50 protein-coding genes (1 of these 50 running past the window's edge) are annotated in these 57671 nt (G+C 68.8%); 25 read left to right on the top strand and 25 right to left on the bottom strand.

Features of this window, described 5'->3' with window-relative positions:
• On the top strand, positions 1-401 hold the 3' portion of the coding sequence (locus AC5592_RS28620) for a rhomboid-like protein (RefSeq protein ID WP_198163961.1). It extends 466 nt beyond the left edge of the window; the window shows 401 of its 867 coding nt (coding positions 467-867); its start codon lies off the left edge, out of view; its stop codon occupies positions 399-401.
• Here the strand turns inward: AC5592_RS28620 and AC5592_RS28615 are convergent.
• Genes AC5592_RS28615 through AC5592_RS28605 form a run of 3 tightly spaced genes read right to left on the bottom strand, consistent with a single transcriptional unit; the run spans position 366 to position 2421 of the window.
• Positions 366-1544 (bottom strand): cation:proton antiporter, encoded by a 1179-nt coding sequence (locus AC5592_RS28615; protein ID WP_036503062.1) that lies wholly within the window; start codon positions 1542-1544, stop codon positions 366-368. The two genes, AC5592_RS28620 and AC5592_RS28615, sit on opposite strands and share 36 nt — an antisense overlap.
• 4 nt (positions 1545-1548) lie before the next feature.
• A complete protein-coding gene (locus AC5592_RS28610; RefSeq protein WP_036503064.1) occupies positions 1549-2031 on the bottom strand; it encodes a cation:proton antiporter regulatory subunit in 483 nt (160 codons plus the stop codon).
• A 15-nt stretch (positions 2032-2046) separates the two neighbouring features.
• A complete protein-coding gene (locus AC5592_RS28605) occupies positions 2047-2421 on the bottom strand; it encodes a DUF952 domain-containing protein (protein ID WP_036503094.1) in 375 nt (124 codons plus the stop codon).
• A gap of 433 nt (positions 2422-2854) precedes the next feature.
• On the opposite strand from AC5592_RS28605, the gene AC5592_RS28600 reads away from it, so the two are divergent.
• Entirely contained in the window at positions 2855-3049 is a 195-nt protein-coding gene (locus tag AC5592_RS28600; protein ID WP_030517230.1) for a DUF7455 domain-containing protein, read from the top strand.
• Positions 3050-3113: 64 nt separating this feature from the next.
• Here the strand turns inward: AC5592_RS28600 and AC5592_RS28595 are convergent, their stop codons facing one another.
• Positions 3114-3884: a TetR/AcrR family transcriptional regulator gene (locus tag AC5592_RS28595; protein WP_063066018.1), complete on the bottom strand. Its 771-nt coding sequence runs from the start codon at positions 3882-3884 to the stop codon at positions 3114-3116.
• A 41-nt stretch (positions 3885-3925) separates the two neighbouring features.
• Between AC5592_RS28595 and AC5592_RS28590 the strand changes: the two genes are divergently transcribed.
• Both AC5592_RS28590 and AC5592_RS28585 read left to right on the top strand, forming a co-directional pair.
• Positions 3926-5722 carry a DEAD/DEAH box helicase gene (locus AC5592_RS28590; RefSeq protein ID WP_063066017.1) on the top strand — a complete coding sequence of 599 codons (1797 nt, stop codon included), beginning with the start codon at positions 3926-3928 and terminating at the stop codon, positions 5720-5722.
• Between the two features lies 1 nt (position 5723).
• Positions 5724-6314 (top strand): SWIM zinc finger family protein, encoded by a 591-nt coding sequence (locus AC5592_RS28585; protein ID WP_063066016.1) that lies wholly within the window; start codon positions 5724-5726, stop codon positions 6312-6314.
• Between the two features lie 12 nt (positions 6315-6326).
• On the opposite strand, the gene AC5592_RS28580 is transcribed toward AC5592_RS28585, so the two are convergent.
• The gene (locus AC5592_RS28580; RefSeq protein ID WP_036503068.1) at positions 6327-7064 is read right to left on the bottom strand and encodes an SDR family oxidoreductase; all 738 of its coding nucleotides are present in this window, start codon (positions 7062-7064) and stop codon (positions 6327-6329) included.
• A 101-nt stretch (positions 7065-7165) separates the two neighbouring features.
• Here AC5592_RS28580 and AC5592_RS28575 point away from each other — a divergent pair, with 101 nt between their 5' ends.
• Positions 7166-7780, top strand: coding sequence for a TetR/AcrR family transcriptional regulator (locus tag AC5592_RS28575; protein WP_063066015.1), 615 nt, complete (start codon positions 7166-7168; stop codon positions 7778-7780).
• 55 nt (positions 7781-7835) lie between these two features.
• On the opposite strand, the gene AC5592_RS28570 is transcribed toward AC5592_RS28575, so the two are convergent.
• Complete coding sequence (locus AC5592_RS28570; protein ID WP_232329592.1) at positions 7836-9554, bottom strand: DEAD/DEAH box helicase; 1719 nt, start codon at positions 9552-9554, stop codon at positions 7836-7838.
• A gap of 182 nt (positions 9555-9736) precedes the next feature.
• On the opposite strand from AC5592_RS28570, the gene AC5592_RS28565 reads away from it, so the two are divergent.
• The gene (locus AC5592_RS28565) at positions 9737-10936 is read left to right on the top strand and encodes a YihY/virulence factor BrkB family protein (RefSeq protein ID WP_084507335.1); all 1200 of its coding nucleotides are present in this window, start codon (positions 9737-9739) and stop codon (positions 10934-10936) included.
• A gap of 69 nt (positions 10937-11005) precedes the next feature.
• Here AC5592_RS28565 and AC5592_RS28560 read toward each other — a convergent pair whose 3' ends face one another.
• Both AC5592_RS28560 and AC5592_RS28555 read right to left on the bottom strand, forming a co-directional pair.
• Positions 11006-12040: a CE1 family esterase gene (locus AC5592_RS28560; protein ID WP_063066013.1), complete on the bottom strand. Its 1035-nt coding sequence runs from the start codon at positions 12038-12040 to the stop codon at positions 11006-11008.
• A 124-nt stretch (positions 12041-12164) separates the two neighbouring features.
• On the bottom strand, positions 12165-12398 hold the full coding sequence (locus AC5592_RS28555) for a DUF3039 domain-containing protein (RefSeq protein ID WP_030517239.1): 234 nt from the start codon (positions 12396-12398) through the stop codon (positions 12165-12167).
• A 270-nt stretch (positions 12399-12668) separates the two neighbouring features.
• Between AC5592_RS28555 and AC5592_RS28550 the strand changes: the two genes are divergently transcribed.
• From AC5592_RS28550 to AC5592_RS28540, 3 genes are all read left to right on the top strand, one after another.
• A complete protein-coding gene (locus tag AC5592_RS28550) occupies positions 12669-13088 on the top strand; it encodes a DUF3099 domain-containing protein (protein ID WP_084507350.1) in 420 nt (139 codons plus the stop codon).
• A gap of 66 nt (positions 13089-13154) precedes the next feature.
• A complete protein-coding gene (locus AC5592_RS28545) occupies positions 13155-14741 on the top strand; it encodes a DUF7782 domain-containing protein (protein ID WP_084507332.1) in 1587 nt (528 codons plus the stop codon).
• A 123-nt stretch (positions 14742-14864) separates the two neighbouring features.
• Positions 14865-15833, top strand: a complete 969-nt coding sequence (locus tag AC5592_RS28540; protein ID WP_030517242.1) for a sigma-70 family RNA polymerase sigma factor — start codon at positions 14865-14867, stop codon at positions 15831-15833.
• 213 nt (positions 15834-16046) lie between these two features.
• On the opposite strand, the gene ppc is transcribed toward AC5592_RS28540, so the two are convergent.
• The 3 genes from ppc to AC5592_RS28525 all read right to left on the bottom strand — a co-directional run bounded on the left by ppc (position 16047) and on the right by AC5592_RS28525 (position 22838).
• Positions 16047-18833 carry a phosphoenolpyruvate carboxylase gene (ppc, locus tag AC5592_RS28535; protein WP_157122292.1) on the bottom strand — a complete coding sequence of 929 codons (2787 nt, stop codon included), beginning with the start codon at positions 18831-18833 and terminating at the stop codon, positions 16047-16049.
• Between the two features lie 80 nt (positions 18834-18913).
• Positions 18914-21613: a bifunctional acetate--CoA ligase family protein/GNAT family N-acetyltransferase gene (locus AC5592_RS28530; protein WP_036503118.1), complete on the bottom strand. Its 2700-nt coding sequence runs from the start codon at positions 21611-21613 to the stop codon at positions 18914-18916.
• Complete coding sequence (locus AC5592_RS28525) at positions 21606-22838, bottom strand: acetoin utilization protein AcuC (protein WP_051024744.1); 1233 nt, start codon at positions 22836-22838, stop codon at positions 21606-21608. Before AC5592_RS28525 ends, AC5592_RS28530 begins: the two co-directional genes overlap by 8 nt.
• A 252-nt stretch (positions 22839-23090) precedes the next feature.
• Between AC5592_RS28525 and AC5592_RS28520 the strand changes: the two genes are divergently transcribed.
• Together AC5592_RS28520 and galE are read left to right on the top strand one after the other, a co-directional pair.
• Entirely contained in the window at positions 23091-23777 is a 687-nt protein-coding gene (locus AC5592_RS28520; protein ID WP_036503122.1) for an iron-dependent transcriptional repressor DtxR, read from the top strand.
• A 3-nt stretch (positions 23778-23780) separates the two neighbouring features.
• Positions 23781-24761 carry a UDP-glucose 4-epimerase GalE gene (gene galE / locus AC5592_RS28515; RefSeq protein WP_063066011.1) on the top strand — a complete coding sequence of 327 codons (981 nt, stop codon included), beginning with the start codon at positions 23781-23783 and terminating at the stop codon, positions 24759-24761.
• A gap of 35 nt (positions 24762-24796) precedes the next feature.
• On the opposite strand, the gene AC5592_RS28510 is transcribed toward galE, so the two are convergent.
• A complete protein-coding gene (locus tag AC5592_RS28510) occupies positions 24797-26377 on the bottom strand; it encodes a DUF4192 family protein (protein ID WP_063066010.1) in 1581 nt (526 codons plus the stop codon).
• A 587-nt stretch (positions 26378-26964) separates the two neighbouring features.
• Positions 26965-27678, bottom strand: coding sequence for a DUF5642 family protein (locus AC5592_RS28505; protein ID WP_063066009.1), 714 nt, complete (start codon positions 27676-27678; stop codon positions 26965-26967).
• Positions 27679-28001: 323 nt separating this feature from the next.
• On the opposite strand from AC5592_RS28505, the gene AC5592_RS28500 reads away from it, so the two are divergent.
• The 4 genes from AC5592_RS28500 to speD all read left to right on the top strand — a co-directional run bounded on the left by AC5592_RS28500 (position 28002) and on the right by speD (position 34107).
• On the top strand, positions 28002-28934 hold the full coding sequence (locus AC5592_RS28500) for a PAC2 family protein (RefSeq protein ID WP_036503134.1): 933 nt from the start codon (positions 28002-28004) through the stop codon (positions 28932-28934).
• Between the two features lie 90 nt (positions 28935-29024).
• Positions 29025-31532 carry a DEAD/DEAH box helicase gene (locus AC5592_RS28495; protein WP_063066008.1) on the top strand — a complete coding sequence of 836 codons (2508 nt, stop codon included), beginning with the start codon at positions 29025-29027 and terminating at the stop codon, positions 31530-31532.
• A gap of 287 nt (positions 31533-31819) precedes the next feature.
• Entirely contained in the window at positions 31820-32881 is a 1062-nt protein-coding gene (locus tag AC5592_RS28490; protein WP_051024747.1) for a type III PLP-dependent enzyme, read from the top strand.
• 8 nt (positions 32882-32889) lie between these two features.
• Positions 32890-34107, top strand: coding sequence for an adenosylmethionine decarboxylase (speD, locus tag AC5592_RS28485; protein WP_063066007.1), 1218 nt, complete (start codon positions 32890-32892; stop codon positions 34105-34107).
• A 160-nt stretch (positions 34108-34267) separates the two neighbouring features.
• Here speD and AC5592_RS28480 read toward each other — a convergent pair whose 3' ends face one another.
• From AC5592_RS28480 to AC5592_RS28470, 3 genes are all read right to left on the bottom strand, one after another.
• A complete protein-coding gene (locus tag AC5592_RS28480) occupies positions 34268-34720 on the bottom strand; it encodes a gamma-glutamylcyclotransferase family protein (RefSeq protein WP_051024748.1) in 453 nt (150 codons plus the stop codon).
• A gap of 248 nt (positions 34721-34968) precedes the next feature.
• Entirely contained in the window at positions 34969-35763 is a 795-nt protein-coding gene (locus AC5592_RS28475) for an MBL fold metallo-hydrolase (protein WP_063066006.1), read from the bottom strand.
• A 60-nt stretch (positions 35764-35823) separates the two neighbouring features.
• On the bottom strand, positions 35824-36732 hold the full coding sequence (locus AC5592_RS28470) for a hydrogen peroxide-inducible genes activator (RefSeq protein ID WP_036503143.1): 909 nt from the start codon (positions 36730-36732) through the stop codon (positions 35824-35826).
• A gap of 134 nt (positions 36733-36866) precedes the next feature.
• On the opposite strand from AC5592_RS28470, the gene AC5592_RS28465 reads away from it, so the two are divergent.
• From AC5592_RS28465 to AC5592_RS28455, 3 genes are all read left to right on the top strand, one after another.
• On the top strand, positions 36867-37454 hold the full coding sequence (locus AC5592_RS28465; protein ID WP_030517257.1) for a peroxiredoxin: 588 nt from the start codon (positions 36867-36869) through the stop codon (positions 37452-37454).
• A 24-nt stretch (positions 37455-37478) separates the two neighbouring features.
• On the top strand, positions 37479-38018 hold the full coding sequence (gene ahpD / locus AC5592_RS28460; protein ID WP_036503144.1) for an alkylhydroperoxidase, AhpD family: 540 nt from the start codon (positions 37479-37481) through the stop codon (positions 38016-38018).
• An 85-nt stretch (positions 38019-38103) separates the two neighbouring features.
• Positions 38104-38799: a PhzF family phenazine biosynthesis protein gene (locus AC5592_RS28455; protein ID WP_063066005.1), complete on the top strand. Its 696-nt coding sequence runs from the start codon at positions 38104-38106 to the stop codon at positions 38797-38799.
• Between the two features lie 10 nt (positions 38800-38809).
• On the opposite strand, the gene AC5592_RS28450 is transcribed toward AC5592_RS28455, so the two are convergent.
• The 4 genes from AC5592_RS28450 to AC5592_RS28435 form a co-directional block, all read right to left on the bottom strand.
• On the bottom strand, positions 38810-39469 hold the full coding sequence (locus AC5592_RS28450) for a DUF5134 domain-containing protein (RefSeq protein WP_063066004.1): 660 nt from the start codon (positions 39467-39469) through the stop codon (positions 38810-38812).
• Between the two features lie 126 nt (positions 39470-39595).
• The gene (locus AC5592_RS28445) at positions 39596-40819 is read right to left on the bottom strand and encodes an aminotransferase family protein (RefSeq protein WP_036503150.1); all 1224 of its coding nucleotides are present in this window, start codon (positions 40817-40819) and stop codon (positions 39596-39598) included.
• 127 nt (positions 40820-40946) lie between these two features.
• On the bottom strand, positions 40947-41579 hold the full coding sequence (locus tag AC5592_RS28440) for a Pr6Pr family membrane protein (RefSeq protein ID WP_086007261.1): 633 nt from the start codon (positions 41577-41579) through the stop codon (positions 40947-40949).
• A 116-nt stretch (positions 41580-41695) separates the two neighbouring features.
• A complete protein-coding gene (locus AC5592_RS28435; protein WP_157122289.1) occupies positions 41696-41884 on the bottom strand; it encodes a hypothetical protein in 189 nt (62 codons plus the stop codon).
• A gap of 138 nt (positions 41885-42022) precedes the next feature.
• On the opposite strand from AC5592_RS28435, the gene hrpA reads away from it, so the two are divergent.
• Entirely contained in the window at positions 42023-46132 is a 4110-nt protein-coding gene (gene hrpA / locus AC5592_RS28430) for an ATP-dependent RNA helicase HrpA (RefSeq protein WP_063066003.1), read from the top strand.
• Here hrpA and nrdR read toward each other — a convergent pair whose 3' ends face one another.
• The 3 genes from nrdR to AC5592_RS28415 all read right to left on the bottom strand — a co-directional run bounded on the left by nrdR (position 46133) and on the right by AC5592_RS28415 (position 48649).
• Complete coding sequence (nrdR, locus tag AC5592_RS28425; protein ID WP_036503173.1) at positions 46133-46609, bottom strand: transcriptional regulator NrdR; 477 nt, start codon at positions 46607-46609, stop codon at positions 46133-46135. It abuts the gene before it with no gap.
• A 159-nt stretch (positions 46610-46768) separates the two neighbouring features.
• On the bottom strand, positions 46769-48022 hold the full coding sequence (locus tag AC5592_RS28420) for a hypothetical protein (protein ID WP_063066002.1): 1254 nt from the start codon (positions 48020-48022) through the stop codon (positions 46769-46771).
• Between the two features lie 135 nt (positions 48023-48157).
• On the bottom strand, positions 48158-48649 hold the full coding sequence (locus AC5592_RS28415; protein ID WP_063066001.1) for a LysM peptidoglycan-binding domain-containing protein: 492 nt from the start codon (positions 48647-48649) through the stop codon (positions 48158-48160).
• Positions 48650-48934: 285 nt separating this feature from the next.
• On the opposite strand from AC5592_RS28415, the gene lexA reads away from it, so the two are divergent.
• Positions 48935-49705, top strand: a complete 771-nt coding sequence (lexA, locus tag AC5592_RS28410) for a transcriptional repressor LexA (protein WP_036503177.1) — start codon at positions 48935-48937, stop codon at positions 49703-49705.
• Positions 49706-49762: 57 nt separating this feature from the next.
• Here the strand turns inward: lexA and AC5592_RS28405 are convergent, their stop codons facing one another.
• Positions 49763-50755: a cytochrome c oxidase assembly protein gene (locus AC5592_RS28405; protein WP_063066035.1), complete on the bottom strand. Its 993-nt coding sequence runs from the start codon at positions 50753-50755 to the stop codon at positions 49763-49765.
• Positions 50756-50823: 68 nt separating this feature from the next.
• Positions 50824-51837 (bottom strand): cation diffusion facilitator family transporter, encoded by a 1014-nt coding sequence (locus AC5592_RS28400; protein ID WP_036503181.1) that lies wholly within the window; start codon positions 51835-51837, stop codon positions 50824-50826.
• Positions 51838-52186: 349 nt separating this feature from the next.
• On the opposite strand from AC5592_RS28400, the gene AC5592_RS28395 reads away from it, so the two are divergent.
• The 5 genes from AC5592_RS28395 to AC5592_RS28375 all read left to right on the top strand — a co-directional run.
• A complete protein-coding gene (locus AC5592_RS28395) occupies positions 52187-52522 on the top strand; it encodes a histone-like nucleoid-structuring protein Lsr2 (RefSeq protein WP_036503185.1) in 336 nt (111 codons plus the stop codon).
• 176 nt (positions 52523-52698) lie between these two features.
• Positions 52699-53997, top strand: a complete 1299-nt coding sequence (locus tag AC5592_RS28390; protein ID WP_063066000.1) for a diguanylate cyclase domain-containing protein — start codon at positions 52699-52701, stop codon at positions 53995-53997.
• Positions 53998-54002: 5 nt separating this feature from the next.
• Positions 54003-54815, top strand: a complete 813-nt coding sequence (locus AC5592_RS28385) for an SAM-dependent methyltransferase (protein ID WP_157163438.1) — start codon at positions 54003-54005, stop codon at positions 54813-54815.
• A gap of 152 nt (positions 54816-54967) precedes the next feature.
• Entirely contained in the window at positions 54968-57055 is a 2088-nt protein-coding gene (locus AC5592_RS28380) for an AMP-binding protein (RefSeq protein WP_063065999.1), read from the top strand.
• Positions 57056-57272: 217 nt separating this feature from the next.
• On the top strand, positions 57273-57671 hold a 399-nt coding region (locus tag AC5592_RS28375; protein WP_498974574.1), incomplete at its 3' end, for an RsbRD N-terminal domain-containing protein.

Here is a 57671-nt window from a genome sequence, read left to right as displayed (position 1 = left end):
ATCACGACCTGATCCCGCTGCGCATCGCGGTCGCCTCCGATGTCGGATCCTCCTACGGCTCCACCGCGGTGCTGGCCGCACTGAGCTTCCATCTACGCGGCACGCCCCGAGCCGTGTGGGCGGCGGGGTTGCTGGCCTGGTTCGGCTTCGCCGCCTGGCACGGGCGCACGTTCACCGACTACGGCCACCTGACAGCGCTGTGCATCGGCTTCGCGCTCGGGGCGGTCGCGGTGGCATTGTCGCGACGACTCGAGCGGATCCGCGACCAGCGGCCCGCGAGCACCCGCCGCCGGCCGGGCGACACCGCATCCGGGCCGATCGCTCCTCCGGCGACGGCGGGGCCCCTGGTGCGGGAGAACCAGCCCTCAGCCGACGGCCGGAGCGAATCGACGCTGCATTGAGCGCACCACCGGTTCCACCACCCGCGCCGCGACCGGTCCGAGGATCGCCATCAGCAGAACGTAGGCCGAGGCCAGCGCCGCCAGCTTGCCCGGCACCGCCCCCACCGAAACGGCAAGTCCCGCAATGACGATCGAGAATTCACCGCGGGCCACCAGGGCGGCGCCGGCGCGCGCACGACCCAGACGGCCGATGCCCTGCCGCTTGGCCGCGAACCAGCCGGTTCCGATCTTGGTCAGCGTGGTGATCACCGCCAGCAACACTGCCCAGCCGAGAACCTGCGGGATCTTGTGCGGATCGGTGTTGAGGCCGAAGGCCACGAAGAAGATGGCGGCGAACAGATCCCGCAGCGGTTCCAGCAGTTTCGCGGCGCTCTGCGCGGTGGACCCGGAGATCGCGATGCCCAGCAGGAACGCACCGACCGCGGCCGACACGTTCAGCCCCGAGGCGATGCCCGCGACCAGCAGCGCCGCCCCCAGCAGCTGCAGCAGGAACACCTCGCGATCCTTGCTGTCCACGATCGCGGATACGAAGCGCCCGTAGCGCAGCGCGATGACCAGCACGATCGCGATCACGAGCAGGGCGAGCGCGAGCGAGCGCAACCCCGCCATCCAGCCGACACCGGCCAGGATGGTGGTCAGGATCGGCAGGTAGATCGCCATCGCCAGATCCTCGAACACCAGGACCGACAGCACGACCGGCGTCTCCCGGTTACCGAGCCGGCCGAGGTCGTTGAGCACCTTCGCCGCGATGCCGGAGGAGGAGATGTAGGTGACGCCGGCCAGGGTGATCGCGCCGGTCGGCCCCCAGCCGAGCAGCAGCGCCACCACCGCGCCGGGCGTGGCGTTGAGCACGATGTCGAGCAGGCCCGCCAGCCAGGACTTGCGCATTCCCGACACCAGTTCCGGTGCGGTGTATTCCAGGCCGAGCAGTAACAGCAGCAGGACGACGCCGATTTCGCCTGCGAGATGGCCGAATTCGGTGGCGGCCTTGACGGTCAGCACACCACCGTCGCCGAAGGCCAGGCCGCCGAGCAGGTAGAGGGGGATCGGGGACATGCCGAAACGCCCTGCGACGCGCCCCAGGACACCGAGGGCGAACAGGACCGCTCCGAGCTCGAACAGGGCTAGTGCGGTCGACTCCACCGGCTCACCCGCCGGTCAGAATCTCGAGCGCCTCGTCGAGGCCCTGCGGGGTTCCGACCACGACCAGCAGATCGCCCGCGACGAGCACGAAGTCCGGGCCGGGCGAGGGATAGATCTGCCCGGCCCGCATCACGGCCACGATGGACGCCTTGGTGCGGGTGCGTATGCGGGTGTCGCCGAGCGCCCGCCCCGAATACGGCGATTCGTCGCCGATCGGCAACTGGCGGGTGGTGATGCCCGGCAGATCGCGATGATCGTCCTTGAGCTTCTCCACCAGCTGCGGCGCGCCGAGCAGATTGGCGAGCACGGCCGCCTCGTCGACGGTGAGCGGTACCTGGGCGGCGCAGTCGTCGGGATCGTCGTGTTTGGAGACGATGAGATCGATGCCACCGTCGCGATGCGCGACCACTCCGATCCGGCGACCGGACCGCGCCTCGAAGTCCTTACGGACGCCAATTCCGGGCAGTTGTGTCACATCGACGTTCACGAAATCCAGCCTAGATCAAGCACTTCGAGAGGCAGGCCACTGATCCGGATCAGCGGTGAGCGCCGGAAATGTCCCTTTTTCATCAAGGGCATAGTAACTGGTGCGCACCACCGCCGTGACGGGAAGTGGGCCGTAGAGGTGCGGAAAGCGCATCGAACCCGGATCGCCGGGCACACCCGGCTCCCAGCGCAGCGGCGCGGTCAGGCGGGTGACGTCGATCCAGAGCAGCAGCATATCGTCGCGACCGGCGAACAGCCGGTTCGCCGGCAGGTGCACCTGATGCGGCGCGGACAGATGAAGGAACCCCTCGCTCTCCAGCGAGGGTGCCACGCGTTCGCCGATCCGCTGCGCCTGCTCCCACTCCGCGGGGGTACAGAGGTGAACCAGCATGCGCCCGTTGATGTTCTCGGTCTCGGCGGCGGCGGAGGCAACGTTGTCGGCAGTCACGGCAGCACCATACCCAGCGTGGCGCGCGCGACCCGCCGAAAGGAACGAACCGGACGTTTGATTGAGCGGTTGATTGTCGGTGGGCGCGGGTAATCTGCGATCAGACAACTGGATCGGCCTTTTTCCGAAGTGTTGAACCACAGGTGGTGAACCGAGGTTCCCAAGGATGGCCATGGTGTTCGCCCACAGCGAAATACCTGGTCATGTTAGGGAAAACACATACAAACATCTTCGGGAACAAAGCCCCCGTCCCGAACGTCTGACAGAGTAGTCATCAGCCACTGCTGGGAAGTAGCGGTAGCGAGCCCGCGGAAGGGACCGTGGGCCCCACACCAGGCGAACGGCTTTCTGCGCCGGGAGCCAGGACGGAGGAGTCATGCCAGGAACACTGACAAGCACCCCACTGACCGCGGTCGATCGTTGCGACCGCTGCGGGGCGGCCGCGCGCGTGCGCGCGACACTTCCCGCCGGTGGCGAGTTGCTCTTCTGCCAACACCACGCGAACGAGCACATGGAGCGCCTGCGCGAGCTGGAGGCAGTCATCGATACAGAGTCGGCACCGGCACTATAGGCCGGCTCCTCACGTCCACTGTCAGCCAAGGGCGGCCTTCGGGCCGCCCTTTTCGTGTCTCCGGTCACACCGGCCGGGGTACGAGCCCGTCCAGCAGACGCGCCAGTCCGAACTCGAAGGCGCCGTCGGGATCTCCGGGCGCCTGATACTGCTCCCCCACCGCGGTACCCACCCGCTCCGCGAGCGGAAACGACTGGCCCGTCATGGCCTCGGTGAGCGGCGGCCCGTACACCTCCCACCACCGCGCATCGCTCATCTCATCGGCTTCACGCCGGGCCGCGACCGCGGTGCGGGCATTGCCGGTCGCGAAATCCGACAGCACGGCGATCGTCCGATCCATCTCGACATCGGTCAGCCCCGACCCTTCCAGCGCGCTCAACTGCCGTTCGTAGCGCCGCAGCCGCCTCGGGCCCAGATCCAGCCGCCACGGCGGAACCTCCAGCAGCCACGGATGCGCGAGCAGTTCCGCGCGCACGCCGCGAGCGACCGCGGCCAGACGCTCGCGCAGCGGCGCGGCCGGATCGATCGGCGCGTCCTCGGCGGCCACCCAGTCGACCATCGCGATGATCAGCGCCTGCTTGTCCGGGACGTAGGTGTAGAGACTCATCGGGCCCAGCCCGAGCGCCGTGGCCACCGCGCGGATGGACACCGCGCCGTAGCCGTCGCGGTCGGCGATGCGGACCGCCGTGCGAATCACCTCGTCGACCTCGACCGTCTGCTTCGGTCCGCGTAACACCGGCCTGGCCGGGAGTTCGCGGCGCCACAGTAGTGCGATCACCTGTCGCGCCCGGTCGGACGCGGATTTCTGGGTCACCACGCTCCTCGGGAATCTCATTACACCGTACGGGGTTATAATACTCCGTACGCTATACGTAGATGAGCGAGGGTCCTCTGCACACCACACATGCCACCTATCTGCCCGATCGCCATGCGTTCGCCCTGTGGAACTGGGCCGGCCGAGTGACCGAACCCCCGCCGCACGGCGCGCGCGACACCGTCCGGCTCGCCGTGCCGCAGCCCGACGGCACCTCGATCGAGGTGAGCGAGGTCGCCTGCGCCGTGGTCGACGCCGATCGGCTCGATGCGGTCGAGGTGGGCCACCCCGGTTCGTCGCTGTCGGCCTGGCAGCGCGTCGCGCGGGAGGCGGGCGGGCCGGAGCTGCTGCCCGCCGCCGGCCATGCCGTTCCCAATGCGGCCGCCACCGCGATCGTCTCCGCCGACCGGGCGGTGCGGGCCTACCGCGAGACCGAGGAGGTCGTGCGGGCGTTGCGCGAGCCGCTGCGCGCGCGGTTGCGGCCCTATCAGGCGCGCGGAATCGCCTGGCTGCACCGGACGACCGCGGAATACGGCGGCGCGGTGCTCGCCGACGAGATGGGCCTGGGAAAAACCGTGCAGGCCATCGGCTTTCTGCTCGGACGCGCCGACGACGGTCCGCAACTGGTGGTCTGCCCGACCTCACTGGTCGGCAACTGGGTGCACGAGATCAGCCGCTTCGCGCCCGGACTACGCCCGATCGCGTGGCGCGGCGAGGAGCTCGGCGATCTCGCACCCGATGCGGTGATCGTCACCGGATATCCGACGCTGCGCGGCTACGGGCCGGCATTGGCCGATATCGAGTGGGCCACCGCGATTTTCGACGAGGCACAAGTGCTGAAGAATCCCCGCACGCAGGTGTCGCGGGCGGCGCGGGGTGTATCCGCGCGAGCGCGGGTCGCGTTGACCGGTACGCCCGTGGAGAACCATCTCGACGAACTGTGGGCGCTGCTCAATCTGGTCACGCCCGCCGCGTTCACGCACAAGGCACAGTTCCGGCGGCGCTTCGTGCGGCCCATCGAGGAGGGCTCCACCGCGGCCGTGCGGCGACTGCACGACACCATCGAGCCGATCGTGCTGGCCCGCAGGAAACTTCAGGTCGCCGCGACCTTACCGCCGAAGATCCACACCGATCTGGTGTGCGATCTGACCACGGAGCAGCAGCGCCTCTACGACGAGTTGCTCGACCGCGCCGAGGCCGACGGATTCGGTGTGGGCGCCGAACGCAATGCGCGCGTGCTGGCCGCGCTGACCGCCCTGAAGCAGGTCTGCAACCATCCCGGGCTGGTCACCGGCGATCTCGACGAGCTCACCGGACGCAGCGGGAAGTTCGACGTCTGCTCCGACATCCTCGCCAACAACCTCGAACTGGACTGCCCGACATTGGTTTTCACCCAGTATCGGCGCACCGGCGAGTTGCTGGGACGACACTGCGCCGAGCGATTCGGTGTGGCGGCGCCCGTATTCCACGGCGGCCTGTCACAGGCCGAGCGCGACGCGATCGTCACGGCATTCCAGAGCGCCGACGGCCCGCCGATTCTGATCCTGAGCCTGCGCGCCGCCGGAACCGGCCTTACCCTGACCCGCGCCGCGGACGTGGTGCACTACGACCGCTGGTGGAACCCAGCGGTCGAGGCGCAGGCGTCCGACCGCGCACATCGCATCGGGCAGACCCGCCCGGTCACGATCACCACACTGACCAGCGCCACCACCGTCGAGGAACATATCGCCGGCATGCACGATCGCAAATCCGCGCTGGCCGGACTCGGCGCCGGCGACGGACGGTCATCGGTGGCGCGGCTGGCCCGATTGGACGACGACCATCTGCTGGCGGTACTGCGCCGGAAGCGAGGCAACTGACATGCCCGACAACGAATTCGGTTATACGCCGTGGGGTATGGGCTGGGTGCGGCTGGCCGAGCCGATCCGGACCGCACGTCCTGAGCCGCTGCTGCCCCGGGCCCGCAGCATCGCCCGCAACGGCGGCGTCCGCCTGGATGTCCACGGCACGACGGTCTCGGCGCATATCCACCGCGGCGGGCAGGCGTCGGTGACACTGCTGGAGATCGCACCGTTGCCGGCGTCGGTGGTGAACGCCATGGCCGAGCACATTCCCGCGCACCTGGTCCAACTCACCGATGAGGTGCACGCCGTCCTCACCGCCGTGGGCCTGGCCCCGATACCGCGGCTCGGCGCGACCGACTGCTCGTGCTCGGCCCGCAATCCACGCTGCCTGCATCTGCTGGCGGCGTGCTACGCCCTCGCCCGGGCGGTGGACGAAAACCCTTGGCTGTCCTTGGATCTGCAGGGCTACCGGTCCGGTGGCGCGCCGGAGAGCGGAGCGTCGGACGCCCCGCCCGCGCGATGGACACCGCTCGATTCTCTCGACCCCGCAACGTTTTTCACCGGCATGGCGACGGATGAGCCGATGCGGCGACACTCTGCCGGCTAGGCGGCGCGGAAGTCACGCGTTGGTACCGCCGTCGACAGTGAGGGTCGCCCCGGTCAGCCGGGCGCCCGACGGGCCGGCGAGGAAGGCGACGACACCCGCGACGTCGTCGGCCTCGCCGAAGCGGCCGAGCGCCGAATGCCGCAACTGGTTCTCGGCGTGGGAGGACGCGGCCGGGTTCATATCGGTATCGGTGGAGCCCGGCTGGACGAGATTGACCGTGATTCCGCGTGGGCCCAGTTCCCGGGCGAGGGCACGGGTGAATCCGTTGAGGGCGGATTTGCTGAGGTTGTAGAGCGTCAGTCCCTCGAACAGCGCGCGTTCGGACAGATTCGAGCCGATGCTGATGATGCGCCCGCCGCGGCCCATGTACGCGAGTGCGGCCTGCGCCGCGACGAAAGCCGCCCGGGCGTGGATGTGCAGCGCCTCGTCGATCTCGGCGACGGTGAAATCGGTGAACGGCTTGGCCGGGAAGATGCCCGCGTTGTTGACCAGGATGTCGACCCCGCCCAGTTCCGCGGCGGTGCGATGGACCGCCGCGGCGACCTGCCCGGCATCGGCACTGTCGGCGCGCACCGCGATCGCGCGCCGCCCGAGGGCACGGATATCGGCTGCCACCGCCTCGGCCGCCTCGGCGCCGCCGCGGTAGGTCAGCGCCACATCCACACCGTCGGCGGCCAGCCGCCGCGCGATCGCGGCACCGATGCCCCGGCTGCCTCCGGTCACGAGAGCCACGGTGGTCGACTCGCTCATCTGCACTCCAATTCTGTGTCGATCAATACAGAAATAGACAAGCAGGTCTGCCCACGGCCGTCAAGAGATATATTTAGTGATCGACACAGAAAGAGGATTCGATGGCCGAACGCGGACGACCGCGCGGATTCGATCGCGACATCGCGCTGCGGCGCGCGATGGAGGTGTTCTGGGAACACGGCTACGAGGGTGCCGCGATGAGCGACCTGACCTCGGCGATGGGTATCAACTCCCCGAGCCTGTACGCCGCCTTCGGATGTAAGGAGCAACTGTTCCGCGAGGCCGTCGAACTCTACGGGCGCACCGAGGGCGGGTACACCGCCCGCGCACTCGAGACCGCGCCCACCGCTCGCGCGGCTGTCGAGGCGATGCTGCGCGACAACGCCGCCGCCTACTGTGACCCCGCCACGCCGCGCGGATGCCTGGTGGTGGTCGCGGGCAACACGGCGGGGCCTCGCCACGGCGCCGTCCGCGATCTGCTCGCGCGGCGCCGCCGCCACACCACCGAAGCGGTGCGGCAGCGACTCGATCGCGGCATCCACGACGGCGATCTGCGGGCCGATGCCGATATCGACGGTCTCGCCGACTTCTACACCGCCGTGCTGTTCGGACTGTCGGTGCAGGCCGGTGACGGAATGGACCTGCACCGGCTCGGCCGGACGATCGACCGGGCACTGCAGGCCTGGCCGGAATCCACGCCCGCCGAACAGCGCTGACGCGCCGGCTACCGAAAACGCTGCGGGCCAGGGCTTTTCACCGCAGCGGCGATAGCTACATCCGCCGCAACGCCGCGATGCGCTGGGACAACTGATCGGCGGTCGCCAGTGCCGTCGGCGGTCCGCCGCATTCGCGCCGGAGCTCGCCGTGGATCACCCCGTGTGGCTTTCCGGTGCGGTGATGATGCATGGCGACCAGCGAGTTGAGTTCGCGCCGCAACTCCCCCAGCCGGTCGGCGGTCGCGACGCGCTCGGCCGCGGCCGCCGCGGAGGGTCCCGCGTCGGGCGCCTCGGCCACCGAGACGGCGCTGCGTTCGCGGATCTGGCGGGTCTGGCGGTCGCGCAGCAGGGCCCGCATCTGCTCGGCGTCCAGCAGGCCCGGAATGCCGAGGTAATCGGCCTCCTCGTCGCTGCCGGAGAATGTCGCGGTACCGAACGAATCGCCGTCGTAGATCACCTGATCCAGTTCGGCGTCGGCAGCCAGCGCGACGAAGGCACGTTCCTCCTCGCCCGGCTCGTCCTTCTGCTTGTTGGCATCGATCAGCAGTTCGTCGTCGAGAGCGTTCTTCTCCCGATGCGGTTTGCCGATGACGTGATCGCGCTGCACTTCGAGCTGGGCGGCCAGATCGAGCAGCACCGGCACCGACGGCAGGAAGACGCTCGCGGTCTCCCCCGTCCGGCGCGCACGCACGAAACGGCCGATGGCCTGGGCGAAATACAGCGGGGTCGAGGCGCTGGTGGCGTAGACGCCGACGGCCAGACGCGGCACGTCCACACCTTCGGACACCATGCGCACGGCGACCATCCACGGATCGGTGCTGTTGGCGAACTCCCCGATCCGCTGGGAGGAGGTGGGGTCGTCGGAGAGGACCACCGCCGGTTTGCTGCCCGAAATATGTTCCAGCAGTTCGGCGTAATCGCGAGCCTTCTCCTGATCGGTCGCGATCACCAGGCCACCCGCATCGGGCATGCCGGTGGCGCGCAACTGCCGCAACCGGGTGTCGGCGGCGGTCAGCACCTTCGACATCCAGTCGCCTGCCGGGTCGAGGGCGGTACGCCACGCCCGCGCGGTCTGTTCGGCGCTCAGCGGTTCACCCAGCCGGGCGGAATACTCCTCACCCGCGCTGTCCCGCCACTGCGCCTCACCGGAATAGGCGAGGAAGACCACCGGCCGGACCACACCGTCGGCGAGGGCTTCGGAATAACCGTAGGTGTAGTCGGCACTCGACCGCGGGAAGCCGGATTCGTCCGGTTCGTAGTTGACGAACGGAATCTGCGAATCGTCGCTGCGGAAGGGAGTACCGGTCAGCGCCAGGCGGCGGGTGGCGTCACCGAACGCCTCGGCGACCGCATCACCCCAGCTCTTGGCGTCACCGGCGTGGTGAATCTCGTCGAGAATCACCAGGGTCCGGCGATTCTCGGTCCGCACCCGGTGCTTGAACGGATGCGAGGCCACCTGGGCGTAGGTGACCACCACGCCGTGGAAATCGCCGGAGGTGCCGCCGGTGCTGTTGGAGAAGTTCGAATCCAGCTGGATGCCGAGCCGCGCCGCCGCCGCCGACCACTGATGCTTGAGGTGTTCGGTGGGCGCGACCACGGTGACCTGGTCGACGGTGCGGTCGGTGAGCAGCTCGGTCGCCAGCCGCAACGCGAACGTGGTCTTACCCGCGCCGGGCGTCGCCACAGCCAGGAAATCACGTGGTTTGGTCGTCAGATATCTGGTGAGTGCTCTGCGCTGCCATGCTCGTAACGAACCGCCACCACCCGAAGTCACTCGACAGACAGTAGCGACCGGCACCGACACCAAGCCAATTCGACACCACGTGATCTGCCACGAATCCGGCGACGGCCCGGCTCACCTCGCAGATCACCGCGCGCCTGTGCGGCAGAACACTGACGACACGTTCGCGGCCCGTTGCTGCCGTGGCGCCCTCGGTGGGCAATGCTGTACTCACGATGTGTTCCGACCGACCGGCCTCGACGTCCGGCGCAGCGCGCTCCTGGCAGCGGCTGCGCGGTCGAGTCGTGGCCGCGCTGCGGCGGATCTGGCAGGTGATCACGCGGGTCGCGGAGAAGGCGTGGGGAGATTCGATCTTCGCCAAATCGGCCGCCGCCGCGTTCTGGCAGACCCTCTCGCTGGCGCCCCTGCTGCTCGGACTGCTGGGCAGTATCGGTTACGTCGGCGGACTGTTCGGCCCCGACACCGTCCATATCGTCGAGGGCAAGATCGTCAGCTTCAGCCGCAACCTGTTCAGCGCCAACGTCGTCGACGAGATGATCGCGCCGACCGTGCGCGACGTTCTCCAGCGCGGCCGTGGTGCGGTGGTGTCGGTGGGTTTCGTGCTGTCGCTGTGGGCAGGGTCCTCGGCCATGGCGACCTTCGTCGATTCCATCGTCGCCGCGCACGGACAGGCCGATGCCCGCCATCCGGTCTGGCAGCGGATCTTCGCGCTCGGGTTGTATCTGCTGTTCCTGGTGGCGGCCGTATTCGTATTGCCGCTGGTGGCCTTGGGCCCGACCCTGATCGGGCGCACGCTGCCACCGAACTGGCGTGAACCCGGCCTCCGCCTGATCGACACCTTCTACTATCCGGCGGCCGGGCTGCTGCTCATCGTCGGCCTGACCACGTTGTACAAACTGGCGCTGCACCGGTCGCTGCCGTGGCATCGGCTCTTCGGCGGGGCGTTGGTGGCCGGCATCTTCTTCATGGCGGCCAGCGACATCCTGCGCCGCTATCTGACCTACGCGGCGCGGGCCGGCGTCAGCTACGGGGCGCTGGCGACCCCGATCGCCTTCCTGCTCTTCACGTTCTTCCTGGCGTTCGCGGTGATTCTGGGCGCGGAATTCAATGCCACCGTGCAGGAGTTCTGGCCGGCCCGGGCGACCCGGTTCGAACAATTCAAACAATGGTGGGCCCGGCGCAAGCACCGGCACGACGGCAGCGACGACGAGATCGAGACCGCGCGAAGCGACAACGAACCGCCCTCGGATCTGCCGTGGACTCGGTCCGATGACCCCGGAGCCGCGGATCCGCGACACTCGGACGGCCCACCTCGGGACGGCCGGCCCGACGATCCCGCCGGTGGTTCTGCCTACCGCGCCGACACCCGTCCACCGTCCGTTCTCGACCCGGGCCGGATCCGCCCTGCGGGATAACCGGCCACGCCCGACCCTGCGCCGGCACGCGGACCATCGCCATCGGATCCGCCCCGGTCGGCGCGTACCTCACTTCCCGGCGGGCAGCGGGTGGTCGCGGAAGAAGTCCCAGATGATCCGGTTCGCGCTGATCGCGGTCGTGGTGCGGCCGACCAGCGGTTCCGGCGAGATCACCGACGCGGTGCCCGGCCAGGTATGGCCGCCGCCGACGACCGCGTACAACTGCACGGCCGTCCGGTCCGGGCAGGGATAGGTGTAGCGCACGACGTCCGGGGCGACCTGCTGCTGTCGCGGTGGGACCCCGCATCCTTCGCGCCGCGCCCACGCCGCCGCCTGCTCGGGGATGCTCACCGGTCCGGGACCGTTCACCCCACCGGGCCGCGTATCGCCGCGCTGCGCCGCCGACCCCGTTCCGTCGGCCGAGGGCAGATATTTCGCATTGGGCCCGACACCGCCGGTATAGGCGACGATCGGATCCTCGGTGCCGTGGAAGGCCACCATCGGGACCGCGCGAACCGGATCACACCACGCGAAGTCCTGCAGTCCGGCCACCGGCGCCACCGCGGCGATCCGGTCCGCGAGCTGACACGCCAGCGACGAGGTGGTGAAGGCGCCCATCGACAGCCCGGTCACATAGACGCGGCGTTCGTCCACACAGCGGTTCGCCTCGACGTGAGTCAGCAGATCGGACAGATACGCGATATCGGCGCTGTGGTCGCCGAAATCCCACCGTGGCACCCCGGGTTCGTCCAGCTGCGGCGTGACCGTCGCGAATCCGTTGGCCATGCCGAAGGACCCCAGACCGGTGCCCGCATACTCGAGGGCGGCCGGTTCCAGATAGCCGTGCAGATCGACCACCAGCGGCAGCGGTGCGGTGACGGCGGGAACGTCGAGAATGTAGGTCCCGGATTTCCCGGCCGCCGCGAAGCTTTCGATCGAGGTGCCGGTCGGATGCGACGCCGAACATCCCGGCGAGGGCTGTGCCGGTACGTTCTCCGGTTCGCCGGCACGAGCGGTGGTCGCGGTCGAGAGGGCGGCAGCCGTCAGGAGTGCCGCCGCGATGGACGAGACCGTGCGAAACCACCGGGACGTCGCGATATACATGTACTGCCCACCTCGCGGAAAATATCGTTCTCACCGAGGAGAACAATGATCACACAAGCGAGGCGGGCGCGGGCGCAGACGGACGAGACCACTCGGAACGGCCCTCTCGAGCCGTCCTTCGAACTCAGTCCTTCTTCATCATTTCGTAGATGCGTTTGCAGTCCGGGCAGACCGGCGAGCCGGGCTTGGCCGAGCGCGTCACCGGGAACACTTCGCCGCACAGCGCCACGACATGGGTGCCCATCACGGCACTTTCGGCGATCTTGTCCTTCTTCACGTAGTGGAAGAATTTGGGAGTATCGCTGTCGGTCGTCTCGTCGGTGGTCGTGTCCGGACGAACCAGGGTGTCGGTGCTCACCCCATCGATTCTGCCATCGGCGCGCGCGGCTGGTGAGCAGGTGTCGCCAACCTCATCGAACATCCGCGGATCGGCGGTGCTTGCGCGGTGGCGGGCGCGTGTGCATTCGATCATGCGGAGTGGAAGACTCGACGTATGCAGCGCGACGGCGACTCCTCCGATCTACCGCCCGAGTCCCGGACGTCGGGCCCGGGACGGGTCGGTCCGGAGGGCGACGAGGCGCGCGCGGCCGAACCCCGCGGCTCCGCGGATACCGCCGAGGCTCCGGACATGTCTGAGCCGGGCGATGCGCGGCCTTCGGGCGCGACGTTCGAACGCCGGCCACCCGGTTCGGTCCCCCGCCCCACCCGCGCCTCGACCGGCTATTTCCCCGGCGAGGACAAGCATCCGGTCTTGATCACCGAGGCCGCACCCTCGCTGGATCAGCAGCACCGCGCCCGCGTGAAGCGCTACATGATCCTGATGGGTTTCCGCATTCCCTGTCTGGTACTGGCGGCGGCCGCGTACGGCCTGTGGAGCAATGCGCTGATCTCGCTGGCCATCATCGGCGTCTCCATACCGCTGCCCTGGATCGCCGTACTCATCGCGAACGACCGGCCCCCGCGCAGCAAGGACGAGCCCAGCCGCTGGGACGAGCGCCGCGCGGCGAAAGCGCTCGAATCGGGACAGCACCGTTCCATCGACGGCTGAACGACACGGGCGACCTGCCCGGACCCGGCGAGAGCGGCGCCCCGTACCAGGTGGCAGAGTTCTCGTGTGCCTGCCGACCGGACCACCGCCTCCCTGCTCATCGCCCTCGCACCCGCGCTGCGCGCCGCGCTGACCAGGGTCCGTTACGACGCCGACACCGTGCTCGAGGCCATCGGCGCCGACGCCCACGCCGCCCTCGGACGTTCCGAACCGGTGCCGGTGCGGCGGGCCGCGCGCGACGCCGGTGAACTCGGCACGCTGATCCGGCTGCTGCTGCTCGGCGACGCCCTGCCCGAACGGGAGGTGGCCGCGGCCTTCGCCCCGCTCGACATCGACCGGGCCGTCGCCGCGGGCTTGCTCGAGCGCGACGGCGATTCGATCCGCGCCGCGCTGGACCTGCGGCCCCTGGATCTGGGTTCGGGCACCCGCTGGGTGCTGTCGGATCTCGACGACTCGATGCGGCGGCGCACCCTCAGCGCCGACCACGTCCTGGGCGTGGGCCAGGCGTCGCTGTCGCTGCTGCGCGCGACGCCGACCGATCCCGTCGGATCCGTTCTGGATCTCGGCACCGGCTGCGGTGTGCAGGCGGTGCACGCCGCGGGCTATGCGAAGACGGTGACAGGCACCGATGTCAGTGGCCGCGCGCTGTGGCTGGCCGAGGCGACCGCCGCGCTCAACGACCTCGACATCGAGTTGGTCGAGGGCTCGTGGTTCGAGCCGGTCGCCGGACGCCGCTTCGATCAGGTGGTGGCCAATCCTCCGTTCGTGGTCGGGCCGGCCCGGATCGAGCACACCTACCGCGATTCGGGCCTGGCGCTCGACGGCGCCAGCGAACTGGTCGTCTCGCAGGCGCCCGGTCTGCTGAATCCGGGCGGTACCGCGGCGATGCTCGCCTCCTGGGTGCACGCCGGCGATGCGGACTGGCGCAGCCGAGTGGCGAGCTGGCTGCCCGATCAGGGGATCGACGCATGGATCGTGCAGCGCGATGTGGCCGATCCGGCACTGTATGTCGGCACGTGGCTGCGCGATGCCGGACTGGATCCGCGCGACCCCGAGGCACAGCGGCGGGCCGAGCAGTGGCTGGCCGCCTTCGACGCGGCGCAGGTCGAAGGCATCGGCTTCGGCTTCGTCTATCTCCGCGCGATCGACGGGCCCACCGAGGTCCTGGCCGAGGATCTCACCCACGGTTTCGACGACCCACTCGGCGCGGAGGCGCCGGCCTACTTCCGCCGTTCGGCGTGGCTGCGGACGGTGCTGGCGGACAACGAGGTCGCCTGGCGTGCGCGCTTCACCGTCGACGCCGCGACCGCGCTCGAACGCGTCCTGCTGCCGGGCGCCGAGGGCTGGCAGGAGCGGGTGGTCCGCCTGCATCGCGGTGACGGCCCCCGCTGGCAGCACGAGATCGACGACACGCTGGCGGCGTTGCTCGCGGGAATGCGGCCCGACGGGCTGCCGTTGGAAGAACTGGTCGAATTGCTCGCAATCGGCCACACCGGAACCACCGCGACGCCGCAATTCCGAGCCGAGGCGTTGTCGGCGGTCACCGGACTGGTCCGGCACGGACTGATCACACCGGACGAACTCGACGCGACCCCGGCCGACGCCGCGCGCATCTCCGCGCCCTCCCCCATGTCCACGGAGTTCCCTTCTTAAGAACTTCTCAGACGGAGGTTGCGAAAGCCGCAGCTCAGCACGGTTTATCGGCGCCAAGGCGGGGAACTTTCCCTGTGTCGGGTCCGTTGTTCGGAGTGAGACACCACCGACAGGAGGCAAGTCATGACAAGCCCCGCCACCACTGGAGTGCGCGCCATCGATTCGGACCTCGACGCCCAGAGCCCGGCAGCCGACCTGGTACGTGTGTACCTGAACGGGATCGGTAAGACCGCGCTGCTGACGGCCGCCGACGAGGTCGAGTTGGCCAAGCGCATCGAGGCGGGCCTCTATGCCCAACACCTGTTGGAGACCGGCAAGCGGCTCTCGGCGACCCGCAAGCGGGATCTGGCGATCCTGGTCCGCGACGGTCAGGCCGCCCGTCAGCATCTGTTGGAGGCCAACCTCCGCCTCGTCGTATCGCTGGCCAAGCGCTACACCGGCCGCGGTATGCCGCTGCTGGATCTGATCCAGGAAGGCAACCTGGGTCTGATCCGCGCGATGGAGAAGTTCGACTACGCCAAGGGTTTCAAGTTCTCCACCTACGCGACCTGGTGGATCCGGCAGGCCATCACCCGAGGTATGGCCGATCAGAGCCGCACGATCCGCCTCCCTGTGCATCTGGTGGAACAGGTCAACAAGCTGGCCCGGATCAAGCGCGAACTGCATCAGCAGCTCGGCCGCGAAGCCAGTGACGAGGAACTGTCGGCCGAATCGGGTATTCCGGTGGAGAAGATCGCCGACCTGCTCGACCACAGCCGCGACCCGGTGAGCCTGGACATGCCGGTCGGCAACGACGAGGAAGCCCCGCTGGGCGACTTCATCGAGGATTCGGAGGCGACCTCCGCCGAGAGCGCCGTCATCGCCGGGCTCATGCACCGCGATGTGCGCAGCGTGCTGGCCACCCTCGACGAGCGCGAACAGCAGGTCATCCGGCTGCGTTTCGGCCTCGACGACGGTCAGCCGCGCACCCTCGACCAGATCGGCAAGCTGTTCGGTCTCTCGCGTGAGCGCGTGCGCCAGATCGAGCGCGAAGTCATGGCCAAGCTCCGCAAGGGTGAGCGGGCGGACCGCCTGCGCGCCTACGCCAGCTAGGTCACACAGACGCTGGGCCGCCCGGAATCCGGCCCAGCACCATCCCGGTGACCGGATGGTCACCTCCGCTGCGCCGGCCGACGCCGGTGTGCCCTTCCCCCTCCGGGGCACATCCGTCGGCCGGCGTGCTGTATCGATCCCCCGGCATCGATCCCCCGGCGCGAATCCCGTTGCCGCGACTCCGAATTGCGCGGCCACCCCGGGTTGCCGCGGCTACCCCGAGTTGCGCAGCGCCGTCGCCAAGCCGTTCATGGTGAGCAGAATGCCGCGCTCGACCAACTCCGATTCGTCCCCGGCGCGCCTGCGCCGCAGCAGGTCCACCTGCATCTGATTCAACGGTTCCAGGTACGGGAAGCGGTTGCGGATGGACTCGGCCAGCGCCGGGTTGTCCGACAGCAACTGATCGCTGCCGGTGATCGCCGCATGCACCTGTACGGTGCGGTCGAACTCGTCGCGGATCATGCCGAAGATGGTGGCGCGCAACGTCGCATCCTCGACCAGCTCGGCATAACTGGCGGCGATATCCATATCGGCCTTGGCCATCACCTGCGCCAGGTTGGACATCACGGTGCGGAAGAACGGCCAGCGCCGATACAGGTCGCGCAGCGTCTGCCAGCGCTCGGAGTCGGTACCGGCCCACTCCTGGATGGCGCTGCCGGTGCCGTACCAGCCCGGCAGCATCACCCGGGATTGGCTCCACGCCATCACCCAGGGAATCGCCCGCAGATCCGATACCGAACTGGTGGGTTTGCGGGAGGCGGGCCGGCTGCCGAGATTGAGGTCGGCGACCTCGGCGATAGGCGTGGAGGCCCGGAAATAGTCGACGAAGCCGGGCGTCCGATGCACCAGCCGCGCATAGGCCTCGCGCGCCGCGTCCGCGAGCTCCTCGAACACCTCATAGGCCGCCTCGGCGCCGGATCCCAGACCTTCGACATCCAGCAGCGACGATTCCAGTGTGCCGGCGACCAGCGATTCCAGATTGCGGTGGGCGGAACCGGATTCGGCGTATTTGGTGGAGATCACCTCTCCCTGCTCGGTCAGGCGCAGCGAACCGCGCACCGCGCCCGCCGGCTGGGCGAGGATCGCGTCGTAACTGCGGCCGCCGCCGCGGCCGACGGTGCCGCCCCGACCGTGGAACAGCCGCAACCGGATTCCGGTTTTGCGGGCGGTTTCCACCAGGTCGAGTTCGGCGCGGTACAACGCCCAGTTCGCCGCCAGATATCCGCCGTCCTTGTTGGAATCGGAATAGCCGAGCATCACCTCCTGCGCCATCGCGCGGGCGGCGACCAGGCGGCGATAGGCCGGAACCTCCAGTGCCGCGGCCAATGTCGCCGCGCCGCCGCGCAGGTCGTCGATCGTCTCGAACAGCGGAACCACCCCGACCGGGGAGTGAGGCGGGGTCTGGTCGTCGCCGGGATCGAGAATTCCCGCCTCCTTCAGCAGCAGCGCCGCCTCGAGCATGTCGCTCACCGAGGTGCACATGCTGATGATGTAGTTGGGCACGGTATCGGGCCCCAACGCGTCGAGCGCGGCGCGGGCCGCGCGCACCACCCCCAGCTCCTTGGTGGCGAGTTCGCTCAGCTGGGCATGCGGGCCCAGCAGCGGCCGTCGCGTGCTCAATTCCGCTGCGAGCAGCTCGACGCGCTCCGCTTCGGACAGGCTGCGATAGTCCGCGTGCACACCCGACCAGGCCAGCAGTTCGGCCACGACCTGTTCGTGCACCTCCGAGTTCTGGCGCATGTCCAGGCCCTGCAGGTGGAACCCGAAGGTCTCCACCGCGCCGCGCAGCGCGGCCAGGCGGTCGTCGGCCAGCAGGCCGTCACCCGATTCGCGCATGGAGGTGTCGACGGTGTTCAGATCGTCCAGCAGCTGGTCCGGGCCCTCGTACGGCGAGACGCGGGCGAGTTGCTCACCGGACAGTTCGAACACCGAGGGGAATTCGGCGGCCGAGCCGAGCGCACGCTGCGCGGTCGCGGCGAGGCGCAGGCGGATGCCGCGGATCGCGCGACGATACGGTTCGTCGGCGCGCTGCGGCGAATCGTCACCCGCTGCGTCGGCCAGCCGCGACAGTTCCGGAGTGATCGCGACCAGCCGGATCGACTGCGACAGCGACTTCTCCAGGGCGACGAGCTCTTTCAGATAGTGGCCGAAGATCACCGTGGCGGCCCGGCGAGTGGCGCGTTCCACCACCTCGCCCGTCACGTTCGGGTTGCCGTCGCGGTCGCCGCCGATCCAGGAACCGGGCCGCAGAATCGGCCGGGCGAGCAGATCGTATCCGGGCCACCGCGCCCGCAACGCCTCGCGGACCTCGGCGTTGATCCGCGGAATCACCTCGAGCAAAGTGAGGTCGTAGTAGCGCAGTCCGACCTCGATCTCGTCGGAGATCCGCAACCGCGCGAGGCGGATCAGCGCGGTGCGCCACAGGGTGAGGATCTGGCGGCGAATGTCGTGGTCGATCGCGGCGTATTCGGGCTCGTCCTCGCGGTAGCGGGCCCGTCGGCGCATCAGTTCGGTGATGCGGGCCTGAACGTCGAAGACGGTGCGGCGGCGCGTCTCGGTGGGATGAGCGGTGATCACCGGCGAGACCAGCGCGTCCTCGAGCACCTCCGCGGCGACCGCGCCGTCGACGCGCGCGTGGTCGAGCGCCCGATACGTCGCGGCCAGGCTGGATTCCTGCGGCGGCTCACCGGCGGCGACGTGCACCGCGCGACGGCGGTCGCGCTGCAGATCCTCGGCGAGGTTGGCCAGCAGCAGGAAATGGCTGAACGCCCGGATCAGCGGGATCGCCACCGGCAGCTCGGTATCGCGCAGCATTTCCGCCACCGCGCTGCGCTCCACTTCCGACCGCCGCACCCGGAAGGCCTCGACCCGCACCCGTTCGACGAGGTCGAACACTTCGGGGCCCTCGTGGTCGCGGATCGTCTCGCCCAGGATCGCGCCGAGAAACCGGATATCGTCCCGCAGGGGCGCCGTAGCGCTCTCGATCTGATCTTCGCGCATACGGCCAGTATCGACCATATCCGCGGACCGGCCGCGGTGGCGCTGGTCACCACGGTATGGCGGGCCGGGCACCGAACGCCTCACACCAGCCGGCGCGGACCGTTGTCGAAGCGGCTCGGTTCCGGGCCGATCCGCACGCGTGCGTACAGGATCGCGGCGCCCTCCGGTGAGGCCAGCACCGGTTCCACCGACAGTTCCCGCACCTCCGGCAGATCGTCGCACAGCGCCGAAATGCGTTGTGCCAGTACGGCCAGCGCCTGCTTGTCCACCGGCTCCCCGATGGCGCGGCCCGATCCGGCCTGCCCGTCGAGCAACGGTGCGGCGCGCGGGGCGTCGATCAATTCGACCGCCTCTGCCTGGGTCAGCGGCAACGCCCGGTAGGCGCGGTCGCCGAGCAGATCGATGATGGTTCCGGAGAGACCGAATCCGATGACGGATCCGAACGACGGGTCGTCCTGCACCCGCAGCACACACCCCACCCCCTTGGTCGCCATCTTCTGGATGTGGACCACCGCGTTGCCGGTCAGTTCCGCCAGATCGGTGTAGGCGCGCCGGACCGCCGTGTCGCGCCACAGGTCGAGGCGGACACCGGTGAAATCCGGTCGGCTGCGCCACATTTCGCCGGTGGCCTTGGCGGCGACGGGATATCCCAGCTCCGCGGCCGCCGCGACGGCGGCGTCGGGATCACGAGCTTCCCGGAACTCCACCACGCGAATGCCGTAGCAGGCGAGCAGTTCCGCGGCCTCCAGATCGCCGAGCCAGTCCCCGTCGGGACTGCGAGACATCCACTGCTCCACCAGGTCTCGCGCGCGGCCGACCTCGAGACCGTCCGGGCGCACCACCAGGGAGGCCGGGCGGGTCCGCCACGCCGCGTATCGCCGCACCCGTGCCAGCGCTCGCGCCGCGCGTTCCGGATCGGGGTAGGACGGAATGGAACCGCGGTCGACGATGCCGCCGGCACCGCGCACCGTGAGCAGATTCGGCATACCGTGATCGGCGACGAAGGTGGTGAGCACGGGTTTGACCGCATCCTGCGCGCCGGCCCGGATCGCCTCGGCGAAGGCGGTGACCGCCGCCGGCACCGGCGGCGCGAAGATGACGATGACAGCGTCGACCTCGGCCGAATCCATCGCACTCGCGACGGCGGTCAGGTAGTCGGCGGGTTCGGCCTGGGGCCCCAGATCGGTCGGCTCCCCGACCTCCAGTCCCTCCCCGCGCGCGGCGTCCACCGCCAGCCAGCCCAGGGCGGCGCTGTTGCCGATCACCGCGAGTCGCGGGCCGTCCGGCAGCGGCTGGTAGGCCAGCAGCATGGCGCAGTCGAACAATTCGGCGATCGTATCGACCTGCACGATGCCGGCCTGGGCGAACAGATCGCGCTCCACCGAACGTTCCAGACCGCTGACCGGCACGTTGGCGGCGTTGCGGCCGCTGCTCACCGCCACCACCGGTTTGGTGCGGGCCACCCGGCGGGCGATGCGGGAGAATTTGCGCGGATTGCCGAAGGTCTCCAGATACAGCAGCACGACGTCGGTGTCGGGATCGGTATCCCAATACTGCAGCAGGTCGTTCCCCGACACATCGGCGCGATTACCGGCCGAGACGAAGGTCGACAGTCCGAGTTTGCGCGCCGCCGCCTCGGCCAGGATGGCCGCGCCCAGCGGCCCGGACTGGCAGAAGAATCCGACCCGGCCACGGCCCGGTAGCACCGGCGCGAGCGTCGCGTTCAGCGAGACCGCCGGATCGCTGTTGGCGATACCGAGCGCGCTCGGTCCCACCACGCGCATGCCGTGGCCGCGTGCGGCGTCGACCAGATCGCGCTCGGCGCGGAAGCCCGCCGGCCCGGTTTCGGAGAATCCGGCGGTCAGCACGACCAGGCCTTTGACCCCCTTGGCCATACAGTCGTCGAGGACCGATTTGATCTCCTCGGCCGGTACGGCGACCACCGCCAGATCCAGTTCGTCGGGGATGTCGTGCACGGTCGGATAGGCGCGCACACCGCGCACGGAGGTCCGATTCGGATTCACCGGATATACCGGGCCCTGGAACACGCCGGACAGCAGATTCGCCAGCACCGCCCCGCCGACCCGGCTCGCCGACGGGGTGGCACCGATGACGGCGATCGACCGCGGCGCCAGCAGATTGCCGACACTGCGTGCCTCCGAGGCCCGCTCCCGCGAATCCCGCACCGACAGCAGCGCTTCGGTGGGGTCGATGGCGAATTCGAGGTGCAGCACGGACCCGTCGCGGCTGCGTTGCACCTGGTACCCCGCCTCCCGGAAGACCGTGACCATGGTGTGGTTCTCGGCGAGCACCTCGGCGACGAAGGTGTCGATATCGTTCTCGGCGGCCGCCCCGGCCAGATGCTCGAGCAGGATCGATCCCAGGCCGCGGCCCTGATGTTCGTCGGCGACGACGAACGCCACCTCCGCCGCGCGGGGACCTTCGCGATCGGTGAGCAGTTCGTAGCGGCCGACCGCGATGATCACCGACCCCAGTTCGACGACCAGCCCCACCCGGTTGTGGTAGTCCACGTGGGTGGTCCGGTACAGATCCTTCGGTGTCATCCGCGGGTACGGACCGAAATAGCGTAGATAACGGGTCCGATCGGACAGCGCCGCGTGGAAGGCCTGCATCGGCTCCGCATCGTCGGGGGTGATCGGCCGCAGCCGGACCACACCGCCGTCGGCGGCGAGTACATCGGCGAACCAATGCTGCGGGGGCGGCGGCGGATCGGCGGGAGTGTTCTCGGCGTCCGGTGCGGGGACGGATGATTCAGTCACGGGGGTCCTCCGGGTCCAGGCCCAGCAATCCGTAGGTCGCGCGGCGGGTGGCGAGCACCGAGGTGTCGATCGCGCGCTGCGCGCGGTCGAGATGGGCGTCGCCGGTGTCGAGCGCGCCGCCCGGCCCCTCCCAGGGGATGAAGGCGGTGTCGCCGCCGTCGCCCATCGTGGTCGGCGCCGGCACGGTCGGGGCGTAGCCGCGCACCAGCTCACGCCAGTCCTCGGGAATGGCGGTGCCCGGGTCGATCTCGCGATCCAGCGCCGTCGCCAGCAGGTGGGTCCACGCGCGCGGCACCACCCGGACCAGTCCGTAACCGCCGCCGCCCACCGCGAGCCAGCGCCCTTCGGCGTACCGGTCCGCGAGTTCACGCATGGCACGAAACGCCGCGCGCTGGCCGTCGACGGTGAGTTCGAGGTCGGCGAGCGGGTCCTCGCGATGGCTGTCGACCCCGCACTGACTCACCACCAGTTGCGGCCGGAACGCGGCCAGCGCCCCGGGCACGACGGCGTGAAATCCGCGCAGCCACTGTGCATCCCGCGTGCCGGGCAGCACGGCGAGATTGATCGCGGTGCCCTCCGCGGGGCCGGCGCCGATCTCCTCGGGCCAGCCGGTGTTGGGCCACAACGTCGCCGGATGCTGATGCAGCGAAATGGTCAGCACGCGCGGATCGTCGTAGAAGGCGCGCTGCACGCCGTCGCCGTGGTGCACGTCGACGTCGACGTAGGCGATGCGGTCGAAGCCGTTGTCCAGCAGCCACGAAATGGCCACCGCCACATCGTTGTAGACGCAGAACCCGGATGCGGCATCGGGCATCGCGTGATGCATGCCACCCCCGATGCTGACCGCCCGCCGGGCGCGGCCCGCCGCGATTTCCGCGGCGGCGGCGAGGGTTCCGCCGACGATCACCGAGGCCGCCTCGTGCATATGAGGGAAGACGGGATTGTCCATCGAACCGAGCCCGTGCGGGGGTGCCGCCGGCGGTGTCGTGCCCGGAGGTGCGGGCACGGCGTGGCGCACGGCCTCGAGGTAGGCGGCGGTGTGGATGCGCAGCAACTCACCGTCACCGGCCGGGCCGGGTGCGAGGGTTTCGATGCCGTCGAGCAAACCCAGACTGCGCGCGAGCGCCATCGTGAATCGGAGCCGGGCCGGTTTCATCGGATGTTCCGGGGTCCAGGTGTAGTCCAGGAAGCGGTCGGTCCACACCACGGCGGCGTCGTCTGCCATAACGGTCACGCTAGCCCACCGCGGCCCGTCGCCGTGGCGTTGCTCGCACCGGCGGGGACACGGGAAGCAGACCACCCGCGTTGTCGTTGTCATGCAGTAGAAATGCAAGACGACACCGGGCGCGCCTGTCGCCCGCGCGCATCCGGTCGCGCGCGCAGGTATCGGCGAGGTTCGTGCAGGACGTGCGAAATATGCTGACGCCGATTGTGCAGCCGGGCGTGGGTAGAATTCGTGCCGACGAAGGGGTAACAGGTGAAGGATCTGGTCGACACCACGGAGATGTATCTCCGTACCATCTACGACCTCGAGGAGGAGGGCGTGGTGCCGTTGCGGGCGCGTATCGCCGAGCGCCTCGAGCAGAGCGGCCCGACGGTGAGTCAGACGGTCGCGCGGATGGAGCGCGACGGTCTGCTGATGGTCGCCGGCGACCGCCACCTCGAACTCACCGACAAGGGCCGCGCGATGGCCGTGGCGGTCATGCGCAAACACCGGCTGGCCGAACGGTTGCTGGTCGACGTGATCGGGCTGGACTGGCAGAACGTGCACGCCGAAGCCTGCCGCTGGGAGCACGTGATGAGCGAGGAGGTGGAACTGCGTCTGCTCGAGGTGCTCAATCACCCCACCACCTCGCCCTACGGCAACCCCATCCCCGGCTTGGACGAACTCGGCGTCAACTCCATCAATTCCGGTGAGGAGACCCTCGTCCGGCTTTCCGATCTGCCGCCCGGCCAGGTGTCGGCGGTCGTGGTGCGCCGGTTGTCGGAGCATATTCAGGCCGATCCGGACGTGATCGGTCAGCTGCGGGAGGCCGGGGTGGTTCCCGATGCCCGCGTGACCGTCGAGACCAAGCCCGGTGTGGTGATCATCTCGGTGCCGGGGCACGTCGGTTTCGAACTGTCCGACGAGATGGCCCACGCCGTCCAGGTCAGGCTGGCCTGACGGATGAAACTTCTGGTAACCGGCGGTGCCGGATATGTCGGCGGAGTCTGCGCCCAGGTACTGGTTCAGGACGGCCACGAGGTCGTGGTGGTCGACGATCTGTCCACCGGCAACGCCGAGGGTGTACCGGCCGGCGCGAAATTCGTCGACGGGGATATCGCGACCACCGGCGTCGAGCTGATCGAATCCGAATCCTTCGATGGCGTCCTGCATTTCGCGGCGCAGTCGCTGGTCGGCGAATCGGTGCAGCAGCCCGAGAAGTACTGGTACGGCAATGTGGTCAAGACGCTGGCGCTGCTGGAGGCGATTCGTCGCACGCAGACCCCGCGGCTGGTGTTCTCCTCGACCGCGGCGGTCTACGGTGAGCCGGAACAGGTTCCGATTCTCGAGTCCGCCCCGCCCCGCCCGACCAACCCCTACGGCGCCTCCAAGCTCGCGATCGACCACGCGATCACCTCGTACGCCGTCGCGCACGGTCTGGCCGCCACGAGTTTGCGGTATTTCAACGTCGCCGGCGCGTACGGAGGGCTCGGCGAGAACCGCGTGGTGGAAACCCATCTCATCCCGCTGATCCTGCAAACGGCTCTCGGACATCGGGATTCGATTTCCGTGTTCGGCACCGATTATCCGACGCCGGACGGCACCGCGGTGCGTGACTACATCCACATCCGTGATCTCGCTCGCGCGCATGTCCTGGCATTGGCGCAGTCGCGGCCCGGCGAACATCGCATCTTCAATCTCGGTAGCGGTACGGGTTTCTCGGTGCGCGAAGTGATCTTGGCCTGTGAGCGCGTCGTGGGCCGGCCGATTCCGGCGGTCGACGCGCCGCGGCGCGCCGGTGATCCGGCGGTGCTGATCGCGTCGAGCGCGAAGGCGATCGACGAGCTCGGCTGGCAGCCCGAACACAACGATCTCGACGAAATCGTCTCCGACGCCTGGGATTTCCTCACCTCGCTCGGTGACCGCGCGCACAGCGCTCGCTGATACGCGCGGCCTCCGGGCCCCTGAGCGGGTCGCTGTCATCGCGACTCCGGCTCGCCGTCATCGGCGATGACGAGGTCGACACCCAGCCCCGCGGCGATATCGCGGCCGCTGACGGCGAGCTTGCGCACATCGTCGGGGCGCATACCGGTGCGTAGCGCCGCGTCCAGCAGTCGTGCGATGCGGTGAGCCGGGTCGGCCCGCAGCGCAGCCTCGAACGCGACACCTGCCAGCGGTCCGTCACCGCGGGTATAGGCGCTGTAGCCGAAGAGGGTGGCCAGCTCGGCCCGGTCCGGGCCGGTGAGACCGCGGCAGGCACGAGACCACAGCGCCTCGGCCGCCGCGGCGTGCGCACCCAGCGCCACCGCGAACAGCGAATCACGCACCGCGGTGTCCCGCACGGCGACGGCCAGATCCGCGAGTTCGCGTGGATCGAGGTCATCGCCCGATTCCACAGTGCTGATCTGCCACAACACCATGTCCAGGGCCGCGCGACTGTAGGAGCGCGGCTCCCCGGCACGCAGTGCGCGCCGGAACCGCTGCCTGGCGGCCTCCGCGGCATTGCCGATCGCGGCGTCGATCTGGAGACGCAGTGGCGTGTTCTCTGCCACCGCGGCGGTGAGCTCGGTGCGCGAGCCCCGGATGGGGCGGCCGTCGAGAACCTGCGCGAGCGCGACCGGTGAGGCCGCCGGATCCGCTTGTATACCGGCACTGCCGGTATCGAGCACGCTCCACCAGTCGGCGCCCGGGGTGATCTCGCCCACGGCCCATGCCTCCGCGAGAAGCACATCCTGGCTCCGCAGCGCACCGTCGAGCACCCGCACGAGATCGCGATGGCGGGCCGCACGCCGCCCGGCCCGCCCCGCCCGCGGCGCCGTCGCACGATCGTCGACGATCAGCGCCACCACACCGACGGCTTGCTCCTGCCCGCAGATGCCGGCCAGTTGCGCGGCCAGCCGCACCCACGCCCCGCATCCCGCCACATCGAGATCGTGCCGGGCCACCGCGCCGAGATAGACCGCGCCCGGATACTTCTGCGACCGCAGCAGCAGGCACACCACCAGCGAACGCTGCGGGCGAAACCCCAACAGCGCGGGCACGGCCGCGATGAATTCCGCCGGTTCGCTCATCGTCAACGCGGTCGCCGCCCACAGCTGTTCGGCGCCGCCCGCCCGGACGCGGCGCCCCTCCTCGCCGCCGCCTCGCTCACGAGACATGTCACCGTCGCCCGTGCCGGGCGGATCCGATTCGGCCTCGCCCGCGAGGCCGTGCGCCGTGCCGGACGGTGCCGAGGCCGATGCCGGACCGGCGAACGTTGTGTCGGCCTCGCTCGCCGCGAGTTCCGGCGGCGTATCACGCTGCGGGGGTGCCGGTTTCGCCGTATCACCACCGTCATCCACCATCTCGTCCTCGTCGCGCGGAGGACCGTATTCCTCGGCACCGCTGTCGTTTCCGCGGCAATCGGCGCGCGGTCGCCCCATCCGGCCGACCTCACTGCGCACGCAGCGCTCCGGCGTCATCGAGTCGCCACCGCGGGCACTGTGCTCGGCACCGACGCATTCGTGCACGGTGACGCACGCGGCGCCGGCACACCGGCCCTGCGGCGCCTCCGCGCGCACACTCCCCCGAATATCGCCGCATCGCAGCGGAACTCGACCCGCCCCGGCCGCCGCGCCTGCCATACCGCCCGCCGCGCGGGCGACGCCCCCACGCGACCGGCACATCCGGTTCGCGCATCCGGCGACTCGCGAAGGAAGTGACCAAGCGGCGACAGCCTCGTGATCGGTAGCCGCTTCGGCCTCCGCGGCCTTGCCCGGATGAGCCGCGGTCTCCGGTCCGCTGTCCCGGCCCGGCATGCCCTCTCGCACCGTCGATTCGGGCCGGGTTCTGGGGCCCGGCGCGGTTCGGGGTATGTCCGTCTCCGCCGAGGCCACGCTCGTTGTCTGCGGAACCGCGCTCGACGGCGAAGGGCCCTGCGCCGCATCGTGGCTATCGGTGCTGGGCCGGCTGGGGTCGGTGTGTGTGGTCATGGCGTCCACACTGCCCGTACGCCACTGCCGAGCCGGCGGGCTGAGCTGGGCTTTTATTTGGTCTGGGGAGCCGGTCGAAAACTGGGGATCGCGGTACCGACACGCGGTGCGACCGAGCGGGGATGTCGGGGCCTGCTGTTACGGTTGCGCCGGGGAGAGCACAGTCGCCGACGGCCTCAGCGGGTACGGACCTTGGCGACCGCCGCCGTGAAGACCTGGTCCAGGCCGGTCGTATCCGGCGCGGCGGCACCGAAAGTCATTGCCGTGGTTTCGATTCGGATGTCGCCGATCTGCGCGAGCAGGGTCCGCAGCGCCGGATCGGCGGAACTGCCGGGCGGCGAGCCGGTCACCGTCCGACCGAAGGCCACGGTGTCGTCGGCGTCGACCGGCGGGGGCGGTAGCAGCCGGGTGGTGATCGTGCGATCTATCGCGCCGTGCCGAGCGTGCGCCGTCGTGCAGCGGGAAAGCTGGTCTCCCAGCGAGGACAACGGCTCGTCGGTACGGCTCAGCACGACGGTGATCGTCGCTCGGGTCCGGTCGTCGGTCCCGACCGTCGCCGCGGTCCCGGTGGGATCGGGCGGGGCGGGTGCGCAGTCGGGCGGATCGATCTGTGCCCCCGGCGGAATCGCGGTGAGATCCGCGGCCGCCGCCGCGGCGCGATCACCGGAGGCGACGACGGTCGTATATCCCGCCGGGAATCGGTCCTGGCCCGGCAGCATCGCTGTGAGATCGCCGTCGATATGCCGGGTGACCACACTCTGGCGCATCGCGGTCGGATGCCCGGACACCGTGGAACCGCACGCGGCGAGCAGACAACTCAAGGCCGCGTACCCGACGGTGTGGCCGAACCCGCGGCGCCTCCGCGAGGCCGGCGGATTCGGGACGCTCACTCCCCCACTATGGCCGATGCCGTCGCCCCCGCGGATCTGCCACGCCGACCTGGCGGGAATACCGGCCGCGGATCCGGAGTTGTGTTCTCCGGTAGGGCATGAGCGTGGCCTACCTCCGCCGGGTACGCTCCGCGACCGCTACTCTGCGGGGGTTACATCCCCCGGTGGACCGGCGGTTTCCGTCGGATGTCACCGCCCGCACGCCGACCGGTACGCGACACCCCCGCGCGTACCCTGGACGGTGGCGAGGTGGCGAGATCCGGCACCGGACCACTACTGAAAAACGACTGAGGCGGACAGGGCTTGACCAGGGAGTTTGGCAAATGAGCAGTATGTACGAGCTGGAGTTCCCCGCTCCGCAGCTGTCCTCGGCCGACGGCGAGGGTCCGGTGCTGGTGCACGGCCTGGAAGGTTTCACCGACGCGGGCCACGCGGTACGGCTGGCAACGACCCATCTGCGCGAAAGCCTCGAATCCGAGCTCGTCGCCTCGTTCGACGTCGATGAATTGCTCGACTATCGCTCGCGGCGTCCGCTGATGACCTTCAAGACCGACCATTTCTCGGACTACGCCGATCCGGAACTGAACCTGTGGGCGCTGCGCGACACCGCCGGCACCCCGTTCCTGCTGCTGTCCGGCATCGAACCGGACCTGCGCTGGGAGAAGTTCGTGACGGCCGTGCGCCTGCTGGCCGAACAGCTCGGCGTGCGCCGCAGCATCGGCCTGAGCGCCATCCCGATGGCGATTCCGCACACCAGGCCGCTGGGTATCACCGCCCACGCCAGCGACCGCGATCTGATCGGTGAACATCAGCGCTGGCCCGGCGAGCTGCAGGTTCCGGGCAGCGCGTCGTCGCTGCTGGAGTACCGCATGGGACAGCACGGCCACGAATCCATCGGTTTCTCGGTGCACGTCCCGCACTATCTGGCGCAGACCGCCTATCCGGAGGCCGCGCAGACGCTGCTGGAGAACGTCGCCGACAACGCGGGCCTGGAACTTCCGCTGGCGGCGCTCGGTGAGGCCGCGGCCCGCGTACGCGAACAGGTCAACGAGCACATCGCCGGAAACGCCGAGGTGGAGACGGTCGTCCAGGCGCTCGAGCGTCAGTACGACAGCTTCGTCACCGCGCAGGAGCGCCGCTCCAGCCTGCTCGCCGGAGAGGCCGACCTGCCGACCGGTGAGGAACTGGGCGCGGAGTTCGAGCGCTTCCTCGCCGAGCAGACCGAATTCGGCGACGGCGACGAGCCCCGGGACTGACCCGCACCACATCGCCCGGCGCGCACGGTTCACCGCCGTCCCGCCGGGCGATGCGGTACCCGCGACGGTTCGTCGGTAACGTGGACGCACGTGCAGCTGTCCGAACTGGTTCCCGACCGTGCCGTGCCCGACGTGGATGCCGACTGGCTGTACGAAACCTTCGCCGAATGGACCTCCGCCCAGGGGCTGACGCTGTATCCGGCGCAGGAAGAGGCGCTGATCGAGCTGATGACCGGCGCGAACGTCATCCTCGCCACACCCACCGGCTCGGGAAAATCGATGGTCGCCGTCGGCGCGCACTTCGCCGCGCTGAACCGGGGTGAGCGCAGCTACTACACCGCGCCGATCAAGGCACTGGTCAGCGAGAAGTTCTTCGCGCTGTGCGAGGTGTTCGGCGCCGACAAGGTCGGGATGGTCACCGGCGACGCCGCGGTGAATCCGACGGCCCCCATCATCTGCGCCACCGCCGAGATCCTCGCGAATCTCGCGCTGCGGGAGGGCGCGGACGCCGATATCGGCCAGGTGGTGATGGACGAATTCCATTTCTACGCCGATCCCGATCGCGGCTGGGCCTGGCAGGTCCCGCTGCTGGAACTGCCACGCGCCCAATTCCTGTTGATGTCGGCCACTTTGGGTGAGGTGGACCATTTCGCGCGGGATCTGGAACGGCGCACCGGACGCTCCACCGCCATCGTCACCGGATCGGAGCGCCCGGTGCCGCTGCTGTTCTCGTATGTCCGCACCCCCATCACGGAAACCCTGGAAGACCTGGTGACCACCAGCCAGGCCCCGGTCTACGTGGTGCACTTCACCCAGGCCGCCGCGCTGGAGCGCGCCCAGGCGCTGACGAGTGTGAACTTCGCGTCGAAGGCGGAGAAGGACGCGATCGCCCAGGCGCTGGGCGGTTTCCGGTTCGCGACCGGATTCGGCAAGACACTGTCGCGGCTGATCCGCCACGGGATCGGCGTCCATCACGCCGGGATGTTGCCGAAGTATCGGCGTCTGGTGGAGCGGCTGGCCCAGGACGGTCTGCTGAAGGTCGTCTGCGGCACCGACACCCTCGGCGTGGGCATCAACGTGCCGATCCGCACGGTGCTGCTCACCGGATTGACGAAATTCGACGGGGTGCGCACGCGGCGGTTGAAGGCGCGCGAATTCCATCAGATCGCGGGCCGGGCCGGGCGCGCCGGATACGACACCGTCGGCACGGTGGTGGTCCAGGCTCCCGAGCACGAGGTGGAGAACGCCAGACTGGTCGCCAAGGCCGGCGACGATCCGAAGAAGCTGCGCAAAATCCAGCGGCGTAAACCGCCGGAGGGTTTCGTATCCTGGTCCGAGGACACCTTCGACCGGCTCGTCGCCGCGCAGCCCGAACCCATGGTGTCACGATTCCGGGTCACCAATTCGATGCTGCTCAATGTCATCGCCCGGCCCGGCAACTGCTTCGACGCGATGCGTCACCTACTCGAGGACAATCACGAACCCCGGCCTGCGCAGCGCAAACACATTCTGAAGGCGATCCGGCTCTACCGGGCGCTGCGCGACGCGGGAGTGGTCCAGCAACTCGACGAACCGGATGCCACCGGCCGGCGGGCGCGGCTCACCGTCGACCTGCAGCGCGACTTCGCGCTCGACCAGCCGCTGTCGCCGTTCGCGCTGGCAGCGCTGGAGCTGCTTGACAAGTCGGCTCCCAGCTACACACTGGATGTGGTGTCGATCATCGAATCCACACTGGAGGATCCGCGCCAGTTGCTGCTCGCCCAGCAGCACCGGGCGCGGGGTGCGGCGATCGCCGAGATGAAGGCCGACGGCATCGAATACGACGAGCGCATGGAGCTGATCGAGGAGATCACCTGGCCGAAGCCGCTGGCCGAGCTGATCGAACCGGCCTTCGAAACCTATCGCGGCGGCCATCCGTGGGTCTCGGAATTCAGCCCCTCCCCCAAGGCCGTGGTGCGCGAAATGATCGAGCGCTCACTGACTTTCGCCGAACTGATCTCCCAGTACGAGCTGGCGCGCTCGGAGGGGCTGGTGCTGCGCTATCTCGCCGACGCCTACCGCGCACTGCGCCGGACCGTCCCCGAGTCGGCGCGCACCGAGGAACTCGAGGACATCACCGAATGGCTGGGTGAGCTTGTCCGCCAAGTCGATTCGAGCCTGCTCGACGAATGGGAACAACTCACCAATCCGGGCGCCGAGACCGACGACGACCAACTCGCCTTCGGCGCCGACACCGTGCGGCCGATCACCGCGAACGAACGCGCGTTCCGGGTCATGGTGCGCAACAGCATGTTTCGGCGGGTCGAGCTGGCCGCCCGGCAGCGCTGGGACGAACTCGGCGAATTCGACGACGGTCCGGACTGGGCCGACGATCTGGCCCCGTACTTCGACGAATACGGTGCGATCGGCACCGGCCCGGACGCGCGCGGCCCGGCGCTGTTCGCCGTCGAGACCCGACCGGGCTTCTGGCGGGTGCGCCAGATACTCGACGATCCGGCCGGTGATCACGGCTGGGCGCTCGAGGCCGTCGTTGATCTGGCCGAATCCGATGCCGCCGGCGAGGTGGTCTTCGACGAGATGACGGTGCGGGCCGGATGAGCACGATCGTCCTCGACCTCCGCCGCGATCCCGCCACGACGCTCGTACGCCGCCGAAAACCCGGTGCCGACGCGCTGATCTGATCCGGCCACCGTCCCCGGTGCGGGCCGCGCTCACCCGAGCGTGATCAAGCCGACCCTCGTTCCGGTTCGTTTCCCGTGCCCTCGCGCTGATACTCTCTCGCTCGCTGCCTGCAGCGGGAGGCTGCCCAGAAGAAAGAGAGTTCCCTTAGATTGACCGGTACAAACGCGCCCGAGTCGCCCTGTCTCGTCATCGACCTCGATCGGGTGCGCGGCAACTTCCACGCTTTCCGTGCGGCCTTCCCGTCGGCACGAATTCGCTTCGCTGTCAAAGCATCTCCGATGCCGGAGATCATCCGGCTGCTCGATTCCGAGGGCGCCGAATTCGACGTCGCCAGTATCGGCGAGATCGAGATGTGTGTGGCGCTGGGCGTCGACCCGGCAGCGCTCTGCTACGGCAACCCGATCAAGAAGGCCGCCCACATCGCCGCCGCCTACGCCGCGGGTGTCCGCCGGTTCGCCTTCGACACCGAGGACGACCTGGAGCGGATCGCCGAACTCGCGCCGGGCTCGGAGGTGGAGTGCCGGTTCCTGGCCTCGGCGCCGCAGTCGCAGACCCCGTTCGGCACCAAATTCGGCTGCGCGCCCGGTGAGGCGGTGCGACTGCTGGTGCGCGCCCGCGACCTGGGCCTGCAGGTGGCCGGCCCCTATTTCCACGTGGGCTCCCAGCAGCTGGATCCGGTGGCGTGGCAGATCGGCATCGAACAGGCCGCGGCCATCACGGAAGCGCTGGCGGTCAAGGACATCCCGGTGGCGTCGGTGAATATCGGTGGGGGCCTGCCGATTTCGTACGCCGATCCGGCGCCGGAGCTGTCCGAACTGAGTGTCGTGATCGCCGAGTCGGCGACGCGGCACCTTCCCGAGCACACCGACCTGGTGGTGGAACCCGGCCGCGCCCTGGTGGGCAATGCCGGCGTGATCCACGCCGAGGTCGTGAACGTGCGCACCGCGCCGGACGGGCGGCGCTGGGTGTATCTCGACATCGGCCGCTACAACGGTATGGCCGAGACCGAGAACGAGTACATCGCCTACCGGATCGAAACCGACCGCGACGGTGACCCCGTCGACGAGGCGGTGATCGCGGGCCCGACCTGCGACGGAGACGATGTACTGTATCAACGCACGCGAGTCCTTCTGCCGACCACGCTGCGAGCCGGTGATCCCGTTCGGATCCTCGATACCGGCGCTTATACGGCGAGCTATTCGTCGGTGTCCTTCAACGGTTTTCCGCCTTTGACTGTGCATGTCATCGGCGCTGAGCGAGAGTGAGTTTGCCCATGACGGCAGAATTCACCGGCTGGCACGTGCTGGCCGAGTTCGGTGGTGTCGACGTAGCCCTCTGCGACGATCTCGAACGACTCGAAACAGCGCTTCGACAATCGTTGCTCGCCGCGGGAGTGACGATCTGCGAGGTGGTGCACAAGAAGTTCGAGCCCCACGGCGTGACGGTGCTGGCGCTGCTGTCGGAATCGCACGCGTCGATCCACACCTATCCGGAATCCGGCGACATCTTCGTCGACGTGTTCACCTGCGGCAGCATCGGCGCCGGCGCCACCAAGGCGGTCGAGTTGCTGCAGGATGCGCTGCAGCCGGAATCGGTGCACATGGAGGTCGTGCAGCGCGGGCATCAGGCACGCCGGGTGCACGAGCCGGTCGGAGCGGGCCTCACGCGCGTATGGGATCTGTCGGACGTGATCGTCGATGCGCGGACTCCGTTCCAGCACATGGTGATCGCGCGCACCGCGCAGGGTGTGTCGCTGTTCTCCGACGACGACCGGCAGTCCACCGAGTTCTCCCAGCTGACCTATCACGAGGCGATGCTGGTCCCGGCCTACGCGCTGGCGGCCAAGCTCGACAACGTGCTCATCATCGGTTCCGGCGAGGGTGTGGCCAGCCAGATGTCGGAGGCCGCGGGCGCGACCCGGGTCGACCACGTCGATATCGACCGGATGGAGGTCGAGCTGTGCGCCCGGCATCTGCCCTACGGATACACTCCGGCCGATCTGGAGGCCGCGGTCGGTGGTGACGGCGCGATCCGGATGCATTACGCCGACGGCTGGGATTTCCTGGCCGAGGCCGAATCCGCCGGTGTGCGCTACGACGTGATCGTCATCGATCTGCCCGACGAGCGGGTCGAGGACGCCCAGCACAACCGCCTCTACGAGGAGGAGTTCCTTACCCGATGTAAGGCGTTGCTGGCCGAGGGCGGCGTGCTGGCCGCTCAGGCCGGGTGCCCGACGATGTGGCGCAACGAGACGCTGAAGCGTTCGTGGCAGCGGTTCACCGATCTGTTCGACACTGTGGTGCCCTACGGCAGCGACGAGCACGAGTGGACGTTCCTGTTCGGTGTCGCCGAGCGCATCGACGACCCGGTCGCGGTGATGTGCGAGAAGCTGCCGAAGCTGCCCTACCGCGCGGAGACGGTCGACGAACGCGCGCTGGTGCGCGGCGCCATCGAACCGTACGCACTGCGGGAGATCGCCGCTCGAGCCTGACAGGGGCGGCATTCGCAGCACGGGATCCCTTGCGCGGCAACTGAATACGAGGAGGACTGCCCGGGACAACCGTCCCGGGCGGTCCGCGTATGGGTAACCGGTGCCACCGAATCGGCCGCGCAGCCCCAGCATCTCGCGGGCAGTGGCCGTTCACCGAGGCTCAGGCGCGCTCCTGTCGCCACTGGGCCGTGCGCTCGACGTAGCGGTCGAGGTGGTGGGCGACGAACACTTCGGGCAGCCAGTCGTTGCCCGTGACCGCCGACGACCAGACGAAGGTCCGCACGGGCTCCTCGCATCCGATGAGCTCGATCGGGCGCAGATCGTATTCCGGATCCTCGAAGGCTTCGATGATCCGCCAGTCGGCCGCGGTCAGCCCGCGCAGGACCAGCCCGCCCGCCATCCGCCCGGGCTCGGCCACCAGTCCCGGATAGAGCCGCTGTGGCAGCGCCGCCACCCGCCAGCCCCGCGCGACCGCGACGTCCATATCGGGAGTGCGGCCCAGCAGTACCTCGAGCACGGGGCCGAATTGCAGAGTGCCGTAGGCGAACAGGTCCGGACCGGGGTCGTCGGGGCGCGCTCGGCGTTGCGGCGCGGACTTCTTCGCCGCGGTCATCGGATCACCCGCCCGGCATCTCCGGCGCCGCTTTCCGCGCGCCTATCCGTCGTTACGTCGAACCATCCATTCCTGCTCGCACACCCGTTTCGCATCCCTCCACTGTGCCGAATGGGCCGGCGACGCCTCACACCGGGTAAACGTGACCTACATCACAGATCGCGTCGCCGCTGGTCGCAGGTTGCCGAGAAATCGCCAACCCGGAAAAATCGGGATTTCGCGGAATGCACGCATTGGCTCTCGCAGGACTAACCGACGGGCCGTACCGAATTCCCGGTGACCCGGGCGAACAGGTCCGCGTCGTGGGAGTTGACGATGGTGATCGCATTGCCGTGCGCGCGGCCCAGTTCCACCAGCCGCCGGCGGTTCTCCAGATACGCGCCGCGCACGATCGAGCCCAGCTCGAACGACCACCAGAACAGCGGCGTCTTGGGCCCGGCCGGGTCGATCTCGCTCGCGACGTAGAACGCGTCACCGGCGTGCAGCAGCCAGCCCGACCCCGTGTCGACGGCGACCCCGACGTGCCCGCGCGTATGGCCGGGCAACGGGACGACCAGGATTTCCGGCGGCAGTCCCGGCAGGTCGCGTACCGCGCGGAAACCGAACCACTCGTCGGTGCCGTCGAGTTCGTTGACCATCCAGCGCGGGCCGTGCGACCACTGGGCCGCGCGGTAGCGCAGCCGCTCCGACAGCGTCCGGCCGGCGGTCGCCGCCCGAAATTCGGGGCCGTGCACGTGAATCGTGGCCTCGGGAAAGTCCGCCACACCCGCGGCGTGGTCGAGATCGAGATGGGTGAGGATGATGTGGCGCACATCGGCGGGGTCGTAGCCCAGCGCCTGGATCTGCCGGATCGCGGTGTGATGCTCGGCGGGCCGGATGCCCAGCAGGAAGCGGCCGGGGCCGACGAAGCGGCCGGGTTCGCGCACGCTGTCGAGCCCGAATCCGGTATCCACCAGCACCAACCCGGTCCTGGTCTCGATGAGCAGGCAGTGGTCCACCATGCCCATGGCCATGGTGCCGCAGTTGAGGTGATGAATCCGCACGCGACGAGCGTTCCAGACGCTCACCGGCCGGTCAATCGGGATGGGAGAGCATGGAATTTCTCATATCGGGCGTTGTGCCCGAATGATTTCCGCAAGCTGTTCGTAGTCCTCCACGCGCGCGGTCGAACCCCGGAACACCAGGCCGAGGGTGCGCCCCGGCGCCGGCGCCGCGAAACGGGCGATATCCAATGTGCCACGGGAGGTTTCGGCCGCCACGGCCATCTCGGGAATCAGCGTCACCCCGAGCCCTCCGCCCACACACTGCACCACCGTCGTCAGCGAGGCGGCGCGGGTATCGCCGACCGGTCCCGGACGCACGTCCTGCGACCGGCACAGATCCAGCGTCTGGTCCCGCAGGCAGTGTCCCTCGTCGAGCAACAGCAGCGGCAGCTCGTCCAACGCCGCGGGTGCGATGTCGCTCCGCCCGGCCAACGCATGCCCCAGGGGCGTGACCAGCACGAATTCTTCGGTGTAGAGCGGGATTTCGACCATGCCGGTGGCCTCGGACGGCAACGCCATCATCGCGACGTCGAGGACGCCGCTGCGCAATCCGTCGAGCAGCCGCGCGGTCTGATCCTCGATGACGTGCGGCACCAGAGCGGGCAGCCGCCGGCGCAGTTCCGGCAGCAATGTCGGCAGCACATAAGGCGCGACGGTGGGGATGATGCCCATGCGCAGGGTGCCACCGAGGCTGTCGCCGGCCGCGGTGGCGACGAAGCGGTCGGCGGCCTCGAGGGTCGCCATCGCCTGCGGTAGCAGCCTTTTCCCCGCACCGGTCACCAGCACCCGGCGGGTGCTGCGCTCGATCAACTGCAGGCCCAGTCCGTTTTCCAAAGATGCCAGCGCCTGCGATAACGTGGGTTGGCTCACATTCAGGTGAGCCGCGGCGGTCCCGAAGTGGCGATATTCCGCAATCGCCACGAACGCACGCAGCTGTGACAGGGTGGGCTGATAAGTCTGATCAGTCACGCCTATCAGTATAGTGCAACTGATCACCTTTACCTTTTACTGGGTTTTGGGCATGATCGACAGCGAAATGCTTCGACGGTGTCCCGCACAAGGGCGACCCGTCACCCGTGTCCCACTACGACGAAGGAGACAACATGGCTCTGCTGACCATCGGCGACCAGTTCCCCGCCTACAACCTGACGGCGGTCATCGGCGGTGACCTGTCGAAGGTGAACGCGCAGCAGCCCGACGACTACTTCACCCAGGTCTCGAGTGACGACTACGCCGGCAAGTGGCGCATCGTCTTCTTCTGGCCGAAGGACTTCACCTTCGTGTGCCCGACCGAGATCGCCGCCTTCGGCAAGCTGAACGAGGAGTTCGCCGACCGCGACGCCCAGGTCCTGGGTGTGTCGGTCGACAACGAGTTCGTGCACTTCCAGTGGCGCGCCCAGCACGAGGACCTCAAGACCCTCCCCTTCCCGATGCTGAGCGACCTCAAGCGGGAGCTCGTCACCGCGACCGGCGTGCTGAACGCCGACGGTGTCGCCGACCGCGCGACCTTCATCGTCGACCCGAACAACGAGGTCCAGTTCGTCTCCGTGACCGCCGGGTCGGTCGGCCGCAACGTCGACGAGGTGCTGCGCGTGCTCGACGCCCTGCAGTCCGACGAGCTGTGCGCCTGCAACTGGAAGAAGGGCGACCCGACCATCGACGCCGGTGAACTGCTGTCCGCGAGCGTCTGATCACCGAAAAGGAAGTGCCTGCCCGTGTCTGTTGAAAACCTGAAGAATTCGCTTCCCGAATACGCCAAGGACCTCAAGCTCAACCTGTCGTCCATCGCGCGGTCGACCGTGCTGAACGAACAGCAGCTGTGGGGCACCCTGCTCGCCGCGGCGGCCGCCACCCGGTCGGCCACCACCCTGCGCGAGATCGGCGAGGAGGCCGCCGACACCCTGTCCGCGGAGGCCTACAACGCGGCACTGGGCGCGGCCTCGATCATGGGTATGAACAACGTGTTCTACCGGGGCCGGGCGTTCCTCGAGGGTCGATACGACGACCTGCGGGCCGGACTGCGCATGCAGATCATCGGCAATCCGGGCGTCGACAAGGCCGATTTCGAGCTGTGGTCGTTCGCAGTGTCGTCGATCAACGGCTGCCAGCACTGCCTGGAAGCGCACGAGCACACTCTGCGCGAGGCCGGTGTGTCACGTGAGGTGATCTTCGAGGCGCTGCGTGTCGCCGCGATCGTCGCCGGCGTCGGCCAGGCCGTACAGGCCAGCGAGACACTGGCCGCCGCCGCGGTCTGATACTCGAAACGCGTCTCTCACGATGCCCCGTCCCGTCCATCGGGACGGGGCATCGTGTGCGTTGCTACGGGTACGCTGGGGCAGCATGAGCCAATGGGAAAGCGACGGCACGCAGGTCGAGGTGGTTCGGGTCTTCACCGACGTCACCGGCCGGCTCGGCAACCCACTGGGCATCGTGCGCGCGGACGCGGTGACCGAGGTCGATCACCAATTACTGGCGGCCCGAGTCGGTCACAGCGAAACGGTGGTCCTCGACGATCCGGTATCCGGCCGCACCCGGATGCGCATCTACACCCCGGCGCGGGAACTGCCGTTCGCAGGACATCCGACGGTCGGCGCGGCGTGGTGGCTGGCCGATCAGGGGCATCCCGTGAAGATCATCGACGTCCCCGCCGGTCCCGTCGAAATCCAGATGCTCGACGACGGACTGGTCTGGATTCGCGCCCGCGCCGAGTGGGCACCCGAATTCACGTTCGACGAATTCTCCGATGCCGCCTTCCTCGACACGGTCGATCCACGCCACTTCACCGACGGCCAGCACTACGTGTGGGCCTGGACGAACGAGGCACGCGGTGCCGTGCACGCGCGAATGTTCGCTCCCGCCTTGGGAATCGCCGAGGACGAGGCGACGGGCGCGGCCGCGATCGCACTCACCGCGAAGCTGCGCCGCAGCCTGATCGTCACCCAGGGCGCGGGCTCGCAACTGTTCACCGAATGGGATTCCGACGGCTGGGTGCGCCTGGGCGGGCGCGTCGTGGCCGACCACCCCATACTCCTCTGAGGAGACTGACTCAGGCGACGGCGGCGATCAACATGTACGCGGTCCCGAGGTCCATCACCACATGCGGAACGACGCCGATCGCGCCCGGTGCGCCGGCCGGATGCGAAATACTGTGCCGTAGTGCGGTTCTCGTCCGCGGGAACAGCAGCAGGAGACCGTCGAGCGCGAACAGGGCTGCCATGATCGCCACGGGCACGGCCGGCGGGCCACCCGCGCCGCGCATCTCCGCATGCCCCATACCGTGGTGATGCCCGGCCATCACCCACAGCATCGCCGCCGCCGCGACCAGGTGGTAGACCACCGCCGGAAGGCGGAATTCGACGCCACCGTCTCCGGATGTCGTCCGCCAGTGCGCGATGCGCACGATCGACAGCACGGCGTACACGACGATCATGGCGATGAGCACCCCGCGAATCGCATCGGGCGCGGCAGCCGCGGGGAACAGCAACATCGCGAGCATGACCAGGCACATCAGGAGATGAGCCGCATCGGATTCGTGCTCGTCGACGCCGATCGGCCACGTCCCCGGCCGTGATCCACCCGATCCTCCCGGTGCCACCGGTGCCACCGGCACCGCCACGTGCCGCACGAGCACGATGCCCGCCGCGGCGACGAACGCCACGATCACGCCCCAGCGCAACACCTCGTGCTCGGTCACGAAAGAGCCCACACCCCACCACCTTCCGACGCGCGGCGTGTCCGCCTTCGCACACCATGCTCGCACGGCGAGGCATCGGGCACTGCTCGTCGGGCGGCCGGGGGCACCGAAGAGGCAGCTGACGGGCAGAGCGCGGACTCAGCCCAGCGCGCGGCCTATCGCCGCCGCCAGCTCGGCGATCTGCTCATCGGTGATGACGAACGCCGGCGAGATCTGCAGCGCGCCCTGCCCGGCCGAGCGAGTGGAAACGCCTTCGGCGCGTAACGCTTTCACCATGGCCGGTCCCTCGGACGGATCGGCGAGCTGGACCCCGGCCACCGCGCCCAGCCCACTGCGCACCTGCGCCACGCGGGGATGTCCGGCCAGCGGCGCTAGGTGTTCGTGCAGCAGCGATTCGATGTTCTTGCTGGCGTCGAGCAGATGTTCGCGTTCGATGATGTCGAGGTTGGCCATCGCGGCGGCGGCCGATCCGGCGTGGCCGCCGTAGGTGTAGCCGTGCCGGAACCACACCCCGCCACCGAAGAACGGTTCGGCCACCCGCGGCGCCACGAAGACCGCGCCCATCGGCAGATAGCCGGAGGTCAGGCCCTTCGCGGTGGTCATCAGATCCGGTTCGAGCCCGAATCGGGTGGAGGCGAACCAGGATCCGCCGATCCGCCCGAATCCGGTGACGACCTCGTCGGCGACGAACAGGATGTCGTTGTCGCGGCAGAGGCGGCGGACCTCGGTGAGATATCCCTCCGGCGGCAGATACACCCCGCCCGCCCCGATGATCGGCTCGCAGAAGAATGCCGCGATGCGGTCGGCGCCCACCTCGTCGATCAGTGCCCGCAGTGCTTGCGCCTGGTCGAATTCGACCGTGCGGGTATCGGCCATCAGCTCGCCGTAGCCCTCGTGATTGACCTCGATGCCGGCCAGCGCCGTTCCGGCGACGTGCATTCCGTGATAGGCCAGCCGGCGGCCGACCAGCAGCGTCTTGTCCGGACGGCCCTGTTGACGCCAGAAGCGGCGGGCGAGTTTCGCGGCGGTGTCGACCGAATCCGACCCACCGGAGGTGAACATGATCTTGCTGCCCGGCACCGGCGCCAGCTCCGACAACCGCTCGGCCAGCCGTTGCGTCACCGGCGCGGTCAGGTCGCCGAAGTTCGAATAGTGTGCCAGCGTGGACAATTGCGCCGCGACCGCATCGGCGATCTCGCGACGGCCGTGACCGACGTTGGTGAACCACAGCCCCGCCGTCGCATCGAGGTAGCGCCGCCCGGCCTCGTCCCAGATGTAGGCGCCCTCACCGCGGGCGACCACGAAGGCGCCGTCGCGCTCCACCGCGCCCATATCCGCGAATCCGTGCCACAGCGCACCCATGCTCGGCTCCTCTTCCCGTCATCCGGTGGCGATGGGCCTACCCGATCGCCTGCGCCGCCAGACTACCCGCGCCGCGCCCGAGCAGGCCCGGTCGTCCGGTCTGCGCAATCCACCGGCAACCGCGCGGTCAGACCGGGACGGGAGCTTCGCGACGGTGGTCCAGCGACCCGAGCCACGCCACCGCGATCGCCAGCAGCGTGATCACCGCGGCCAGCATCACCACCCCGATCAGCAGCGACGGATAGCCCTGCACGCGTGGATCCAGGAACGGGTACGGATACCAGTCGACGATCTCGCCGCGGATCAGGCTGTAGCCGCAGTAGAGGATCGGATAGATCAGCCACCCGCCGATGAGCGCGGCCGAGACCCGCAGCCGCGCCGACACCAGAATCCAGTCGGCGACCACCACGATCGGCAGCACCCGATGCAGTGTGTCGTTGATCCACTTGTCGGTGAGCATCACATCGATGTTCGCCAGCAGCACCGCGTAGATCACCGCGGTGATCAGCAGATACAGCGTGGCCGCGCCGCGCACCACCTGCCAGCGCCGCGCGGCCGGATCCAGCAGGCCGCCGCCCAGCAGAACCAGCACGCCGGCGATATTGGATTCGATGGTGAAGTAGCCGAGGTAGTTACCGAGGGAGAAGGCCGGCGACCCGTGGGCGCGGATCGGGATCCACAGCAGGGCAACAATTCCCAGTACACCGACGGCGATCCGCGGGATCCGGATCCAGATCGGCGTCCCCGCGCGGGCCATCATCGTTCGATCCTCGCATACCGGTCGTCCCGGGAGGCGATTTCACCACCGGCACCAGGGCTGCGGGCAGACGACGACCGCCACCGGCGTCATCCGGTGGCACGGGACGTGCTCCGGGCCTAGGCCGATGCGATCGGTGAGGTGCGCTGCCTCGTCGCGGGCTCCGCCGCCACCGGCCGGCGCAGCGTGTTCGACGCGGCCGACGCGACCGCGTGCACGCCCTCGCGAACCAGTGCGGCAATACCCAGCAGCACCGACACCACGCGGAGTCCACGGACCCACATCGGCGTTCCGGAACCAGCAGTCATGGCCCGATGGTGACATATCCGGCCCCGGCCGGGAACCAAGATCATCCAATAGCAACGATTCGGTTATCTTCACGATTCGGCGTCCCGACCAGCGCGGGAACGGGGCGGACGGCCGGTTTCGCTACGCTGGTCGATGCAATGACCTCGACTGCCACCACCCGCGAGTTGCGCGCTCGCCTGGCCGACCTCTCCCTCCGCGACGAACACCGGCTGCGCCGACGGCTGGACAAGGCGCACGGCAACGACGGTGAGATCGAGCGGCTGGAGCGCGAGATAGCCGCCGCGCAGGCCAGTATCGAGACCCGCCGCGCCGCCGTCCCGGCCATTCGCTATCCCGAACAACTGCCCGTCTCCGCCCATCGCGACGATATCGCCGCCGCGATCGCCGCCCATCAGGTCGTGGTGATCGCCGGTGAGACGGGCTCGGGTAAGACCACGCAGATCCCGAAGATCTGCCTGGAACTCGGGCGCGGGATCCGCGGCACCATCGGCCACACCCAGCCTCGGCGGCTGGCGGCCCGGACGGTGGCCGAACGTATTGCGGCCGAACTCGATACCGAACTCGGCGACGTCGTCGGCTACACCGTGCGCTTCACCGATCAGGCCTCCGATCGCACCCTGATCAAATTGATGACCGACGGCATCCTGCTCGCCGAAATCCAGCGCGACCGCCTGCTGCGCCGCTACGACACGATCATCATCGACGAGGCGCACGAGCGCAGCCTCAACATCGACTTCCTGCTCGGCTACCTGAGGTCGCTGCTGCCGAAGCGTCCGGACCTCAAAGTGATCATCACCTCGGCGACCATCGACCCGGAGCTGTTCGCCCGCCATTTCGCCGATCCGGTCTCCGGGGAGCCCGCGCCGATCGTCGAGGTGTCGGGCCGGTCCTATCCGGTCGAAATCCGGTATCGCCCGCTGGCTCCCGAGATGACCGACGCCGACGACGAGGACGAGTTCGAGGAGCAGCCGGCGCCGCGTCGCGGCCGGGCGAGCGGACGCGGCGGCGCCGAGGACGCTCGCGACCAGACCGATGCCATCGGCGACGCGGTGCGCGAACTGCTCGCCGAGGGCGACGGCGACGTGCTGGTCTTCCTGTCCGGTGAACGCGAGATCCGCGACACCGCCGACACCCTGCGCGACCTGAAACTGCCACGGACCGAGATCGTTCCGCTGTACGCGCGCCTGTCCGCGGCCGAACAGCATCGGGTCTTCCAGCCGCACACCGGCCGCCGTGTGGTGCTGGCCACCAACGTCGCCGAGACCTCGCTCACCGTGCCGGGCATCCGCTACGTGGTGGACCCGGGCACCGCGCGCATCTCCCGCTATTCGATGCGCACCAAGGTGCAGCGCCTGCCGATCGAGCCGATCTCACAGGCCTCCGCACGGCAACGGTCCGGGCGCTGTGGACGTGTGGCCGACGGTATCTGCATCCGGCTCTACTCCGAGGAGGACTTCGAGGCCCGCCCGGCCTTCACCGAACCGGAGATCCTGCGCACCAACCTGGCCGCGGTCATCCTGCAGATGACCGCGCTGGGGCTCGGCGACATCGAGAGCTTTCCGTTCGTGGAGGCGCCGGACCGGCGGGCGATCCGCGACGGTATCGCCTTGCTGCTGGAACTCGGCGCGCTCGGGCGCCCCGGCGAGACGTCCGCGCCCGCGCGTGGTGCTCGCCGGCGCCGCGGACGCGGCAGCGACGCCGCCGCCGGGGGCCTTCTGCGCGCGCCGGAGGGCGGAGACGATTTGGCACTCACCGCGGTGGGACGGCAGATGGCCCAGCTCCCGGTCGACCCGCGGATGGCGCGCATGCTCGTCGCCGCGGAGGCCAACGGCTGCCTGTCCGAAGTGCTGGTCATCGTCGCGGCGCTGTCGATCCAGGACGTGCGGGAACGGCCGGCCGAATTCCAGCAGGCCGCCGACACCAAACACGCCCGGTTCTCCGTCGAGGGCTCGGACTTCCTCGCCTATCTGCGCCTGTGGGACTATCTGCGCGGACAGCGGAAATCGTTGTCGTCCAATCAATTCCGGCGGCTGTGCCGCGACGAGTTCCTGCACTATCTGCGCATCCGGGAATGGCAGGATCTGCAGGGGCAGCTGCGCACCATCACCAAGAGCCTCGGCTGGTCCGCCGCGGAATCGATCGCCCCGCAACAGAATTCGGATGCGCTGCCGTGGGACGGCGACGGGATCCATCGGGCGCTGCTGGCGGGCATGCTGTCGCATATCGGTGTGCGCGAGGCGGAATCTCGGGAGTTTCTCGGCGCCCGCGGCGCGAAATTCATGATCTTCCCCGGATCGGCCCTGGCGAAGAAGCCGCCGCGCTGGGTGATGGCGGCCGAACTGGTGGAAACCTCGCGGTTGTGGGGCCGCATGGCCGCGCGGATCGAGCCCGAATGGGCCGAACGGCTCGCCGGTGACCTGGTCAAACGCAACTACTCGGAACCGCACTGGTCCTCCCGGCGCGGCGCGGCGATGGCCTACGAGCGGGTCACTCTCTACGGCATTCCGCTGGTCACCCAGCGCCGCGTCGACTTCGGCCGCATCGATGCGCAGCTCTCGCGGGAACTGTTCATCCGGCACGCACTGGTCCAGGGCGAATGGCAGACCCGGCATGGGTTCTTCCATCGCAACCGCGAACTGCTCGACGACGTGGCCGACTTGGAGCATCGGGCGCGTCGGCGCGACATTCTCGTCGACGACCAGGTGCTGTTCGATTTCTACGATCAGCGCATCCCCGCCGACGTGGTGTCGGTGCGGCATTTCGACAGCTGGTGGCGCAAGGCCGAACGCGAGGATCCGCGTCTGCTGGACTTCTCGACCGCCACCGTGGTCAATGCGCAAGCCGCCCAGCTGGATCCGGCCGCCTACCCGGACAGCTGGCGGCAGGGCGAACTGAGTTTCCCGCTCACCTACCAGTTCGAGCCGGGTCAGGCCGACGACGGCGTGACCGTGCACATCCCGGTCGCCCAGCTCGCCCATGTGCGGGCCGTGGGCTTCGACTGGCTGGTCCCCGGCATGCGTGAAGAACTCGCCGCCGCACTGATCAAGACCCTGCCGAAACAGCTGCGCCGCAGCGTCGTTCCCGCGCCGGACTTCGCGAAGGCCGCGCTGGCACGGCTGACCCCGCGCGCCGAACCGTTGCGCACCGGACTGGCCCGCGAGCTGTCGGCACTGGCGTCGACCTCGATCGCGCCGGCCGACCTCGACCCGGGCGCCCTGCCCGACCATCTGCGGATGACATTCGCCGTCACCGGTCCCGACGGCGCCGACCTCGCCCGAGGCAAGAGCCTGGCCGCTTTGAAAACCGAGCTGTCCCAGCAGGTTTCGCAATCGGTGGCGAAGGCGACGAGCGCGGCCGAACGAGCGCCGGCGACGGTGTGGACGGCGCAGACGCTGGGCACCGTACCGCAGACCATTCGGCGTGAGGTCGGCGGTCAGACCATCACCGGCTATCCCGCCCTGGTCAGCGAGGGTGACGGGGTGGCCGTGCGCGTGCTGTCGTCGCCGGCGGCGCAGCGCGCCGCGATGCGCACCGGCACCAGGGCGCTGCTGCTGCGCGAGATGCCGGCCGCGCAGCGCTCGGTCACCTCGGGACTGTCAGCCGCCGACCGCCTCGCGCTGAGCCAGAGCCCGTACGGATCGATGGACGCGCTGCTCGACGACTGCCGCGCCTGCGCGGCCGACGAACTGATCGCCGCACACGGCGGTCCGGTACGCAGTCCGGAGCAGTTCACACGGCTCGTCGACCAGGTGCGACCGCAGTTCGCCGGTGCGGTCGCGCGCGTCCTCGCACTGGTTGTCCCGGTGCTGGCGGCCGCGCACCGGGTGCGGACCGCCCTGGCCGACACCACCGATCGCGATATCGCCGACGATGTCGCCGGGCAGCTCGACGAACTGGTCTTCGCCGGTTTCGTGAGCGAATTCGGCATCACCCGGCTCCGCGAGATTCCGCGATATCTGCACGCCGCCGAGGCACGGCTGCTCGCGCTGCCCGCCTCGGCCGATCGCGACCGTCAAGGCGCGGCCGAGCTGGATCGGGTCCATGCCGCGTACGCGCGACTGCTCGACCGTCTTCCGGGCGCGCGCCGCACGGCCGCCGACGTCACCGAGATCTGGTGGATGATCGAGGAACTGCGGGTGAGCCTGTTCGCACAGCAGCTGGGCACGCCGTATCCGGTGTCCGCCAAGCGAATCATCAAGGTCATCGACGGAATCGGCGCGGCGCCGGCCGGGGCCCGGCCCCGCTGATCAGTCGGCGCCGGCGGCCACCGAACGGTCGGCGCGGTGGCGGCGCAGATCGTCGATCTCACGTTCGAAATCGTCGGCGGAGCTGAAGGACCGGTAGACCGATGCGAAGCGCAGATAGGCGACCTCGTCCAGATCGCGCAGCGGCCCGAGGATGGCCAGACCGACCTCGTGGCTCGGCACCTCCGGAGAACCCTTCGCGCGCACCGCGTCCTCGACCTGCTGGGCGAGCAGGTTCAGGGCGTCGTCGTCGACCTCGCGCCCCTGGCAGGCCCGGCGGACGCCACGGATCACCTTCTCGCGGCTGAACGGCTCGGTGACACCGCTGCGCTTGACCACCGAGAGGATCGCGGTCTCGACCGTGGTGAAGCGGCGCCCGCACTGCGGACATGCGCGACGGCGCCTGATTGCGCTGCCTTCCTCGGCCTCACGCGAGTCGACCACCCGCGAATCCGGGTGCCGACAGTACGGGCAATGCATCCGGGATCCTTCGTCGATGCCTGCGTCGGTTCGCGACGAGCTGCCTGCCCTCGACCTGTTCCGCCGATACAGCCGCACTCACCACGTATGTCCTGAGCGTCTTTCAGGATACCCGTACAGCGTTCGCCCCGGCCCATGCGGACCCGCGACCGGGCCCGCTCACGCCGTCAGTTGCCACTGGCTCGTCAGGTCGGCGATCAGATCCGGCAGGCGATTCAGCAATCGTCCGGCAGCGAGATCACCGGCGAACGGAACCGACAGCACCTGGCGGGCGAGCCCCGGAGCGGCCTGCATCCGTTCGTAACAGGGCACCAGATCGCCGGTGATGTAGGTCCAGCGCGGGTCGCGGTCGGCCCAGTTGAAGGCGGGCAACGGAGTGCGCAGCGTCATCGTGCGCCCGTCGACCTCGGCCGAGACGGTGGTCGGTGCGAACACACCGGGTGCGCGCACCCCGGGTACCGCGGGTTTCGCCGCCAGGGTGCTGACGTAGGTCATCACCCGGCCCATCGCGCCCTGCCCCTGTGCGGTGAGATCCCATTGATCGGCGATGATCTGATTCTGTTCGCGATCGGTCATCCGCATCAGCGCGTCGTCGTACCCGGCGACCGTGCCCGTGGCGAGTGAGCGCCAGGCCCGCACCGCGTTGTCGTCGAGCACGCCGGCGGCGTACATCTCCTCGATCGCGGGCAATCCACCGGCGACGTAGGCCTCGTGCATCGGCACCTGGTCGAGGAAGATGTGCTTCTGCATGATCATCAGCCGAGTCTGGAACCACGCCAGATCCTCGGCGGTGAGCCGCGGACCCTCGGTGGCCAGGAGCCGGATGTCGGCGGGCAGCGCCGCCACGAGCTGCGGCGGTGTGGCCCGCAACAGATCCGCGACCGCGCCGCCGATCTGGTGAATACCCGGCACGCGGAGAATGGTTGCCACATCGCTCATATCGAAGAATCCGGAGGCGAACGATCCGCCTGCCAGTCCGGCCAGCCCGGTCCAGTAGAACTCCGGATGGGCGGTCGTCAGCCGGAGGTAGTTCACGTAGACCTGGGTGAAGGTGCGCGAATTCGCGGCCACCCCGCGGATCGGATCCCACGCCGCCAGGTCGATATCGGCATCCGTGGTGGCCACCGTCAGCCAATACTGATGTAGCAGGGCCGCATACCGCCGTGGTGAGATCCCGTCGGCGCGGGCCTGCTCGAGCGCCGCGGCCAGCGTCGAAGTATCCAGCGGCAGCTCCGGATTCAGGCCACCGGCGCTCTCCCCGGCCCCGTTCACAACCGGAATGTCCAGATATGCGGTGTATCCCGCCTCCGCGCGCACCGCCGGTGCCGCGGCGAAAGCAATCACGAAACAGATGAGCAGTGCGGCCGTGCGTGCGAACACTCGCGGCAGCGCCCGATGGAGGGTGTGCACCATGATGCCTCGTCCTCGAAATCCGTTGGCGGAGAATGTAGCCCCGATCACATTCCGAGCAGAGTAGCAACATGTTTCAGTTGTGGATCAATAAATCCGGCCACGCGATGGCGTGTCCCGGGAGCCCTCGACCACGGCCTATCGCGACGCCGGAACCACGAGAGTGCGCCCGGCGGCCACTTCGGTGCCACGCAGTCCGTTCAATTCCACGATGCGAGCCACGGTGTCGCGCACCGCATCCCCCGGCGCCACCCGCTGCGCGAGGTCGGACAGCGACTCGCCGGGCTGCACCTGGACCGTCTGCGTGGATGCCGGGCTGCCCGCGTCACGCAGCTGCGCCACTCCCAGGAGTCCGCAGACCGCCGCCGCGGTGAGCAGTGCGGTCGCGGCGAGCGTGGCCAGCCCGATACGAGCCTGTTCCACCCGCCGGAGCGGATGCGGCCCGCGGGCCGGCGCGGCGACCGGCACCCGGTCGTAGCCCGCCACGACATGCGGGCGCTGCAGACCGCGGGGACGTCGGAGGTCGGCCCGGCGGTGGCGCCGGACCGGCCGCACGGTATGGACGGGAGCATCGCCGGACGAGCGGGTCCGGGTGCCGATCGTGCTGAATTCATCGACCGCGGTACGCATCTGACGACCTCCATGAATGCTGTGACGAGTGCTGGGCGGATGGATCACAGGGGTATGAGAGTTGTGGCGTATTCGCTCATCTGTTCGAAGAACTGATGTTCGAATTCTTACCACGCGGGGCCGACAAAGTCACCAGCCACGCCGACATGCGTCGAACAGATGTTTGAAACCTGGCCGCGGGCGGACTACATTCGAAGCACGCGATCCGGCGGCGCCGGCAGAACCCGACGTCGGCAGAACCCGACAGACACGCCCCGGCAGACAGACGAACGGAGGACGGCGAGCGTGAGCGAACGTACGGTGGTCGGACACGAGGAGGCGGCCGGCAACGGCACGGTCTCCCCCGACGGTGCCCAGGCGCCGGCCGGTGACACCGAAACCCCCGGCAACGGAGCGGATCTCACCGTCCGCCAGCGCAAGGTACTCGAGGTCATCCGGACCTCGGTGAACGAACGCGGCTATCCCCCGAGCATCCGCGAGATCGGCGACGCGGTCGGACTCACCTCCACCTCGTCGGTCGCGCATCAGCTACGCGCGCTCGAGCGCAAGGGCTATCTGCGCCGCGATCCCAACCGTCCGCGTGCGGTCGACGTCCGTGGCCTGGACGAGACCGCCGTGCGGGCGGCCGGTGCCGCGCCGGTGCTGCGCGCGGTGGCGACCGAAACCTCCGACGCGACCCCGGCGCCCACCTACGTCCCGGTGCTGGGCCGCATCGCCGCCGGTGGGCCGATCCTCGCCGAACAGGCGGTCGAGGATGTGTTCCCGCTGCCGCGCGAACTGGTCGGCGAGGGTTCGCTGTTCCTGCTGAAGGTCGTCGGCGAATCGATGGTCGACGCGGCGATCTGCGACGGTGACTGGGTGGTGGTCCGCCAGCAGAACGTCGCCGACAACGGCGATATCGTCGCCGCGATGATCGAGGGCGAGGCGACGGTCAAGACGTTCAAACGCACCGGCGATCAGGTGTGGCTGATGCCGCACAACCCGCTGTTCGACCCGATCGACGGTAACGACGCGCAGATCCTGGGTAAGGTCGTCACGGTGATCCGCAAGATCTGAGCGCGGTGGCCCGTCCGGGCTCGGCAACGTCGGCTGCCGCCCGGACGGGTGGATCCGTCAGCGCCGGAAGCGGTCGCGCAGCACGGGATCGTTTTCCCACCACAGTCCGCTCTGGACCGGCGCTGCCGCATGCGCCGTCGTCGCGGCGGCGGGCGCGGGCGAGGTCCGCGCCGCCTCGCTCGCCGGCAGCGCCGAAAGTTCTTCGGCCGCATCGAGTTCGGCGTCCATCCGCGCGGCGCTGCGACGTTCGTCGGCCGCCCACGACCGCATCAGGGTCAGCAGATAGGGCAGGCCGAGCACATCGCCGAGCACCCAGATGATGCCCGCGCCGATGATCTGGTCCATCCGTAGATCCGGGCCCCACGTCCGGCCCACCTCGGTGTAGTAGTCCACCACCACCAGCGGCCCGAACCACAGCACCAGCCCCAGCACTCCGTCTGCCAGTGATTCGAACACCGTGATCAACAACGAGACGGCCTGCGAATAGCGATGCGGAACGGGATCGGTCTGCAGCCGCGAATAGAAGTACAGGAATCCGACGGCCACCAGCAGTAGTCGGGTGAGCGCGTCGACCACCCCGTGCCGCAGCACCGCTTCGAACCACGGCGTCAGTATCAGCAGCCAGGGCGTGGCCAGGATGGCGATCGACGGGACCAGCGGATAGGTCAGCACCCGCGCCGGCGCCGAGGCGAGTACGCGGTCCAGCCGCGCGCGTCCCGCCGGGCCGAGCGCATCGCGCAGCACCGTCAGCGGCCGACCGGTCGCCAGGCCGAACGGCACCACGTAGAGCAGCAGCAGTATCTGCAGCGCCCGCATCCAGAACAGGGTGCCCGAGTACACGCCGATCACGCTGATGCCGGTCAGCAACCACACTCCGAGGCCGACCGCGCCGAACGCCCAACTGCGTCCCGCCGACTCCGCACTCCCGCGCCGGTCGGCCCGCCGGCGAGCCAGGCCGTAGCCGAGCCCCAGCGCGGCGGTCACCACGACCGTCGAGGTGTCCCAGCGCCATTCCTCGACGACGGACTGCACGGTCAGCGGCGTGTCGATCCATCCCACGGCAGCCAGTATCCACCCGGCGTTCGGGAGCGTTTGCGCCGGTCCGGCGGGGTGTCCGGTTAGTTCTGATTACCGGATTCATGGGTGTGCGCGACATCCCGGGAGCGATGCGCGGGGCCGTGCGACTCGGCGCAGTGGCCGCTCGGCACGGCGCCGAGTTCGATCAGTTCGGGCTGTGCGTGATCCACCTGCAGCGTGGCGTGCTCGATGTGATGGTCGGCGGCCAGCCACCGCGCCAGATCCTGGCGCACCGCGTGGCAGTCGCGGCCGGGCTCGACCAGCACGTGCGCCGAGAGAGCCGGGGACCCCGAGGTGATCTCCCAGATGTGCAGATCGTGCACCTCGACCACCCCGTCGCGGGCGGCCATGCCGACACCCACCGCCGCCGGATCGATATCGGCCGGGGCGGCCTCCAGGAAGATCCGGCTCGACGCACGGACCAGGCCGACCCCCGCCTTCACCATCAGCGCGACCACCACCAGCGTCGCGATGGCGTCGGCGCGTTCGAAGCCGGTGAGCATGATGACCACCCCGGCCACCGCGGTCGCCAGGAAGGCGTAGAGATCGGTGAGGATGTGCTGGAACGCGCCCTCGACATTCAGGCTGCTGCGATTGGCGCGCGAAATCATCCAGGTGGCAGCGAGATTCACCACCACACCCACCAGCGCGGTCGCGAGCACCAGTCCACCGGTGACCGAGGGTGGCTGGATCAGGCGGCGGATCGCCTCGTAGAGCAGCCAGGCCGACAGGACCAGCAGCGTCAGGCCGTTGGCTTGCGCGGACAGGATTTCCACCCGCTTCCAGCCGAAGGTCATCCGCCCGGCCGGCGGTCGCGCCGCGAGGCGAATCGCCCACAGCGCCAACGCGATCGAGGCGGCGTCGGTGAGCATGTGCGCGGCATCGGACAGCAGGGCCAGCGAGCCGGCCACCACACCCACGACCACCTCGCCGAGGAGGAAGACCACGATGACCGCGAGTGCCCCGGCCAGCCAGCGCCGATCGCTGTCGGGAGTGGCGTGCGCATGACTGTGCGCGTGCCCGTGGCCCGAGCCGTGTGTATGTCCGGCACCCATGCTCCGTACTCCTCTCCGTCGCTACCGCTCGTCATCATATGCATACATCACTATGTATGCAATATCCCCTGCTCGTACTCGCCGCGCAGGTCGGCAGCCGGGTACCCGCGCGCCGATCCCTTTATCCGAACCCGGCGTTCCGAACTCCCGGGCAGTGTCCGAAGACCGCGAGCATTCCCGATAACTTTTGCGGGCCGCGCACTAAATGCGTCCTGCCGATTCTTTTCTCATTCCGGGAACATTCACGATCGAAACCGCCCGAATAGCACGGGATTCACTACGGCCGGTCGCAATACGGTACGGTATACACAATCCCAGTTGCTCCGTGTCAGTGCGAAAGGGCTCGATCATGGCCAAGAAAGTCACCGTCACACTCATCGATGATTACGACGGGAAGTCCAAAGCGGATGAGACCGTGCAGTTCTCGATCGACGGTGTGGCGTATGAAATCGACCTGTCGACATTGAATGCCGGGAAGCTGCGCGGGGCACTCGAACCCTGGACGGAAAAGTCCCGCAAGGTCGGCCGCCTGAAGTCCGGCGGCGGGACCCGCACCAAGTCCGCGGCCGACCGCGAGCAGACGGTGGCGATCCGGGAATGGGCCAAGAAACACGGGTATAACGTCTCCGCGCGCGGCCGCATTTCCTCCGAGGTTGTCGCCGCCTATCACAAAGCGAGCAAGTAGCCGGCATCCGATCTTTCGACCGGATCGTACGTACGCTACGCACCCAGCGGGCCCGCAGCATCACGTCACAGCCGTGATCTTGCGGGCCCGCTCGGCGCGGTAATCTGGTTCTCTGGTTCGGCGCCGCGCCGTACTCACAAGTCGCTGGGAGTAGTTCCGAGGCGGGGTTGGTGTGCATGACAGGGGAAACCGGAATCGGTGAACTGGCTCGACGATGGCGCATCGCGATCGCCGACACCGGCTTCGTTCCCATGTCCATGCGCGAACTGGAGCAACTGCTGGCAGGTCTGCTCGAGCAGTTCGTCGCGATTGTCGGGGCCGAACCGTTCGACGCCGCGGCCGCGGCCACGATCGGTGCCGCCCTGGTCCGCGCCAATCTCACCGATCCGCAGGTCATGCCCCGCTCCGCTCGTGCGCTGGCACCGCTGGCGACCACCGTGTTCCCGCCGGGCGATCGGGTGATCGCGGTTCTGGGCGAGATGGCCCGCGGATATACCGAGGAGTTACTCGCCACCCGGGCGCGGCATCAGGAAATGCTGCACTCGGCGATGGCCGACGCCCGCAATGCCGCCGAGGCCCGATTCCGGGTGGTATTCGACAATGCCGCCATCGCCATCGGCATCGGTGACGCCGAGGGCCGAGTGGTCGATGTCAATCCCGCGATGGCCGCGATGCTCGGCGTCAGCCGCGAGTATCTGCTCGAACGCGGGGTCACCGATCTGATACATCCGGACGACCGCGTGGAATTGCGGCGCCGCGTACTGGGCGAGCTTTTCCACGCCGGCTCGGGCACGATCCGGATGGAATTGCGCTATCCGCGTCCCGAGGGCGTCGACGGCTGGGCCGCGTGGGCGATCACCCTGGTGCCGGCGACCGGCGGGCGGGCGGCGTATCTGCTGGTGGTCGGCGAGGACACCACACAGCGGCGGGAATTGCAGGCCGAATTGCACCGCCAGGCCAGGCTGGACCCGCTGACCGGCCTGCCCAATCGACGGCAACTGGTCGAAGTGCTCTCGGCCATCATCACCGACGCCGGGCCCGAGGACTGCATCGGCTTGTGTTTCATCGACCTCGACGGATTCAAATCGGTCAACGACACCTACGGCCACGGAGTCGGTGATCGGCTGCTCGCGGCCGTCGCGGAGCGGCTCTCGGCGGCGGTTCCGGCGATCATGCTGGCCCGGGTGGGCGGCGACGAATTCGTCGGGCTGGTACGCCCGACCTGCGACACCGACCACATCGCCGCGGTGGCCCAGCGCCTGCTCGACGCGCTGGGCGAACCCATCCCCGTCGACAATCACGACCTGATGATCTCCGCGTGCATCGGCGCGATCGTCACCCCTGTCACCGGCACCGACGCCGAGCGGCTGCTCGATGCCGCCGACGCCGGGCTGTACCGCGCGAAGGCCAGCGGACGCAACCGCTGGGTCCTTCACGCGGCTGATGTCGCCGCCCGGGTGCGCGGCCTAGGATGAGCGGCGTGCAACCTCTGTTACCCGACTGGGCGGCCGACGACATCGACCCCCGGATTCCCAGCCCGGCGCGAGTGTACGACTATCTGCTGGGAGGATTCGCCAATTTCGAGGTGGATCGGTCGGTCGCGGCGCAAATGATCGAGGTCATTCCCGAAGTTCCGCGCACGGCCCGGGCAAACCGCGCATTCTTGCAGCGTGCGGTCGGTTTTCTCGCCGACGCGGGTATCGACCAATTCCTCGATCTGGGCTCCGGAATTCCGACGGCGGGCAACGTGCACGAGATCGCGCAGCGCGTCGTCCCGGGCGCGCGGGTGGTCTATGTCGATATCGATCCGGTCGCGGTGACCATGAGCCGCAAGCTACTGGCGGACAATCCGAACGCGACCGCGGTGCACGGCGATTTCACCGATATCGACGGGGTACTCGAGCATCCGCAGGTCCGCGAACTGCTGGATTTCGATCGGCCGGTCGCCGTCCTGCTGGTATCGATGTTGCATTTCGTGGCCGACGACGCCCTGGCCGCGACGGTATTCGAGCGACTGCGCGCCACCATCGCCTCCGGTAGTTATCTGGCGCTGTCACATCTGACCAGTGAGGGACCGCCCGAGCAGATGGACCGCATGCTCGCGGTGACCGAACGCGTCACCGGCCGCGGCGATCGGCTGCGCACCCGCGCCGAGATCATGGATCTGCTCGGCGATCTGGTCCTGGTCGAACCCGGCCTGGAATATCTGGCCCGGTGGCGGCCGGATCCGGACGAGCCCCTGCCGGATGTCCGGCCCCTCGACGGCTACGCGGGTGTCGCCCGCAAGCCCTGATCCGAGCCGTTGCCCCTCGGCGGCGACATCACAACCGCGGTCCGGGCGCGCCGGGAATTGTCACAAGGCATCTTCTGCGCGAAGTCGATCCCGGTTACAAAGGAATTCCCGCCGGTGCGCTCGAGGAACCGGCCCGCGAGAAGTGTAAGAAGTTGGCTACCGAGGTTTTCGACACCGCCGTCGAGCTGCCGGTCGAGCGCAGCGCCGTCTGGAAGCTGCTCGTCGACCCCCAGTTGTATCCGCGCATCTTCACCGGAATCGGCGCCTGTGAACGGCTCGAGACCGGCGCCGGCGCGCCGCTGTGGCAGCTGCGCATCGGAACCGCCGACACCGAGATCCGGACCCTGTCGCTGACGGTGCGGGTGGGTCCGCGCGGAGAAGCTTTCGAGTTGTACTGCCCGGCAACCGGGAGCTTCGCCTCCGTGCGGCTGCGTGATATCGAGGGCGGCACCCGCGCGGTGATCACGTGTTTCGCCGCCGGCCGGATACATCCGGTCGCCGCGCGCACCTCGACCGCCGGTGCGCAGGCCTGGCTGGACGCCGGGCTGCGGCGGCTGCGCGAATTGGTCACGGCCGCACCGACTTCGGTCGTGGTCAACCGCGAGAACACGCCCCTGCGGCGGCACGCGGACGTCGCTCGCCACATCCTCGGCACGGGCGTGGTACGCACCGCGCGGCCGGACCGCAGTGTGGGGCAGGTGCGCGGACTCGCACGGTGGGGATTCAATCTGGCCGGCGGCTACGCCGCCGCGGCCGCGCATTCCCCCACCCGCATCGCCGTCGTCGACGATCGGCGCAGCCGCACCTTCGCCGACATCGACCGGCGCAGTACCGCACTGGCCGGGGGGATGGCCGGACTGGGCCTGCGCACCGGCGATGCGATCGGCCTGCTCGCCCGCAATCACGCCGGCATGGTCGAAACCATGGTCGCGGCGGGCAAACTCGGTGTGGACACGATTTTGCTGAACGCGGGTCTGTCGGCCCGGCGCATCGAGGAGATCGTGCAGCGGCACCGGCTGGCGCACGTCTTCGTCGACGCCGAACTGGAAGAATTGATCCACTACCTGCACTCCGACATCGTCCGCATCGCCACCGACGACGGCGCACCCGGCCGCACCACCATCGAGGATCTGATCACTCAGGGCGACAACGGTTTCGACAAACCGGCGCGGCCGGGCCGATTGATCGTGCTGACCTCCGGGACCAGCGGCACCCCCAAGGGCGCGCGCCGACCGCACGCCAAGGGGTTCGCCACCGTGGCGGCCCTGCTGTCGCGCATTCCGCTGCGGATGAACGACACCATGCTGATTCCGGCGCCGCTGTTCCACACCTGGGGTCTGGCCGCGCTGCAATTGAGTACCGCGCTGCGTGCCACCGTCGTCCTGCCGGAGCAGTTCGATGCCCGCGACACCCTCCGCCGGATCGCCGAGAACCGGGTCGGCACAGTGATTCTCGTGCCGACCATGGTGCAGCGGATCCTGGATCTGCCGACCCATGTGCGGGCCCGTTACGACACCTCCAGCCTCCGTATCGCGGCCAGTTGCGGCGCCCCGCTGGCCGGTGCCACGGTGCTGCGGTTCACCGACAACTACGGCGATGTGCTGTACAACATCTACGGCTCCACCGAGGTGTCGTGGGCGACCATCGCCACCCCCGAGGATCTGCGGACCGCGCCGACCACCGCCGGGCGGCCGCCGCTCGGCACGAAAATCGCTGTGCTGGGCCCGAATCGGAAGCCCGTGCCGATCGGCGCGACCGGGCGCATCTACGTGGGCAACCACATGCTGTTCGACGGATACGTCAATTCGGCCCCGCCGGACGAGACCGACGGCATGCTCGATACCGGCGACCTGGGGTACCTGGACGCCGACGGCCGGCTGTTCATCGCCGGCCGCGACGACGAGATGATCATCTCGGGTGGTGAGAACGTCTTCCCGCGGCCGGTGGAGGAGGCACTGTCGCATCTGCCGCAGATCGCCGATGTGGCCGTGGTCGGCGTGCCGGACCACGAATTCGGGCAGCGGCTGGCCGCGTTCATCGTCAAGCGGGAGGGTTCGGGCCTGGACCCGGACATGATCCGCACCTACGTCCGCAACCGGCTGAGCCGGTTCTCGGTGCCACGCGACGTCACCTTCCTGTCGGCACTGCCGCGCGGCGAAACCGGCAAGGTGCTCAAACGCCTGCTGATCGGCGGGAATACCGAACTGACCGGCCCGTTTCATCCGGCGGCCGAGTTGTGACCGCTCACCAGGCCACGCCCGGGTGGCCTCCTCATTTGTCACGAGGATGGGCGAAAGGCGTCCATCGGGGTCTCGTTACGGTTACGTTATAAAGGCAGCGCAGTAAACGGGCGGGGGAAGGAAGTTTTCGCCAATGTCTGTTGCCACGCCGGGTTCTGCCGCCTCGCCGAGCGCATCCGGCGACGCCACCGCCACCTCGACGCGCCCCGGCCTGACCATGTCCGGTCAACTGCTGTCGTCGCCGTTGAAGGATGTGTGGTCGCTGTCGCGGCACATGGTCGGCCACTTCGTCGAAAACGTCGCACCCTGCGGCACCCTCCCCGGCGACGCCATCCACGGCGACATCACCACCATCACCCGCACCTGCCTCGAACTCGCCATCAGCCTCCTCGACGGCCGCGACATCCCCGAAAAAACCGAACGCCTCAAAGACGCCGCCGCCGCCTGGGCCCGCGAAGGCGTCCCCATCGACACCATCCACCACGCCATCCACGAAGGCTTCAAAATCGGCTTCGACCTCGTCGTCACCAACGCCACCACCAAAACCCGCACCAACACCACCACCAGCGGCAGCACCACCAGCGGCAGCACCAACAGCGCAGGCGCCCGCAACAAT

Origin of the sequence: Nocardia violaceofusca NBRC 14427 (assembly GCF_963869435.1) — a bacterium.
GTDB classification, from domain to species: domain Bacteria; phylum Actinomycetota; class Actinomycetes; order Mycobacteriales; family Mycobacteriaceae; genus Nocardia; species Nocardia aobensis.
The sequence above is the reverse complement of the archived record's forward strand: the minus strand, read 5'-3'. Positions and strand labels throughout refer to the sequence as shown.

Excerpts from the sequence above, each read along its gene's own strand:
- AC5592_RS28605 (WP_036503094.1), bottom strand. The coding sequence starts at position 2,421 with ATGCTGGTTCACCTCTGTACCCCCGCGGAGTGGGAGCAGGCGCAGCGG.
- AC5592_RS28600 (WP_030517230.1), top strand. The coding sequence starts at position 2,855 with ATGCCAGGAACACTGACAAGCACCCCACTGACCGCGGTCGATCGTTGC.
- AC5592_RS28595 (WP_063066018.1), bottom strand. The coding sequence starts at position 3,884 with ATGAGATTCCCGAGGAGCGTGGTGACCCAGAAATCCGCGTCCGACCGG.
- AC5592_RS28590 (WP_063066017.1), top strand. The coding sequence starts at position 3,926 with ATGAGCGAGGGTCCTCTGCACACCACACATGCCACCTATCTGCCCGAT.
- AC5592_RS28585 (WP_063066016.1), top strand. The coding sequence starts at position 5,724 with ATGCCCGACAACGAATTCGGTTATACGCCGTGGGGTATGGGCTGGGTG.
- AC5592_RS28580 (WP_036503068.1), bottom strand. The coding sequence starts at position 7,064 with ATGAGCGAGTCGACCACCGTGGCTCTCGTGACCGGAGGCAGCCGGGGC.
- AC5592_RS28575 (WP_063066015.1), top strand. The coding sequence starts at position 7,166 with ATGGCCGAACGCGGACGACCGCGCGGATTCGATCGCGACATCGCGCTG.
- AC5592_RS28565 (WP_084507335.1), top strand. The coding sequence starts at position 9,737 with ATGTGTTCCGACCGACCGGCCTCGACGTCCGGCGCAGCGCGCTCCTGG.
- AC5592_RS28560 (WP_063066013.1), bottom strand. The coding sequence starts at position 12,040 with ATGTATATCGCGACGTCCCGGTGGTTTCGCACGGTCTCGTCCATCGCG.
- AC5592_RS28550 (WP_084507350.1), top strand. The coding sequence starts at position 12,669 with ATGTCTGAGCCGGGCGATGCGCGGCCTTCGGGCGCGACGTTCGAACGC.
- AC5592_RS28540 (WP_030517242.1), top strand. The coding sequence starts at position 14,865 with ATGACAAGCCCCGCCACCACTGGAGTGCGCGCCATCGATTCGGACCTC.
- ppc (WP_157122292.1), bottom strand. The coding sequence starts at position 18,833 with ATGCGCGAAGATCAGATCGAGAGCGCTACGGCGCCCCTGCGGGACGAT.
- AC5592_RS28525 (WP_051024744.1), bottom strand. The coding sequence starts at position 22,838 with ATGGCAGACGACGCCGCCGTGGTGTGGACCGACCGCTTCCTGGACTAC.
- galE (WP_063066011.1), top strand. The coding sequence starts at position 23,781 with ATGAAACTTCTGGTAACCGGCGGTGCCGGATATGTCGGCGGAGTCTGC.
- AC5592_RS28500 (WP_036503134.1), top strand. The coding sequence starts at position 28,002 with ATGAGCAGTATGTACGAGCTGGAGTTCCCCGCTCCGCAGCTGTCCTCG.
- speD (WP_063066007.1), top strand. The coding sequence starts at position 32,890 with ATGACGGCAGAATTCACCGGCTGGCACGTGCTGGCCGAGTTCGGTGGT.
- AC5592_RS28480 (WP_051024748.1), bottom strand. The coding sequence starts at position 34,720 with ATGACCGCGGCGAAGAAGTCCGCGCCGCAACGCCGAGCGCGCCCCGAC.
- AC5592_RS28465 (WP_030517257.1), top strand. The coding sequence starts at position 36,867 with ATGGCTCTGCTGACCATCGGCGACCAGTTCCCCGCCTACAACCTGACG.
- AC5592_RS28455 (WP_063066005.1), top strand. The coding sequence starts at position 38,104 with ATGAGCCAATGGGAAAGCGACGGCACGCAGGTCGAGGTGGTTCGGGTC.
- AC5592_RS28445 (WP_036503150.1), bottom strand. The coding sequence starts at position 40,819 with ATGGGTGCGCTGTGGCACGGATTCGCGGATATGGGCGCGGTGGAGCGC.
- AC5592_RS28440 (WP_086007261.1), bottom strand. The coding sequence starts at position 41,579 with ATGATGGCCCGCGCGGGGACGCCGATCTGGATCCGGATCCCGCGGATC.
- AC5592_RS28435 (WP_157122289.1), bottom strand. The coding sequence starts at position 41,884 with ATGACTGCTGGTTCCGGAACGCCGATGTGGGTCCGTGGACTCCGCGTG.
- hrpA (WP_063066003.1), top strand. The coding sequence starts at position 42,023 with ATGACCTCGACTGCCACCACCCGCGAGTTGCGCGCTCGCCTGGCCGAC.
- nrdR (WP_036503173.1), bottom strand. The coding sequence starts at position 46,609 with ATGCATTGCCCGTACTGTCGGCACCCGGATTCGCGGGTGGTCGACTCG.
- AC5592_RS28420 (WP_063066002.1), bottom strand. The coding sequence starts at position 48,022 with ATGGTGCACACCCTCCATCGGGCGCTGCCGCGAGTGTTCGCACGCACG.
- AC5592_RS28415 (WP_063066001.1), bottom strand. The coding sequence starts at position 48,649 with ATGCGTACCGCGGTCGATGAATTCAGCACGATCGGCACCCGGACCCGC.
- AC5592_RS28400 (WP_036503181.1), bottom strand. The coding sequence starts at position 51,837 with ATGGGTGCCGGACATACACACGGCTCGGGCCACGGGCACGCGCACAGT.
- AC5592_RS28395 (WP_036503185.1), top strand. The coding sequence starts at position 52,187 with ATGGCCAAGAAAGTCACCGTCACACTCATCGATGATTACGACGGGAAG.
- AC5592_RS28390 (WP_063066000.1), top strand. The coding sequence starts at position 52,699 with ATGACAGGGGAAACCGGAATCGGTGAACTGGCTCGACGATGGCGCATC.